34 protein-coding genes and 2 tRNA genes are annotated in these 41,301 nt (G+C 64.7%); 27 read left to right on the top strand and 9 right to left on the bottom strand.

Annotated elements, in window-relative coordinates; all coding sequences use genetic code 11:
- Positions 1-224: hypothetical protein (locus tag AC0L27_RS37970; protein WP_473322915.1), on the top strand; the 224-nt coding region annotated here is incomplete at its 5' end.
- Between the two features lie 127 nt (positions 225-351).
- Positions 352-885 (top strand): DUF805 domain-containing protein, encoded by a 534-nt coding sequence (locus AC0L27_RS37965; protein ID WP_354210341.1) that lies wholly within the window; start codon positions 352-354, stop codon positions 883-885.
- 22 nt (positions 886-907) lie between these two features.
- Here the strand turns inward: AC0L27_RS37965 and AC0L27_RS37960 are convergent, their stop codons facing one another.
- The gene (locus AC0L27_RS37960; RefSeq protein WP_275172609.1) at positions 908-1,942 is read right to left on the bottom strand and encodes a cysteine synthase A; all 1,035 of its coding nucleotides are present in this window, start codon (positions 1,940-1,942) and stop codon (positions 908-910) included.
- A gap of 628 nt (positions 1,943-2,570) precedes the next feature.
- Here AC0L27_RS37960 and AC0L27_RS37955 point away from each other — a divergent pair.
- The 7 genes from AC0L27_RS37955 (at position 2,571) to AC0L27_RS37925 (ending at position 12,972) form a co-directional block, all read left to right on the top strand.
- On the top strand, positions 2,571-4,055 hold the full coding sequence (locus AC0L27_RS37955; RefSeq protein WP_354258357.1) for an efflux transporter outer membrane subunit: 1,485 nt from the start codon (positions 2,571-2,573) through the stop codon (positions 4,053-4,055).
- Positions 4,045-5,442 (top strand): efflux RND transporter periplasmic adaptor subunit, encoded by a 1,398-nt coding sequence (locus AC0L27_RS37950; protein ID WP_354210339.1) that lies wholly within the window; start codon positions 4,045-4,047, stop codon positions 5,440-5,442. The genes AC0L27_RS37955 and AC0L27_RS37950 overlap by 11 nt, the downstream gene beginning before the upstream one ends.
- Before the next feature lie 36 nt (positions 5,443-5,478).
- The gene (locus AC0L27_RS37945; RefSeq protein ID WP_354210338.1) at positions 5,479-8,628 is read left to right on the top strand and encodes an efflux RND transporter permease subunit; all 3,150 of its coding nucleotides are present in this window, start codon (positions 5,479-5,481) and stop codon (positions 8,626-8,628) included.
- Entirely contained in the window at positions 8,628-11,732 is a 3,105-nt protein-coding gene (locus AC0L27_RS37940; protein WP_354210337.1) for an efflux RND transporter permease subunit, read from the top strand. Before AC0L27_RS37945 ends, AC0L27_RS37940 begins: the two co-directional genes overlap by 1 nt.
- A gap of 41 nt (positions 11,733-11,773) precedes the next feature.
- Positions 11,774-12,508 carry a tRNA-uridine aminocarboxypropyltransferase gene (locus AC0L27_RS37935; protein ID WP_354059591.1) on the top strand — a complete coding sequence of 245 codons (735 nt, stop codon included), beginning with the start codon at positions 11,774-11,776 and terminating at the stop codon, positions 12,506-12,508.
- A gap of 55 nt (positions 12,509-12,563) precedes the next feature.
- Positions 12,564-12,637 (top strand) — tRNA-Cys (locus AC0L27_RS37930).
- Positions 12,638-12,825: 188 nt separating this feature from the next.
- Positions 12,826-12,972: a hypothetical protein gene (locus AC0L27_RS37925; protein ID WP_354059589.1), complete on the top strand. Its 147-nt coding sequence runs from the start codon at positions 12,826-12,828 to the stop codon at positions 12,970-12,972.
- Between the two features lie 86 nt (positions 12,973-13,058).
- On the opposite strand, the gene AC0L27_RS37920 is transcribed toward AC0L27_RS37925, so the two are convergent.
- Complete coding sequence (locus tag AC0L27_RS37920; RefSeq protein WP_007591187.1) at positions 13,059-13,253, bottom strand: hypothetical protein; 195 nt, start codon at positions 13,251-13,253, stop codon at positions 13,059-13,061.
- A 254-nt stretch (positions 13,254-13,507) separates the two neighbouring features.
- On the opposite strand from AC0L27_RS37920, the gene AC0L27_RS37915 reads away from it, so the two are divergent.
- The 16 genes from AC0L27_RS37915 (at position 13,508) to AC0L27_RS37840 (ending at position 33,396) form a co-directional block, all read left to right on the top strand.
- Complete coding sequence (locus tag AC0L27_RS37915; protein ID WP_275172603.1) at positions 13,508-13,771, top strand: hypothetical protein; 264 nt, start codon at positions 13,508-13,510, stop codon at positions 13,769-13,771.
- Positions 13,772-14,197: 426 nt separating this feature from the next.
- Entirely contained in the window at positions 14,198-15,115 is a 918-nt protein-coding gene (locus AC0L27_RS37910) for an ABC transporter substrate-binding protein (RefSeq protein WP_354210336.1), read from the top strand.
- Entirely contained in the window at positions 15,115-16,737 is a 1,623-nt protein-coding gene (locus tag AC0L27_RS37905) for an amino acid ABC transporter permease/ATP-binding protein (RefSeq protein WP_354258271.1), read from the top strand. Before AC0L27_RS37910 ends, AC0L27_RS37905 begins: the two co-directional genes overlap by 1 nt.
- Positions 16,738-16,786: 49 nt before the next feature.
- Positions 16,787-18,028, top strand: coding sequence for an acetamidase/formamidase family protein (locus AC0L27_RS37900; protein WP_354210335.1), 1,242 nt, complete (start codon positions 16,787-16,789; stop codon positions 18,026-18,028).
- 258 nt (positions 18,029-18,286) lie between these two features.
- Positions 18,287-20,620: an acetamidase/formamidase family protein gene (locus tag AC0L27_RS37895; RefSeq protein WP_354210369.1), complete on the top strand. Its 2,334-nt coding sequence runs from the start codon at positions 18,287-18,289 to the stop codon at positions 20,618-20,620.
- Positions 20,621-20,635: 15 nt separating this feature from the next.
- The gene (locus AC0L27_RS37890) at positions 20,636-21,034 is read left to right on the top strand and encodes a RidA family protein (RefSeq protein WP_354210334.1); all 399 of its coding nucleotides are present in this window, start codon (positions 20,636-20,638) and stop codon (positions 21,032-21,034) included.
- A 1,138-nt stretch (positions 21,035-22,172) separates the two neighbouring features.
- Positions 22,173-23,336 carry a PspA/IM30 family protein gene (locus AC0L27_RS37885; protein ID WP_354210332.1) on the top strand — a complete coding sequence of 388 codons (1,164 nt, stop codon included), beginning with the start codon at positions 22,173-22,175 and terminating at the stop codon, positions 23,334-23,336.
- 10 nt (positions 23,337-23,346) lie between these two features.
- Positions 23,347-24,006, top strand: coding sequence for an OB-fold-containig protein (locus tag AC0L27_RS37880; RefSeq protein ID WP_354210331.1), 660 nt, complete (start codon positions 23,347-23,349; stop codon positions 24,004-24,006).
- Between the two features lie 26 nt (positions 24,007-24,032).
- A complete protein-coding gene (locus tag AC0L27_RS37875) occupies positions 24,033-25,727 on the top strand; it encodes a flotillin family protein (protein WP_354210330.1) in 1,695 nt (564 codons plus the stop codon).
- Positions 25,728-25,940: 213 nt separating this feature from the next.
- A complete protein-coding gene (locus AC0L27_RS37870; RefSeq protein WP_275172595.1) occupies positions 25,941-26,309 on the top strand; it encodes a hypothetical protein in 369 nt (122 codons plus the stop codon).
- A gap of 134 nt (positions 26,310-26,443) precedes the next feature.
- Positions 26,444-26,518: transfer RNA gene (locus AC0L27_RS37865), tRNA-Asn, on the top strand.
- 176 nt (positions 26,519-26,694) lie between these two features.
- Positions 26,695-26,874, top strand: a complete 180-nt coding sequence (locus AC0L27_RS37860; protein ID WP_007591158.1) for a hypothetical protein — start codon at positions 26,695-26,697, stop codon at positions 26,872-26,874.
- 138 nt (positions 26,875-27,012) lie between these two features.
- On the top strand, positions 27,013-27,675 hold the full coding sequence (locus AC0L27_RS37855; protein WP_275172594.1) for a protein-L-isoaspartate O-methyltransferase family protein: 663 nt from the start codon (positions 27,013-27,015) through the stop codon (positions 27,673-27,675).
- A 213-nt stretch (positions 27,676-27,888) separates the two neighbouring features.
- On the top strand, positions 27,889-29,295 hold the full coding sequence (locus tag AC0L27_RS37850; RefSeq protein ID WP_354210329.1) for a TolC family outer membrane protein: 1,407 nt from the start codon (positions 27,889-27,891) through the stop codon (positions 29,293-29,295).
- Positions 29,296-29,600: 305 nt separating this feature from the next.
- Positions 29,601-30,374, top strand: coding sequence for a PopZ family protein (locus AC0L27_RS37845; RefSeq protein ID WP_354210328.1), 774 nt, complete (start codon positions 29,601-29,603; stop codon positions 30,372-30,374).
- Between the two features lie 145 nt (positions 30,375-30,519).
- The gene (locus tag AC0L27_RS37840) at positions 30,520-33,396 is read left to right on the top strand and encodes a valine--tRNA ligase (protein WP_354210327.1); all 2,877 of its coding nucleotides are present in this window, start codon (positions 30,520-30,522) and stop codon (positions 33,394-33,396) included.
- Positions 33,397-33,398: 2 nt separating this feature from the next.
- Here AC0L27_RS37840 and AC0L27_RS37835 read toward each other — a convergent pair whose 3' ends face one another.
- A complete protein-coding gene (locus AC0L27_RS37835) occupies positions 33,399-34,001 on the bottom strand; it encodes a DNA-3-methyladenine glycosylase (RefSeq protein ID WP_275172590.1) in 603 nt (200 codons plus the stop codon).
- A gap of 130 nt (positions 34,002-34,131) precedes the next feature.
- Between AC0L27_RS37835 and lipA the strand changes: the two genes are divergently transcribed.
- Together lipA and AC0L27_RS37825 are read left to right on the top strand one after the other, a co-directional pair.
- Entirely contained in the window at positions 34,132-35,088 is a 957-nt protein-coding gene (gene lipA / locus AC0L27_RS37830) for a lipoyl synthase (RefSeq protein WP_275172589.1), read from the top strand.
- A gap of 6 nt (positions 35,089-35,094) precedes the next feature.
- The gene (locus AC0L27_RS37825; protein WP_354210325.1) at positions 35,095-35,565 is read left to right on the top strand and encodes a type II toxin-antitoxin system RatA family toxin; all 471 of its coding nucleotides are present in this window, start codon (positions 35,095-35,097) and stop codon (positions 35,563-35,565) included.
- A gap of 134 nt (positions 35,566-35,699) precedes the next feature.
- On the opposite strand, the gene AC0L27_RS37820 is transcribed toward AC0L27_RS37825, so the two are convergent.
- The 6 genes from AC0L27_RS37820 to AC0L27_RS37795 are packed head-to-tail and all read right to left on the bottom strand — an operon-like array spanning position 35,700 to position 40,858.
- Positions 35,700-36,515, bottom strand: coding sequence for a c-type cytochrome (locus AC0L27_RS37820; protein ID WP_354210323.1), 816 nt, complete (start codon positions 36,513-36,515; stop codon positions 35,700-35,702).
- Positions 36,515-38,137, bottom strand: a complete 1,623-nt coding sequence (locus tag AC0L27_RS37815) for a b(o/a)3-type cytochrome-c oxidase subunit 1 (protein WP_473322901.1) — start codon at positions 38,135-38,137, stop codon at positions 36,515-36,517. Before AC0L27_RS37815 ends, AC0L27_RS37820 begins: the two co-directional genes overlap by 1 nt.
- A complete protein-coding gene (locus tag AC0L27_RS37810) occupies positions 38,124-38,699 on the bottom strand; it encodes a cupredoxin domain-containing protein (protein ID WP_275172585.1) in 576 nt (191 codons plus the stop codon). The genes AC0L27_RS37815 and AC0L27_RS37810 overlap by 14 nt, the downstream gene beginning before the upstream one ends.
- Positions 38,696-38,872: a hypothetical protein gene (locus AC0L27_RS37805; RefSeq protein ID WP_275172584.1), complete on the bottom strand. Its 177-nt coding sequence runs from the start codon at positions 38,870-38,872 to the stop codon at positions 38,696-38,698. The genes AC0L27_RS37810 and AC0L27_RS37805 overlap by 4 nt, the downstream gene beginning before the upstream one ends.
- Positions 38,873-38,879: 7 nt before the next feature.
- Positions 38,880-40,139: a cytochrome c gene (locus AC0L27_RS37800; protein ID WP_473322917.1), complete on the bottom strand. Its 1,260-nt coding sequence runs from the start codon at positions 40,137-40,139 to the stop codon at positions 38,880-38,882.
- Between the two features lie 11 nt (positions 40,140-40,150).
- Positions 40,151-40,858, bottom strand: a complete 708-nt coding sequence (locus AC0L27_RS37795; protein WP_354210320.1) for a c-type cytochrome — start codon at positions 40,856-40,858, stop codon at positions 40,151-40,153.
- Positions 40,859-41,301 lie beyond the last annotated feature (443 nt).

Raw genomic sequence — 41,301 nt, 5'->3', positions numbered from 1 at the left:
TCGACGACTGGGTCGCCGCGGATGACGAGGGCTATGCTGCGATCGCCTGCAAATATGCGGCGCAGCCGGCGCATCTGACGAAGTTGCGCGCGGAGTTGCCGGCTCGGATCGCAGCCTCCCCCGCGGGAAATGTCGAGACCTACACGCGCGAGGTCGAAGCGGCTTACCGCCGGTTCTGGCGCGACTATTGTGCCGCGGCCTCGGAAGGCGGCGAGGGCGCCTGACTCTGCCTGCAGGCCCCAAATTGCGAGGGCAGGTTAGTCCTCCGGAAACCATGCGCCGGCGCGCGACCGTGCCGGTTCATGGCTCCGAAAGCTATGTCTGGGCATATGGCGCCAAAAGGGTGCGCCAATGCTCGGTTTCGTCTTCGGCTTGAACGCCCGGCTCGGGCGATTGCATTTCTTCCTCGCCACGGTCGCGCTTGCGATCGTGATGACGGCGATCTGCTTTGCAATCGCAATGGCCGTGCTGAACAACACCTCGCCCGTCGCGATCCGACCTGAAGACCTCACCAAGAGTTGGGCGATGCTCGCCGCGATCGTCTTCTTCGGAGTTGCGACGTTCACGCTGCAATCGATGCGCATTCGCGACATCGGCTGGGATCCGGTCTGCGTGGTGCCTGCCTGGTTCGCACTCATGATCGTCGACCATGTCGTCGCGGGCCGGTTTCCGGCTTGGGCGATCGGGCAGCAACACCAGGCAACGGCGGTCGGCGCGCTGATCAACCTCGCGCTGATGCTCGCGCTCGTGTTCTGGCCGAGCGGCGACAGCGAAGGCTCCTACGGCGCTCCCGTCCCGCCGCGCACGCGCGCGATCAAGCCTTCGCTATCGAACGAGCGCCTCGCGCGGGTGTCGCAGGGATCGTCTCGCTCGAACTGGAGCTAGACGGCCGGCTTCCGGAAACGTTCTAGACGAACGGCAGCTTGATGTTGCTGCGTTTCTCCAGCCATTCCGGCACGGGAAGGCTCTTGGCGCGCATGAAGTCGGCGTTGAACAGCTTCGACTGGTAACGGCTGCCGGAATCGCAGAGCACGGTGACGATCGTCTTGCCGGGCCCGAGCTGTTTTGCGAGACGCATCGCGCCGGCAACGTTGATGCCGGTCGAGCCGCCGAGGCAGAGGCCTTCGTGCTGGAGCAGTTCGTAGATCACCGTCACCGCTTCGGCATCGGGAATGAGATAGGCGTCATCGACCTTTGCGCTCTCGACGATTGCGGTCGCCCGGTTGAGGCCGATGCCCTCGGTGATCGAGCCGCCCGGCGTCGCCTTGGCATCGCCCGTTCTGAAGTATTCATACATGCCGGCGCCATGCGGATCTGCGCAGGCGATCCTGATGTCCTTGCTCTTCTCTTTCAGGAAGCGGCTGGTGCCGGCCAGCGTGCCGCCGCTGCCCACGGAGCAGACGAAACCGTCGATCTTGCCGCCGGTCTGTTCCCAGATCTCGGGCCCTGTGGACTCGTAATGCGCCTTCGCATTGTCGAGGTTGTTCCATTGGTCGGCAAACAGCACGCCGTTGGGCTCGGTCTTGCGCAACTCGTCGGCAAGACGGCGGCCGACATGCTGGTAGTTGTTCGGATTGGAATAGGGCAGGGCCGGCGATTCCAGCAGCTCGGCGCCGCACAGTTTCAGAAAATCCTTCTTCTCCTGGCTCTGCGTCTCCGGGATCACGATCAGCGTGCGGTAGCCGCGCGCGCTGGCCACGACAGCAAGGCCGATGCCGGTATTGCCGGCGGTCGATTCCACCACGAGACCGCCGGGCTTGAGCTCGCCGCGCTTCTCGGCCTCCAGGATCATCCATTTGCCGGCGCGATCCTTCACCGACTGGCCGGGATTCATGAACTCGGCCTTGCCCAGGATGGTGCAGCCGGTCAGTTCGGAAGCGCGCTTGAGCTTGATCAGCGGAGTGTTGCCGATGGCTTCGACAACGTCGTTTTTGATGGTCATCTCAGGGGAAATCACTGGCAAAGGGGTTGATCAGGTTGGCCAGAACCTAGTGCTTGCGCGGTCAAAGGGGAAGGCTTTTGCGCTGCGGCGAAACCGGCGAAAATGCCGGTAAGCAGTGAAAATTTGGAAGGAAAGATCGCCGATGCTGCTGCTGTGCTACGCCGCGGGATATCGCTAGGAGGATGTGGCCAGCCTCTGCCAAAACATGGAAGATAAGGGGCGTCGCCAGCATGCCTTCGCCATGGACGTGAGGCGTCGCGTCGGTTTCGAGCCGGGGCTGAAGCCGCATCGCGAGGGGTGCAGGCGGATTGAAGGGACTGGCGTCGGTGTGGCGGCAATATCACATGAAATCTTGGTAAGCTTGAACGCACTCTGAAATAGCCCTGAAATCGAAGAAAGTCCTGCAGGACAACACCCTTTTGCATTTTCTAAGTTTTGAGATCGCGGTGCTTTGGGGGCCATCTCGCAACTGCGGGACTGTCCCGCAGTTGCGCGCCCGGCTAGGATAGGCGTCAGGTTCCGCAGAAAGCATCACCGCTGTGAACGAGTTGTCCAAAGCCTCCCGACGGCCGCGCCGCGAATCGGTTACTCCCGCTGCGCGGTGGCGGCTCGATCTGCCCGGCGGGGGGTGTGTGTGACACAGGATGTTCCTGCGATCGCCGTGCGGCGGTCTCCAGGCGCCACGTCCCGGACGCGACGTGCGGCGCGCTGGTTTGCAGTCGCTTGCCTCGCCGCGGGTTCGGGCGCCTGCGTGCTGACGCAGGATCTTCCTGATCCCGCGCTCGATGTTCCCACGCAGTACAAATACGCGGGCAAGGCGGATGCGCCGCCATCGCTGGATTGGTGGCGCAGCTTCCGCTCCGCGGAGCTGACACAGCTGATGGAAGAGGCGCAGACCGTCAACCTCGACATTGCCGCCGCCGTTTCGCGCATCGTCCAGGCCGACGCGCAGGCGCGGCAGGCGGGTGCGGCGCTGCTGCCGAGCCTTTCCGGCACCGGGCAGGAGGCCTATTCGCGCACCTCCGGCTCCTCCGCCTCGGGGCTCACCAATGGCGGCCGTGAGGTCGTCAACTACCAGGCTTCGCTGAGCGCGAGCTACCAGCTCGATTTCTGGGGGCAGAATCGGGACGCCTTGCAAACGGCGGAAGAGACGGCAAATGCCACCCGCTTCGATCGCGACGTCGTTGCGCTGACCACGCTTGCAGGCGTCGCTAACGCTTACTTCCAGGTGCTGGCCTCGCAGGATCGCATCCGGACCTCACAGCGCAACATCGCGAGCGCGCAACGCATCCTCGATGCCGTCAGGGAACGGCGCAAGGCCGGCACCGGCACCGATCTCGACGTCGCCCAGCAGGAGAGCGTGCTCGCAAACCAGAAGGCACTGGTGCCGCCGCTGCGCCAGACGCTCGACCAGAACGTCAATGCGCTTGCAGTCCTGGTGTCGCGGCCGCCGGAGAGCGTGCGCGTGCTCGGGGGCTCGCTGAACCGGATCGCGATTCCCCGCGTGACGCCCGGCCTGCCGTCGGAGCTCCTGACACAGCGGCCCGACATTCGGCGGCAGGAGGCACAACTTGCTTCCGCCACTGCGAATATCGGCAACGCTCGCGCGCAGTTCTTTCCGACCATCCAGCTCACCGGTAATGGCGGCTATCAGAGCGCGGCCCTGGTCTCGCTGTTCCAGCCGCATGCGGCGTTCTTCCAGCTCGTCGGCAGCGCGACGCAGCCGATCTTCGACGGCGGCAGGATCCTCGGCAATTTCGAATTCGCCAAGGCGCGGCAGGACGAACTGCTGCAGACCTACCGCAAGACCATCATCCAGTCCTTCGCCGATGTCGACAATGCGCTGTTCTCGATCAAGCAGACCACGATCAGGCTGCAATTGCAGCGTGACGTCCTCAATGCCTCCCGCCGCGCCTTCGATCTCTCCGAGCAGCAATTGCGCGCCGGCACCGCCGACATCGTCACCGTGCTCAATACGCAACTGACCCTGTTCCAGGCGGAAGACGCGCTGTCGCAGGCGCAACTTGCCCGCCTTCTTGCTATCGTCAGCCTGTATCAGGCGCTCGGCGGCGGCTGGGAGCCGAGGATGGAGAAACCGGTCAATGCTCTTTAAGCCGGATACGAAGCAAGGCGCGAAGGAGGGAACGGCGAAGAAGTCGCGCGGGCGCGGCTTCGTCATGACCCTGATCACGCTGGCGATCCTCGGCGGGCTTGGCTACTACGGCTGGACCACCTGGCACCAGCAGCCGCAGCAGGCGAACGGCCGCAACCAGCGGCCCGATCTGCCGGTGCCGGTGCTGGCGGCGACGCCCCGCATTCAGGACGTTCCCGTTTATCTCGACGGCGTCGGCGCGATCCGCGCACTCAACACCGTGACCGTCCGCTCGCAGGTCGACGGCAAGCTGATCGCGGTCAATTTCACCGAAGGACAGGACGTCAAGAAGGGTGACGTGGTCGGCGAGATCGACCCGGCGCTCTACCAGGCGACGTACGATCAGGCCGTTGCCAAGAAGGCGCAGGACCAGGCCCAGCTCGCCAACCAGCGTATCGACCTCACGCGCTACGAGCAGTTAGCTGCCTCCAATGCCGGATCCAAGCAGCAGGCCGACACCCAGCGCGCGCTGGTCGCGCAGACGGAGGCGCTGGTCAAGGCCGACCAGGCCGCGATCGACAATGCGGCGGCGACGCTGAGCTACACCAAGATCGTGGCGCCGATCTCGGGCCGCGCCGGCCTGCGCCAGGTCGATCAGGGCAACATCATCCACGCCTCCGACACCACCGGCCTCGTGGTGATCACGCAATTGCAGCCGATCGCGGTGTGGTTCAGCCTGCCGCAGCAGCAGATCATGCGCGTCAACGCCGCCGCGTCGAAGGGCACGCTCGCCGTCGACGTCTTCGGCAATGACGGCCTCACCGTGATCGACACCGGCAAGCTCACCGGCATAGACAACCAGGTCGACCAGACCACCGGCACGCTCAGGCTCAAGGCCGAATTCCCCAACGCTCATTACCAGCTCTGGCCGGGCCAGTTCGTCAATGTCCGCCTCAAGGTCGAGACCTTGACGCAGGCGCTGGTGGTGCCGACCTCGGCCGTGCAGCGCGGACCGATCGGCACCTTCAGCTATGTCATCGGCGAGGATAACATCGTCTCGGCCAAGCCGGTGACGGTGACGCAGCAGAACGAGCATGACGCCGTGATCGCCAGCGGCCTGTCGGCGACCGACAAGGTCGTCACCACCGGCTTTGCTAATTTGTCTGACGGTTCCAAGGTGGTCATCGGCCGCGACGACCAGACCCCTTCGGCCGATCTCGCGCCGCGCAAGCGCTCGCGCGGGCCGGATGGTCAGAAGAAGGAGGGCGCAAAAGACGGCCAGAAGGACGGACAAGATAAGGACGGCGAGTTCCGCGCCAAACGCAAGAGCAGCGAAGGCGACCAGAAGGGCCAGACCGGACCGGCACCAGGGCCGGGTGCATCGGGAAGTGGAGCCAAGCAGCCATGATCCCGACAACAGCCGCCTGAGCGGCAGGCGTATCCCATGGGCGTCTCCGAACCCTTCATCCGACGGCCGATCGCGACCTCGTTGCTCGGCATCGCGCTTCTGATCGGCGGGCTGCTCGGCTATTTCGCGCTGCCGGTGTCGGCGCTGCCGCAGGTCGATTTCCCGACCGTGCAGGTGACGACCCAATTGCCCGGCGCGAGCCCCGACGTGATCGCCTCGCTGATCACCGCGCCGCTGGAGCGGCAACTCGGCCAGATCCCGTCGCTATCGGCGATGAACTCGACGAGCTCGTTCGGCGTCAGCCAGATCTCGCTCCAGTTCGATCTCAACCGCGACATCGACGGCGCGACCCAGGACGTCCAGGCCGCGATCAATGCAGCGGCCGGCGTGCTGCCGAAGACGCTGCCTTATCCGCCGACCTACGCCAAGGTGAACCCGGCCGATGCGCCGGTGATGACATTGGCGCTGCGCTCCGACACGATCTCGTTGCGGGCGATGAGCGACATCGCCGACACGCTTCTGGCGCAGCGGCTGAGCCAGATTTCCGGCGTCGGGCGCGTCTCTGTGCTCGGCGGACTGAAGCCGGCCGTCCGCATCCAGGCGGATCTCGCGCGGCTCGCTGCCTATGGCATCGCCATGGAAGACCTGCGCACCGCGATTGCCAATGCCAACGTGTCGGGGCCGAAAGGCTCGCTCGACGGCGCGCAGCAATCCTACATCATCGCCGCCAACGACCAGATCGCCGCCGCCGACGCCTACAAGCCTGTCATCATCGCCTACCGCAACGGCTCGCCGGTTACGATTGCCGACGTCGCCCAGATCGTCGACGGCCTCGAGAACGACCGCACCGGCGGCTGGTACCAGGGCTCGCCCGCCGTCATCATCGACGTCCAGCGTCAGCCCGGCGCCAATGTGATCGACGTCGTCAGCCAGATCCGCGCGGAAATCCCAAAGGTCCAGCGCGCTATTCCGGCCGGCGTGAACCTGACCATCGTCTCCGACCGCACCGTCACCATCCGCGCCTCAGTCCGCGACGTGCAGTTCACGCTGATCCTGAGCGTCGTGCTGGTGACGCTGGTGGTGCTGCTGTTCCTGCGTTCGCTGCGCGCCACGCTGATCGCCGGCGTGGCATTGCCGCTGTCGCTGATCACCAGCTTCGGCATCATGTATTTCGCCGGTTTCAGCCTCGACAATCTGTCGCTGATGGCGCTCACCATCGGCACCGGCTTCGTCGTCGACGACGCCATCGTGATGATCGAGAACATCGTCCGCCACATGGAAAACGGCGACAGCGCGATGGAGGCTTCGCTGAAGGGCGCCAGCGAGATCGGCTTCACCGTGATCTCGCTGACGGTGTCGCTGATCGCGGTGTTCATCCCGCTGCTGTTCATGTCGGGCCTCGTGGGCCGCATGTTCCGCGAATTCGCGCTGACGCTGACGATCGCGGTCGTGACCTCCGCCGTGGTCTCGCTGACGCTGACGCCGATGATGTGCTCGCGTCTACTGAAGCATGCCCATGAAGAGCTGGCAGTGCCGGGTCTTGCCGCAGTCAGCCGCTTCATCGACCGCACCGTCGAGTTCTATCACCGCACGCTGCTCTGGGTGCTGGAGCGCCAGCGCGCGACGCTGGTCGTGACCTTCGCCACGCTGATTGCGACGCTGGCGCTCTATGTCGTGGCGCCAAAGGGCTTCCTGCCGCTGCAGGACACCGCCTCGATTACGGCGGTGACGGAAGCCGGTCCCGACGTCTCGTTCGCGGAGATGCAGAAGCGGCAGGCCGCGGCGGCCGACGCCATCAAGGCCGACCCCGATGTAACAGGCGTGGTCTCTGTGATCGGTGCAGGCTCGGTCAATCCGACCACCAATGTCGGCCGTCTTGTCATGACGCTGAAACCGCGAGGCGAGCGGCGCGACGATGTCAGCATCGTCATCAACCGGCTGAAGGAGCGGGTGGCCGCCATCCCCGGCATGACGGTCTACTTCCAGCCGGTGCAGGACGTGCAGATCTCGACCCAGTCGAGCCGCTCGCAATATCAGTACACGCTGACCGGCACCGACGCCGCGCTTGTGTCGGAATGGGCGCGCAAGCTGGTTGCCGAGATGCGGCGCGATCCGCTGTTCCGCGACGTCTCCTCGGAGGCGCAGGAAGGCGGTCTCCGGGCGCAGCTCACGGTCGACCGTACCCGCGCCGGCCAGCTCGGCGTCAGCCTTCAGGGCATCACCGACACGCTCAACGACGCCTTCGCGCAGCGCCAGATCTCGACCATCTACGGCCAGGCCAACCAGTACCGCGTGGTGCTGGAAGCACTGCCGATGTACCAGCGCGATCCTTCGATCCTGTCGAAGCTTTATCTGCCGGGCGCCGCGAGCGCGACCGCCGGCGCGCCCAACGCACAGGTGCCGCTCTCCGCCGTGGCGACGCTGACGCGCACCACCGCGCCGCTGGCGATTTCGCACCAGGCGCAATTCCCGTCGATCTCGCTCAGCTTCAACCTCGCGCCGGGCGCGGCGCTCGGCGATGCCGTCGAGGCTGTGAAGACCATCGAGACCCGGATCGGGATGCCCAACAGCATCGTTGGCGTCTATGCCGGCGACGCCGCCGAATTCGCCAAGGCGCTCGCCGGCCAGCCCTGGCTGCTGCTGGCCGCGGTGATCACGATCTATATCGTGCTCGGCGTGCTCTACGAGAGCTACATCCATCCGATCACGATCCTCTCGACACTGCCTTCGGCCGGCGTCGGCGCCATCCTGGCGCTGATGCTGTGCGGGCAGGATCTCTCGGTGATCGGGCTGATCGGCATCATCCTGCTGATGGGCATCGTCAAGAAGAACGCGATCATGATGATCGACTTCGCTCTGGACGCGGAGCGCAATCAGGGCATGCCGCCGCATGAGGCGATCGTGCAGGCTTGTCTCCTGCGCTTCCGCCCGATCATGATGACGACGCTGGCCGCGCTGTTCGGCGCGCTGCCGCTGGCGATCGAGAGCGGCACCGGCGCCGAGCTGCGCTTCCCCCTCGGCATCTCCATCATCGGCGGCCTGCTGCTCAGCCAATTGCTCACGCTCTACACCACGCCGGTAATCTACCTCGCACTCGACCGCATCAACCGCCGCCTCGAACAGGCGCTGCCGCCGGCGGAATCCGGCGGGCCACCCGTCGCGGGCGCGACCGAGGGGATGCAGTGATGGCATCGATCTCGGAGCCCTTCATCCGGCGCCCGGTCGCGACCACGCTGCTGTCGATCGGGTTGTTCCTGCTGGGCATCGTGGCCTACGAGTTCCTCCCCGTCGCCTCGGTCCCGAACGTCGATTTCCCCGCCATCTTCGTTTCCGCCAGCCGTCCCGGCGCCGATCCGTCCGTGATGGCCGCCACGGTCGCCTCGCCATTGGAGCGGCGGCTTGGCGAGATATCGGGCATCAACCAGATCACCTCGACCTCGTCGCTCGGCACGACCAACATCCAGCTCCAGTTCGACATCGGCCGCAACATCGACAAGGCCGCGCGCGACGTGCAGGCGGCGATCAACGCATCGCTGGTCGATCTGCCGAGCGATTTGCCGACGCTGCCGCGGTTCCGCAAGGCCAACACTGCCGGCGCTCCCGTATTCGTGCTGGCGCTGACCTCGAAGACGCTGTCGGCGAGCGCGATTTACGACGTCGCCGATACGGTTCTGGCGCAGCGCATCTCGCAGGTGCCGGGCGTCGGCGACGTTACCGTGAGCGGCGCCGATCAGCCGGCGGTGCGGGTGCAGCTCAACCCCGTCGCGCTGTCCAACGCCGGCATTGCCACCGACGACGTGCGGACCGCGATCATCAACGCCAACCCGCTCGGCCCCGTCGGCATCTTCAACGGCGAGCGCCAGAGCGAAACGCTGGCCCTCAACAGGCAGATGCGGACCGCGAAAGAGTTCCGCGATATCGTCATCAAAAGCGCGAACGGCAATTTCGTCCGGCTGGCCGACGTCGCCGACATCGAGGACTCCGTCCGCAACGCCCGTTCCATCGCCTGGTTCAACAAGCAGCCGGCGGTGCTGATCCAGATCACCAAGCAAGGCGACGCCAACGTCATCGACACCGTCGACCGGGTGAAGGCGCTCATCCCCGCGCTGAAGCAGTGGATCCCGGCCGGCGTCGATATCTCCACTTTGGTCGACCGCACCAGTACGATCCGCGCCAGCGTGCTCGACATGCAGTGGACCTTGTTCGCGACCGCCATTCTCGTGATGGTCGTCGTGTTCGTATTCCTGCGGCGGCTCACGCCGACGATCGCGGCCGGAATCTCCGTGCCGCTGGCGTTGGCCGGAACCTGCGCCGGCATGTGGGTCGCCGGCTTCTCGATCGACAATCTGTCGCTGATGGCGCTGGCGATCTCCGTCGGCTTCGTGGTCGACGACGCCATCGTCATGATCGAGAACATGTACCGCAATCTCGAGCAGGGCATGCGCCCGCTCCAGGCGGCGTTGGACGGCGCCCGGCAGATCGGCTTCACCGTGGTGTCGATCAGCCTGTCGCTGATCGCGGCCTTCACGCCACTGATCTTCATGGACGGCATCGTCGGCCGGCTGCTGCGCGAGTTCTCGCTGACGCTGACCTTCGCCATCCTGGTCTCGACCCTGGTGTCGCTCACGGTGACGCCGATGATCTGCGCGCATTACATCCGGCAGACCACGTCCGGCACGGCGACCCTGTTCGACCGGATCATCGAGGGCTCGCTGTCGCGCATCGTCGCTTTCTACACCCGCACCTTGCGCACCGTGCTGGAATATCCGCTGCTGACGCTGCTGGTGTTCTTCGCCACCATTGCGTTGACGGTGACGCTCTACATCAAGGTGCCGAAGGGCTATTTCCCGACCGACGATTCCGGCTTCGTCATCGGCGCGACACGTGCCTCGGCCGACATCTCGTTCCAGTCGATGCTGAGCCTGCAGCAGCGGCTCGCCGACATCGTGATGCAGGATCCGGCGGTGGCCGGCATCGGCTCCACCGTCGGCAGCGGCGGCGGGCCGGGCGGCGCGACCTCCAATCGCGGCACCATGTTCATCAGCCTGAAGCCGCCGGAGCAGCGCGACCACGTCTCGACCCAGGTGGTGATCGACCGCCTCAGGCGGGCGTTATACCCGGTGCCCGGCATCCGCCTGTTCATGTTCGCCGCCCAGGACGTGCGCGCCGGCGGACGGCAGAGCGATTCCGACTACCAGTACACGCTGACCAGCACCGACCTCGGCCTGTTGCAGAAGTGGGCGCCGATCGTGGCTAAGCGCATGGAGAGCGTCGAGGGCATCACCGACATCTCCAGCGACCGCGATCCCGGCGGGCTTCAACTGACCTTATCGATCGACCGCCAGAAGGCCTCGGCACTCGGCGTCCGCGTCCAGGATATCGACAACGCACTCAACAACGCGTTCTCGCAGCGGCAGATCGGGATCATCTACACCCAGCGCAACCAGTACATGACCGTGCTGGAGATCGACCCGAAATTCCAGGTCGACCCATCCAACCTCGATCGCATCTATGTCGCCGGAGCGGGCGATGCGCAGGTGCCGCTGTCGGCCGTGGTGCATGCGACGCGCGGGCTCGCCGCGCTCGCAGTCTATCATTCGCAGTCGTTCCCATCGACCACGGTGTCGTTCAATCTGTTGCCGGACGTGCAGATCCAGGCCGCAACGCAGAACATCCAGCGCGCGGTCGAGGAGCTGCACATGCCGGAGGGCATCCGCGGCAGTTTTGACGGCAATGCCGGCGATTTCGCCAAGACCAGCGGCCGCCAGCCGCTCCTGATCCTCGGCGCGCTGGTGGCGATGTATATCGTGCTCGGCGTGCTCTACGAGAGCCTCGCCCATCCGCTCACGATCATATCGACGCTGCCCTCGGCAGGCCTCGGCGCGCTGCTGGCCTTGCAGCTCACCAACACGCCGTTAACGGTGATCGCCTTCGTCGGCATCATCCTGTTGATCGGCATCGTCAAGAAGAACGGCATCATGATGGTGGATTTCGCGCTCGATGCCGAGCGCCAGCGCGGCCTGTCGTCGGCGGAGGCGATCTTCGAGGCCTGCCAGGCGCGCTTCCGCCCGATCCTGATGACGACCATGGCGGCGCTGTTCGCCGGCATTCCGCTTGTGGTCGCGACCGGCCCCGGCACGGAGCTGCGCCGTCCGCTCGGCATCACCATCATCGGCGGGCTGTTCGTCTCGCAGATCCTGACGCTCTACACCACGCCCGTGATCTACCTGCTGATCGACCGCCTGCGGCGGCGCCGCGAGCCGCGCCCGCTGGCCGCGCCGGCGGAATAGGCGGGTTGTTGAACCGCCGTGCAGAGCGTATAGCGGCGACCATGTCGAACCCCACCGCCGCCGCGCCGGCCGATCCGATCCCCGAATGCCCGTACTGCCAGAAGCCGATGCCGCTGTGCATCTGCGACAGCGTCACGCCGATCAAGAACCGGCTCTCGCTCCTGATACTTCAGCATCCGCAGGAGCAGGACAGGGCGCTCGGTACCGCCCGGCTGCTTGCGAAGCATTTCGAAGGTGCCACGCTGCGGGTCGGCTTGTCCTGGCCGAGCCTGTCCAAGGCGCTGGCGCAGCCGATTGAGAACGCCTCGCACTGGGCCGTGCTCTATCTCGGCTCGGCGCACGCCGCCGATCTCGAGGCCGAGGGCGAAATCCTGGCGCTCAACCGCAAGGGCGAGGTCGCGGACAACCAGCGCGCGCTCCTCGGCAAGCTCGAAGGCGTAGTGCTGCTCGACGGCACCTGGAGCCAGGCCAAGGCGCTGTGGTGGCGCAACCCGTGGATGCTGAAATGCCAGCGCGTCATCCTCAACCCGGCCGCCCCGTCGCGCTACGGCCGCCTGCGCAAGGAGCCTCGGAAGGACGGATTGTCGACCATCGAGGCCGCAGCCACGATCCTCTCCGTTCTGGAGAAGCGCCCGGACATCGCCGAGACGCTGAATGCCAGTTTCGAACGGATGCTAACCCGCTACCGCGAGGTCCAGGTCGAGATGCCCGAACTGGCTCCGAAGCCTCCGGTGAAGGACCGCCGGCGCGGTGTCCGGCGGGGCAAGCGAGCCTGACTCCAGTCGGGGTTGCCTAAACCCGTGATCCCCTATATTGCTCCGCCCTCGTTGGGGCCACGTGGCGGAGTGGTTACGCGCCGGTCTGCAAAACCGTTTACTCGGGTTCGAGTCCCGACGTGGCCTCCATCACAAGCTCCTGATATCTCAGCAATATTCGATCGCATCGCGGCTGCCATCGGCCCGCGCGGGCGATACGCGCTGGCCGTGCACACCGGGTTTGCCCGGGGCCCGGCGGAAATCCGCCATTCAGCCCGCTGGCATAGTCTTCGCATCTGCGAAGTGATGCATCCCAACGATCGAGCGCTGGAGAGCACGTGAGCGAAATCGTCCGATTTGTCCCGAAATCCGAGCTGGAGCGGGCCCGCCTCATTCGCGAGGCCCGCGCGATCTATGACAGCATCTTTCCGCCGGCCGCACCCGACCAGGGGCCGCAGGACGGCGGCGAGCGCGTCAAGACCTGATAGCGGCCACGCCGGATTTCGCAGCGTAGCCGCCATAGCAAAACGCCCGCGGAGCGCGGGCGCATCGGCTCACGGTGAAATTGGCTTCAGCAGGCCGCGTACCAGCCGTCCGGAAAGGGCAGCAGGGGCCAGGCGCCCTCGTTGTCATTGGCAGCTTTGGGCTTCGCGTAATAGGTCCACGAGCGCGGCACGAAATCCTCCCCCGGCACGAACGCCAGATCCTCATGGACCATGGCGTCCTGGACGGCATCCAGCAGCAAGTTGAATTCGGCTTCGCTCATCACACCCTCCGGACCGCGGATGGCGCAATGTCGCAAAGCCGGTTTGTTTCCCGGTTGAGCCGATCGTTCGCATTTTAACGATCCGCCAATCGGGTCCCGATTGGTTAGCGAGTCATGAAATCCTCTTGGGGAGATTAGGTTCCTGCCGCGTGCCCGCAGTGTGAAGGAGGTCACATCTTCCGCTGTTTGTTTCTCCTACCCCTTTGCTCACCGGCCAATGCAGGCCGGCGGGCAGGGCAGACGGGAGACTGGTCATGAAGGCGAGGTTCTTGCGGTTTGCGGGTGTGAAAAGCCGGGCGCGTCGCGCCTCAACGGTCGGGCTGTTCCTGACGCTGTTTGCCTCCGCCGCCCACGCGCAGCAGGGAACGGCCGAGCAACGCCGGGCCTGTACCCCCGACGTCTACCGACTCTGTGCCGGCGAAATCCCCAACGTTCGCGCCATCACGGCCTGCCTGCGCCGTAACAGACCAAGCTTGAGTGAGGCTTGCCGCTCCGTGTTCGATCAGGCCGGCGGCTGACATACCGGCCCTGTGGGTTTGTGCGCAGCAAGTGGCTCGCGGGAGCTCGCGAATCCGGCATAGTCGGCCTGTGGATATGCCTGTGGTTATGCTGCGGACAGGCTGTGGACGGCAGTGATGTGGATGTCGGCCGCAGATGCGTCCTGCGAGTATCATATCTCTGTCAAATGACATCACCGAATGGTTCCCTGATCGGGCAGATCGCGGCGTTACGCAAGATCATGTGGTTCTTCCGAATTCGGAAATACATTCCGCGAGCGTCCCGCATTCACGAACAGTTTTTGGGCAGTCGCCTGCCCAAATCACGGGCTCCTCCATCCAATTTTTTGTACGCCCGCGGACAAGCTTTCCGGTCCGCTCTCCTCCTAGGCTCGCTTCCGAGATCTGGAACATGGCCATTGCCATGACAATTCGAAGGAGCTGGACATGGAAAGACCGGTATTGCCCCAGGCGTGGGGGAACGCGCGTGCATCGCTGTCTTGGCGCAAGGCCGCGCTCGGCGCTGCCGTCGCCTTCGGCGCGCTGGCAGCCGCGCCCCTGAGCGCGCAAGCTGCGGCGCCTGGGGCCTGCGCCGCGCTCCAGGACAAATATCCGGACTGGAAGGGCAAGACGCTGGTCAATGCCATCAATCCGCACACGCCGGGCTATGAGACCATCGATCCGAAGAACCCCAGCCAATATATCGGCTTCGACATCGATCTGGGCGAAGCCATCGGCGAATGCCTCGGCTTCAAGCTGACCTACAAGCCGGTGACGTTCGCGGCACTTCTGACCACGCTCGCCGCGGGACAGGCCGATATCGTCATTTCCGACATCTATGCTACCAAGGAGCGCGCCAAGGCCGCCGACTTCATCACCTATTCGAAAGTGTTTGACGGCGTGCTGGTCGCCAAGGGCAATCCGAAGGGCATCAACGGCATCAACATGTCGATGTGCGGCGCCGCTGCTGCCGAAAACACCGGCTATGTCGAGGTGCCCCTGATCCAGGCGCTGATGCCCGAGTGCAAGAAGGCCGGCAAGGCCGAGCCGACCATCCAGCTCTACGACAACAACGCCAACTGCATCCAGGCGATCCTCGCCGGTCGTGCCGACACCTATGTCAACGACGTCAACACCGTCGACAGCGCGGTCAAGGCCTATCCGGACAAGCTGGAGAAGGCGATCGCGGTGACGATCCCGTATTCCGTTGGCATCGCCGTCCCGAAGGACAAGCCGAAATTCCGCGACGCCGTGCTCGCCGCCCTGATCGAGGTGCAGAAGGCCGGCACGCATATGGAGCTTCTGAAGAAGCACGGGCTCGACGTGAACAATTTCAAGGAGCCTGACATTCTGACGGCTGACTGATGTCGCTGTTCCTCCATTACCTGAGCATGCCGTATCTGCTCGAGGGCATCGAGCTCACCCTCGAGGTGACTGCCCTCGGGCTCGGCGGCGGATTGATCCTCGGATTGATCCTCGCCGGCATGCAGCTCTCCCGCTTCTGGTTTCTGGCGGCGATCGCCAGGGCCTACACCGTGATCTTCCGCGGCACGCCGCTGATCCTGCAAATGGTGTTCGCCTACGACGCGCTTCCGCATATCGGCATCAAGCTGCCGGCGGTGCTGGCAGCCGGCCTTGCGCTGGCCTGCAACGAGGCGCCGTTCATCGCCGAGATGCTGCGTGCCGGCGTGCTCGGCGTCGATCGCGGGCAGGTGACGGCCGGCCAGGCGCTCGGCATGACGCCGCGGATTCTGATGTGGCGGGTGATCGCGCCGCAGGCGATCCGCACCATGATCCCGGCCTTCGGCAACGAGGCTGTGAGCGCGCTGAAGAACTCCTCGCTGGCCTCGGTGGTCGCGGTCCAGGAGCTGACGCTGCGCTCGACCCAGCTTGCGTCCTCGACCTTCGACTTCTTCTCGATCTTCTTCGCCTCGGGCCTGCTGTATCTGGTGCTGACCTTTGCCATCAGCATCATCCAGCTTTTCGTCGAATGGCTGCTCGATCTCGATCGCACCAAAGGTCGCCAGCGCAAGCTCGCCGATTATCTGCCCTGGCGCCGCGTCGATCTCGCCACCAAGCTCGAACTTGCCGCGGTCACGGCGCATGAGCCCGAACCCGTGCAGGCGCAGCCTGTCGACACGCCGCCGCGGGCGCTGACCCGCGAGGAGCGCACCCGGCGTGCGGCGACGATTTCGCGCAACAACATCGCGGTCGAGACCAGGGACCTCACCAAGAGCTACGGCGCGCAAAAGGTGCTCGGCGGCCTCGATCTCACGGTGCGTGTCGGCGAGGTCGTCGCGCTGCTCGGGCCCAGCGGCTCCGGCAAGAGCACGCTGCTCCGCTGCATCAATCATCTCGAAAGCTGGGACGGAGGCACCGTGCGTGTCGGCGGCCGGCGTCTCGGTTTTGACGACGACGGCAAGCTGCTGCCGCCACGCGCGATCGCCAATGAGCGGGCAAGCGTGGGCGTGGGCATGGTGTTCCAGCAATTCAACCTGTTCGCCCATCTCTCGGCCAAGGAGAACATCGCGGGTCCCTTGCGCTGGGTGCACGGCATGACCCGCATCGATGCCGATCGCCGCGCCGCCGAGCTGCTCGACCGGGTCGGGCTGTCGCACCGTGCCGACGCGCTGCCGCGGCATCTCTCCGGCGGCCAGCAGCAGCGCGTCGCAATCGCCCGAGCGCTCGCACCGAACCCCAGCGTGCTGCTCCTGGACGAGCCGACCTCGGCGCTCGATCCCGAGCTCGTCAGCGAGGTGCTGGAGGTGATCCGGCGGCTCGCCATCGATGACGGCCTCACCATGATCATCTCGACCCACCAGATCCGCTTCGCCGACGAGGTCGCCGACCGTGTCGCGTTCCTGAGCGGCGGCACGATCATCGAGGAGGGGCCCGCGCACGAGGTGCTCTCCAATCCCCGCAATCCGCTGACGGCACGTTTCCTCAGCGTGATGGAAGCCGACAAGACTCCGGAGGCGGTGCGATGAGAGCCGCACCCACACCGTTCAAGACCGCGTTTCCAGAAGAGGCCACCTCATGAAGCATTTCACGCTGCCGGTTTCGCCGAAGACCGTTCACTGGGGCTATTTCTCCAAAAAGGTCGCGCCGGCCGTGACGCTGCGCTCGGGCGACCGCGCCACCATCGAGACGCTGACCCACCACGCCAACGATGATTACGAGCGCATGATCCAAGGCGATCCCGGCGCCGAGAGCGTGTTCCAGTGGACGCGCGAGCACAAGGCCGTCGCGCGGCGCGGTTCGGGCCCGACGGAAGGCCCGTTCATCCGCGGCGCAGGCGAGGGGATCGGCGTGCATCTCCTCACTGGTCCGGTCGCGATCGAAGGCGCCGAGCCCGGCGATATCCTCGAAGTGCGCATCCTCGATATCAGGCCGCGGCCGAGCTGCAGCGCCTGTCATGCCGGGCGCTGCTTCGGCTCCAACGTCGCCGCGAACTGGGGGTTTCACTATCACGATCTGATCGAGGAGCCGAAGCCGCGCGAGGTCGTCACCATCTTCGAGCTCGACACGTCAGGCGAGCCCTGCGCCAAGGCCGTCTACAATTACGTCTGGACGCCGCAGACCGATCCTGACGGCATCGTGCATCCGACCATCGATTATCCCGGCGTGCGCGTCGATCACGCCACCATCAGGAAGCGCGAGAACATCCTCGCAAGCGTCAAGGTGCCGGCACGGCTGCATTTCGGCACCATGGGGCTCGCACCGTCGGAGGCCGATTTCGTCAGCTCGATCCCGCCGGGCTATACTGGCGGCAATATCGATGACTGGCGCATCGGCAAGGGAGCGCGGATGTTCTATCCGGTCGCGGTCCCCGGCGCCTATTTCTCGGTCGGCGATCCCCACGCCGCGCAAGGTGACAGCGAGCTTGGCGGCACCGCGATCGAGACCTCGCTGACTGGCGATTTCGAGTTCGTCCTGCACAAGAAGGCCGATCTTGCCGGCACCAGCCTCGAAGGTCTCGACCATCCGATGCTGGAGACCGATCAGGCCTGGTCGTTCTACGGCTTCACCTATCCGAACTACCTCGCCGCGCTCGGCGCCCATGCACAAACCGAGATTGCCAATCACTCGAGTCTCGACCGCGCGATGCGCGATGCGTTCCGCAAGCTCAGGAGGTTCCTGATGACCGTGCACGGTTTGAGCGAGGACGAGGCGATCTCGCTGCTATCGGTCGGCGCCGATTTCGGCGTCACCCAGGTGGTCGACGCCAATTGGGGCGTACACGGCACGATCCGCAAGAACATCTTTCGGTGCGACTGATGTGCCGTAGCCCGGAGGGAGCGAAGCGTAATCCGGGTTTGTCACGGCGGACTCAGAAGGCCCCGGATTACGCTTCGCTCCATCCGGGCTACGCATCGTGCTCGACGTTGATATCCCGCTCTAACACTCTGAAGAACAGCTCGTTTCCAGGATGAGCGCGTGACCAAAAACCGTCATTTGCGGCCCGTCGCTGCGACGGATGACCGCGTGCGTCTGGCACAGAGGTTGCTTCGATCCACTGCAATCTGGGTCGATCCGATGAGCTTCCGTCCCTTCACGAGCGAGTCCTACGCGCAAGACGACCGCCCCGAAGCCTGGCGGGACGTGCTGGCCGCGGTCGGCCTGCAGCCGGCGGCGGGCCATTCCTTCCTCGACGGGCACGCAACGGCGTCGCATCGCCACGCCGCAGGCGTCGCGCTGACGCGCATGGCGGCCGGCGCCCAGACCATTGGTCCGCGCACGCAGGCCAACGAAGACCTGCCGATTGCGCTGATGCCGGTCGAAGACGGCATGGTGCTCAAGAGCGCCGGCGGCCATCGCATCGTTCCGGTCGGTCATCTCGTGCTGCTGCCGCGGAGCGGGGACTGGAGCATCGTGTTCCAGCGCGACATGCGCGCCATCGTGCTGTCGGTGACGTCGGAGGCGCTGCACGGCCGCCTCTCGGGTAGGCCGCGGCTCGGCGAACCCAGGGTTGTTCCGCCCAGCGGCTTTGCCGACGTCTTCGCGCGCTTGATGGACGCGACTGCGCGCACGCTCGACACGCTGAGCGATGCCGAATGGAATGCGGTCACGCAGTCGCTCGTCGATCTCCTGCTGACACTCGCCCATCAATTGGCGGCTTCGACATCCGACGCCGGATCGAGTGCGACGCAGTCGGCACTGCTGCACCGGATCTGCCAGACCATCGAACGCCGCCTCGACGATCCCGAACTGGTGCCGGCGCGCGTCGCGCAGGCGGAAGGGATTTCCGAGCGCTATCTGCAAAAGCTGTTCGAGACCGTCGGCGACAACTTTACTCACTACGTGCGCGAGCGGAGGCTGCAGCGCGCCTGGGCCGATCTGTCCAATCCGTCCGAGTCGCATCGCTCGATCTCGGAGATCGCCTACGCCTATGGCTTTGGCGATTCCGCGCATTTCAGCCGCGCCTTCCGCCATCGCTTCGGACTGCCGCCGCGCGAGTTTCGCCAGCAGGAGGCGGAGCGGGCGACGACGCAGCAGGGGATAGCCGGTCAGCGCGGCTGGCCGCAGGATGCGCTGGCCCAGCTTCGCGTGCACCAGGCGAGCGCCGAGGCGCGCGGCCATCTCGCTCCTACCGACATCGATGAGCCGAGAACGGCCGAACGCAAGCATCATCATCTTCCGATCGAAGCCAACCGTGTTCATTGGGGATATTTCAGTCGCGCGCTACAACCGCAGATCGAGATCAATTCGGGTGATACCGTCACGATCGAAACGCTGACGCAGCACGCCTCCGACGATCCTGAGCTGATGATCGCGGGCGATGCGGCCGCCGAAGGCGTATTCGGTTGGACCAAGGCGAGGAAGAACGTCGATCGCCGCGGCGCAGGTCCGATGGATGCCAGCATATTCGGGCGCGGCGCCGGCGAAGGCTTTGGCGTGCACATCTGTACGGGGCCTGTGTCGGTGAAGGACGCCCAGCCCGGCGACGTGCTGGAAGTGCGGATCCTCGACATCGTACCGCGCACAAGTCGTCATCCGAAACATTCAGGCCGCGTGTTCGGCTCCTCGGTCGCGGCCTGGTGGGGCTATCATTACGACGAATTTCTTTCAGGGCCGAAGCCGCGCGAGGTCGTGACGATCTACGAGATCTTCGACGACACCGATGCGCCGCATGCCCGCGCGCTGTATTCCTACCGCTGGGAGCCGCAGACCGACCCGTTTGGAGTGGTGCACCCCACCTATGACTATCCCGGCGTTCCGGTCTTGCCCGGCACGGTAAAGCGCCGCCACGCCGTGCTCGACGGCATCCGCATTCCCTTGCGCCCGCATTTCGGCGTGATCGCGGTGGCGCCGCGCGAGGTCGATTTCATCGACTCCGTGCCGCCGTCCTATTTCGGCGGCAATCTCGACAATTGGCGCTTGGGGAAGGGGGCGACCGTCTATCTTCCGGTCTCCGTTCCCGGCGCATTGCTGTCGGTCGGCGATCCCCATGCCACGCAAGGTGACGGCGAATTGAGCGGCACCGCGATTGAATGCTCGATGACCGGAACCTTCGAGGTGATCCTGCACAAGAAGGCCGACCTCGGCGGTCAGCCGTTCGCCGATCTCTCTTATCCCCTGATCGAGACCGAGTCCGATTGGGTCCTGACCGGATTCAGCCATCCCAACTACCTCGCCGAGTTCGGCGCGCAGGGCCAGAGCGAGGTCTACGCAAAGTCCTCGCTCGACCTCGCCATGAAAGATGCGTTTCGCAAGATGCGACGCTTCCTGATGAACGTGAAGGGCCTGAGCGAGGACGAGGCGATCGCGCTGATGTCGGCCGCGGTCGACTTCGGCGTCACGCAGGTGGTCGACGGCAATTGGGGCGTGCACGCGATCATCAGCAAGCGCCTGTTTCAGAACGCGCCTTAAACCGAAGGATACCCAGTGAAATTCCACATGATCAGCGGCGGACCGAAGCCGGTCGCGCCCTTCAGCCACGCGGTGGAGACCGACGGTTTTGTCTTCGTCACCGGCCAAATGCCGGACACGCCGCAAACACCGGGCGTGTTGCCCGACGGCATCGTCGCACAGACGAGGGCGGTGATGGAGAACCTGAAAGTTGTTTTGGCGGGCGTCGACCTCGGTCTCGAGCACGTCGTGATGACACGCATCTATCTCACGCGTTTCAAGGAAGACTACACCGCGATGAACGAGATCTATCGCGAATTCTTCGCGCCCGGACGGCTGCCGGCCCGCACCTGCGTCGGCGTCACCGGACTTGCCTATGACGCACTGATCGAGATCGACCTGGTGTGCCGTCGGCCGTCAGACGACAGTCCGTAGCCCGGATGGAGCGCAGCGCAATCCGGGATTCGTTCCGCGGAGACAGGGCCCCCGGATCACGCTGCGCTCCATCCGGGCTACAAGACCTTGCGTCGCCCGACGGGCAAAACACCCAAACGACAGGTCAATCCGCTCGCGCGAAAATATTCGCCTTTACAGAAATTCTGATTTATCGCATCTTGTCGGCACCTCACCCCGGTCAGAGGGGCGTATCGCGATCGTCACGAAACGTGGGGTGAGCTGCGGTGGACGCGGGCAGCATCGGCGCGAAGGGCCTCGCAGGGCGGGAAACCGTGAGCGAAGGCGTCGCGCACACGACCGGTGTGGCTCGCGTACGGCAAAACCGTGTCGTCCTGACGCCCGGGGTCTGTGCGTCAAGTCTTGTGGTGATGTCGCTGCCCGACCGGGCACGCAGCATCAGCCATCCACAAGGCGACGGGGGCAATAGTGCATCGCTCCCCGGGGAGAGCTCGGCATAAGCCGTCAACCACTGCGCAGGGAAGGCCGTGTGTTGGGCTTCACCTGTATGCCGCTGCAGCCTCTTGTAGTGCAACCTTCGCACAGTGGACCGTGGGTGCCAGCCGGCACCCGGTCTTCCCTGCGCCCTCTGACGAGGAGGGTGTACGAGACGAAGCAAAGCTCGGGCGAGCCAAGCCGCGAGGACGCGAAGCTGTGGCCGCGACGCAGAATGGGAGTTGTTGGCGATCGTCGATGCCGCTTGCTCCGTCATTGCGAGCGCAGCGAAGCAATCCAAAATCCTCCATGGTAGGGATCTGGACGGCTTCGTCGCAAGAGCTCCTCGCAATGACGTGGAGAGAGCGGGCGCCTCCACCTCGGTCTTGTGCCCGGGACGCAGCCCAGCGCTCCTTCAGCGGTGCGCTGCTGAGCCGGAGCCGATGCCACAGCGTGTGTGCGACTTCCTGGCTCCTGGCTCCCGGCTCGGCGCTTCGCTTGTCCGGGACCCTCCATTTCGTCTCAAATTGCAACCCGCGCGTGCAAGAAGTCTTGGTCGGCCGCGATTTAGAAGTGATCAAGCGCTTGAACGCAGACTTCAGCCGCCTCGACTAATCGCTGATGCCAAAGGATCAGTGGAACGTGATCAAGCCTCCTCTTCCTGAAGTACCAAGATGGTGCTTTAGTGCTTTCCGTGAACCTGTCACCCCGAAACGCGCCATCGGCGCTGCGATACCGACTTGCGCCTGACCCCGCCGCCAAGGCCGCGCTGGAGGCGACGTTCAGAGCCTATGACCGCATGATGGAGATCCTGGACGAGGTGGCGCGGAGCCATAACGTGGGTTCCAACGTCGTCCTGCTGCATGCTCATGCCTATGAGCCAATCCGCAAACAGACCGCGCTGCCCTCGCGGCTGGTGACGCTGGGCCTGCGCGACCGCGCCGACTATCGCGCGGCCCAGGGGCGCCGCCTACCGCTCGACGACAAGCTTGCCAAGATCAAAGGTCCAGCCACCATTTCGATTGCCACCGTGCAAGGGCGCTTCAGCGTGCCCTTCGACTACGCCGGCTATGCCGAGGGCTGGGGCCAGAGCGTGCCCGCGCACCTGATCCGCACCGACGACGGTTTCGAAGTTCACTACGGCGTCACGCCGAACAATCTGCCAGAGGAGGAGAACGCCATGGATACCATCGCTGCCGCTCCCGAGAATTTCCTGTCGCGGGTCGGACGCCTGATCGCCGGGATTGCCTACGACGCGATCGAGCAGGCCGAAGGCAAGAACAAGCTTGGGGTGGTCGGACAGGCCATCCGCGAGATCGAGCGCGCCGAGGCCGAGGCGCGAGATGCGCTCGCGTCTGCGCGGGCCGAAGAATATCGCCTCAACGCGCGCCGCACCGAGATCGAGCGCGAGATGACCGATCTCGCTCCAAAGATCGAGGGCGCGATCGCTGATAGCCGCGACGATCTCGCCCGCTCGGGCATCGCGCGGCAGATGGATCTGGAGGCCCAGTTCGAGGTGCTCTCCCGCGCCATCGACGAGAACAACGAAAAGATCGAGCAGTGCGTGACGTCTCTGCGTGCCGTTCTCTCCGCGCTCCAGGACGCCGAACTGCGCCGCGCCGACCTCGAAAAGAGCGAGGCGGCCGCAAGTCACCAGGCCTCGACTTCACTGCGGAAGCCCGGCGGCACCTCGGCGGCGGCCAAGGCGCTGCGTGCGGGCAGGGCGGTGGCGCGCGCCACCGGCGTTCCGGCATCCATCCCGTTCTCGAGCGACATCGACGAGCTCAGCACGTTGCATCGCGACAAGGAGATTGCAGCGAGGCTGGCCCGGTTGAAGTCGCGCTCCTGAGACCTGTGTCATGAGCGCACTGCTCGAACATGTCATGTCGCCCGAGGTCAGGCCGTTCGCGATCGCGGCGGCCATGATCCTCATTGTCGGCTCGATCGAAGTGGTCTCGATGCTGGTCGGGGCCTCCCTGAGCGAAATGCTCGGCACCACCATCGATTTCGGTCATCCCAGCGACAATGGCGTCGTCAACGCCATCTCCTGGATCAATCTCGGCGGCGTGCCGCTGCTGATTTTCCTGCTGTTGCTGCTCGGTGCCTTCTCAATCACCGGCTTCCTGATCCAGGACATCGCGCGGATGGTGGCCGGTCCCTTACCAGCGACGGTCGCCTCGGTAGGGGCGGTCGTCGTCTCGGTTCCGCTCGTTCGCGCCACCAGCCGCGCCATCGCGCGGGCCATTCCCAAAGACGAAAGCTATGCGGTCGGCCTCGGCGATCTCGTCGGCCGCGTCGGCGAGGTCGTCATTGGTCCGCTCGACCAGGGACCGCCCGGCCGCGTCAGCGTCGCCGACGTTCACGGTAACCGGCATTTCGTCTGGGCGGTTGCCGCACCGTCATCGTCGACCCTGCCGCAGGGAACCATAGTCCTGCTGGTCGATCGCGCCGGCACCCGCTTCGTGGCGGTGAAGGCCGACGATGAACTCAAGCCGTCCAAACCCACTCTAAGCAGCTAGCAGTCATTTATTAATTGGAGAACATCATGTTCGACATCGCAGTCCCGGCCATGATCGGCGTCGCGCTGATCGTCGTCCTCGGGATCGTCTTCACCATTCTCTACAAGCGCGCCACCCGCGACGAGGCCTTCGTGCGCACCGGCCTCGGCGGCAAGAAGGTCGTGCTCGACGGCGGCGCCATGATCCTGCCGATCTTCCACTCCTATGCCAGCGTCAATTTAAAGACGCTGCGACTGACCGTCGAGCGCAAGGAGCGGGAATCCCTGATCACCAGGGATCGCTTGCGCGTCGATATCGTCGCCGAATTCTACGTGCGCGTTCGCCCGGACGATGAGAGCATCGCGCTGGCGAGCCAGACGCTGGGCGCGCTGACCAACGACGCCGAGGCGCTGCGCAACCAGGTCGAGGCGAAATTTGTCGACGGTCTGCGTTCGGTGGCGGCCACCATGAGTATCCTCGAGCTCCAGGAGAAGCGCTCCGACTTCGTCAAGCACGTGCAGGCCACGGTCGAGTCCGACGTGAAATCGAACGGCCTCGAGCTTGAATCGGTGTCCCTGACCAAACTCGACCAGACCGACGTCAAATTCTTCAATCCGGAGAATTTCTTCGACGCTGAAGGTCTCACCCAATTGAAGACGGTCACCGAGACTCGTCGCCGCGACCGCAACGCCATTGTGCGCGACAACGAGGTAGCGATCGCACAGAAGGACCTCGAGGCGCGGCAGCAGACCCTGACGATCGAGCGGACCAAGAAGGAGGCCGAACTGTCGCAGGAGCGCGACATCGCCAACAAAACTGCGAGCACCCGCGCCGAGGTCGCAACCGCGACCCAAACCGCGCGCCTGACCGAGGAGAATGCCCGCATCGATACCGACCGGGCGGTCGCCGAGAAGGAGGCGGGCGCCAAGCAGGTGAAGGAAACCGCAGTGATCGAATCTGACCTGGCGATCAACAAGCGCAAGACCGATGCGCAGCGCGAGATCCAGATCGCCACCCAGGAGAACGAGATCCAGATCGCGTCCAAGAGCAAGCAGACCTCGGAAGCCGTGACCGAAGCCAAGACGGCCGAAGCGGTCGCCGTTTCCGCGGAAGAAAAGGTCGTGACCGCCCGCGCCGTCGAGGTTGCCGATCGTGCCCGTCTCACCCAGGTGCTCGCCGCGCGCACCGAGGCCGAGCGAAAATCCACCGAGGTGATCGTGGCGGCCGAAGCCGAGAAGAAGGCCGCGCTCGATCGCGCCGAGGCCACCAAGACGCTGGCCACCGCCGAAGCCGAGTCCAACAAGATCAAGGCGGTTGGCGTCAGGAATATCGGCGAGGCCGAGGCCGCCATCATCACACTCAAGAACGAGGCACAGAACAAGCTGGGGGCCAACGTCATCGACTTCGAACTCGCCAAGAAGCGGATCGAGATCATGCCGTCGGCGCTGGCCGAAATGGTCAAGCCCATCGGAAACCTGAAGGACGTCCGCATCCTCCATACCGGCGGGGCGTTCGGCGGCAATGGCGTCGGCGGAGGCAATGTCGGCTTCGGCGAGGGGCTTGCCGGCGAACTCCTCAAGGTGCACGCGCTGCGTCCGATGATCGACGAGATCCTGCGCCAGAGCGGCTTTGCGCCGGGCGAGGATCCCGTAAAGGCGCTGGTCGGCGCCGTGACGGGGAAGAGCAATGGCGCCGCGGTGCCGGCGCCCGCGCCGGAGACAACAAACCGCGCCGATCTATGAATGCCGGTTCATTGCTGCGGAGAATTCGAATCGATATGAATTGGCTCGTTGCGCGTCTCGCGTCGTGCAACGAGCCGGAGGCGGATCGATCGCGTCTCGAACCTTTCGATTGCGCCTCCGACGAATCCTTCAAGGCAACGCCATTAGTTGCCGCGGCGCCTGCGCCGATCGACGTCAGGCACCGAAAGCCCGTTTCGATCGGGGGAATTTCATATGAAGTATTTTCTGTCTGCACTGATCGCGATCGGCCTATCGATTGCGGCCGCGCCGTCGTTCGCGGCTGACGCCCGGAACGTCACCGTCGTCAACGAGACTGGCTATGCCATCAAATTCCTGGGCTTCAACGCCCCGGACGATGGCATGGACGAATGGGACAACGAGTTGGAGAAGGTTTTGCAGAACCAGGCGAGCACCTATGTCGAGTTCGACGATGATGACGATGGCTGTGTCTGGAACGTCCGCGTCGACTGGCAGAACTATGACGAGACCGTGCTCTGGAAGAACGTCAACCTCTGCAAGTTCACCGCACTCCGGCTGCGCTACGATTCCGGCACCAAGACCACTTCGTTCGTCGCCGAGTAACTTGACCTGAGGTCAGGCGGAGGAGGGGCCATGCCCCCTTCCTCGCCGCAATGTGCCAGATAGCGAATTCGTCCTTTGCAAGCGCAAGCGGCTTTGTTATACGCAGCCGCGCGCGAACGACGGGTTCGCCCTTTTCCTCGGTAGCTCAGCGGTAGAGCATCCGACTGTTAATCGGATGGTCGCTGGTTCGAATCCAGCCCGGGGAGCCAAATTCCGCTTCATCTTCAGTGACTTGCGCCGAGACTCTGATCTGGCGTGCGATCTCGTTGCGGCAAATTCTCAATTAGATGTGTACCGGGGCGAGCCGGCATCCTCCGCGGTGACGCCAAAACGACTCAATTGAAATCGAGCTTCCAAAGACCGGTCCTTTACGGAGCTGATTCCCATGCGAGACATCCAGGTCGACCGTTCCCCGCTGGCTCCCTCCATTCTGCCGGCGGACATCCCCGAACTCAGCGACGACGAATGCCTCGCCTGTCTGGCGCGCGCGGTCGAGACCCACGATTCGGCACGGCTGGATGAAGTCGCCGCATTGATCGGCCGTCTCGCGGTCACGATCGAATAGGCCTCGCCCTCTCGACGTTGCGAGTTGCGGTTGGGCCCGGTTCGCGGGGGCCAAAGCCATGTTGCGTTTTCGCAAGGCCTGTTCCAAAGATGCCGCCAACTTTCGTCCGCGGCATCGTCCGCCTTGCAGGGTCCGCAAATGTCCGTTTTCTCGACGGCGCGCCTAAAAATGGTCGATGGCCAGGTGCGCACCAGTGACGTCACCGACCGTCGTGTTCTCGACGCCATGCTCACGGTTCCGCGCGAGGCCTTCGTGCCGGCCAGCCGGCAGGCATTGGCGTATCTCGACCTCGATCTCGACGTCAGCGAGGGGGGCGGCAAGCGGTTCCTGATGAAGCCGCAGCTGACCGGCAAGCTGCTCCAGGCCGCCGAGATCGGCGAGGGTGACAACGTGCTGGTCGTCGGCTGCGCCACGGGCTATCTCGCTGCGCTGACCGCCAAGCTCGCCCGCCAGGTCACCGCGACGGAATGCGATTCGGCCCTGGCCAAGAAGGCCAATGACGTCTTCGCCGCCCTCGGGCTCGCCAACGTGGCCTGCAAGGCCGCGGCCTGTACCGAGGGTGATCCCGCTGCTGGCCCCTATGATGTGATCGTCCTCAACGGCGCCACCGAGGTGACGCCGGCAGGGCTGCTCGGGCAGCTCAAGGAGGGTGGGCGCCTGTTGGGGGTTTCGGCCGAATCCAGGCCGCCGCGAGCCATGATCGTGACCCATACCCACGGCGAATTCGGCCATCGGGCGCTGTTCGATGCCGCGGCCCCGGTCCTTCCCGGGCTGGAACGGGCCGCCGCCTTCGTGTTCTGACGGCCGATAGCGGCTTTAGCCCGTTAAAATCCCGTTCTGAATCAGAAGTGTGGCCGGGATGCTGCACGTGAAGAGTTTCCACTGCGGACACCTTTCAGGTAGTTCCGTCGCGCTTGACCGCGTCCTATGTTGCGACGGGGCAACGACTCCACTCGTAGACGGTAACCCAGCTCGCGGGCACGAGCCGGGCGTTAGAATGAACGGAATTTTTGGATGCATGGGGTGAAGCTCTTCACCGGAGCAGCGGTTTCGGTCCTGCTGCTGGCGCTTACCGCGCCTACGCCTGCCTTGGCGGATACGATCGAGGCTGCGCTGGTGCGCGCCTATCAGAACAATCCGCAGCTCAACGCGCAGCGCGCCCAGGCGCGCTCGACCGACGAGAACGTGCCGCAGGCGCTGTCGGGCTACCGCCCCAAGGTCAACGTGACCCTCGGCACCGGCTATCAATATCAGGATATCCAACAGACGCAGAAGGGCCCAACGATCCATAGCAACAACCCCCTTTCCACGCAGCCGCTTCAGCCCAACAGCGCCAGCTTGACGGTCAACCAGACGCTCTACAACGGCAATCAGACCGCCAACAGGACGCGTGCGGCGGAGAGTCAGGTCTCGGGGTCCCGCGAGGCGTTGCGTGTGCTTGAGCAGACGGTCCTGCTGCAGGCTGCCACGACCTACATGGACTTCCTGCGTGATTCGGCGACTCTCGAAGTTCAGCGCAGCAACGTGCGCGTGCTCGAACAGACGCTCAAGCAAACCCGCGATCGCTTCAATGTCGGCGAAGTGACGCGCACGGACGTGGCGCAATCCGAAGCGCAGCTCGCGGCCGGCAGGACCCAGGCCCTGACTGCCGAATCGAATCTCACGACGACGCGCGCGAATTTTCGCCGGATCATCGGCAACGAGCCGACGAACCTGGCACCGGGCTCGCCGGTCGATCGATTTCTGCCCGCGACGCTCGCCTCCGCCGTCGGTCTCAGCCTGGTGGAGAACCCCAACGTCACGGCTTCGATGTTCGGGATCGACGTCAACTATCTCCAGGTCAAGATCAACGAGGGCGCGCTGCTGCCGACGGTCACCGTCCAGGCTGCTGTCAGCACGTCGTACCAGCAGACTCTGAATGTCTTCCGAACGAATACCGCGTCCGCCATCGCGACAGCTTCCATACCGATCTATCAGGGCGGCGCAGAATATTCGCTGATCCGGCAGTCCAAAGAGAACCTGGCGCAGCAGCGCCTGAATCTCGAAACCACCCGCGATCAGACCCGCGCCAACGTCGTGCAGGCCTGGGGGCAGTTGGAAGCCGGCAAGGCGCAGGTACAATCTGCGCAGGCGCAGGTCACGGCCTCCGAGATCGCGCTGAACGGCGTGCGCGAAGAAGCCAAGGCCGGCCAGCGTACCACGCTGGACGTGCTCAACGCGCAGCAGGCGCTGGTGAACGCACGCGTTGCGCTCGTCACTGCCCAGCATGACCGCGTGGTGGCGTCCTATTCGGTGCTCAATGCGGTCGGTCGTCTCGCGCCGCAGGTCCTCGGCCTCAACACCACGGTCTACGATCCCAGCGTTCACTACCAACAGGTTCGCGACAGCTGGGCCGGCGTACGCACGCCAGACGGACGCTAGAGTCCCGTAATCATCCGGTCGGCCTCGCGAATAGCCGAAGCCGACCGGTGCTTTGCTTGCAATCATCAAAATCCCTGACATAGCCTTGCCAAGAAGATGCGGGCCGATTCGCTCTGCATCCGATGCCGTGTGCGTAAAGCATGAGTGCCGAGGGCAGGGGCGCACCGCTGCACGTTGAGCCGTCATCTGGGGACAAGTCGGGCTGCCGCGACGAAAATGTCGGGCCACCCATCCGGAACCGGCCAATCCTGTCGTGCTTGGTGTAAAACAACGCATGCGAGGGCGTTGATGATGTGGAGTCGGAGATGACGCAGCCTGCAAAGGTCACAGAACCCTCGATGGAGGAGATTCTGGCCTCGATCCGGCGCATCATTGCCGACGATGAGGCCAAGCCGCCGCCGGCGGATGCAGCCAAGCCCGAGAAAGCTGCCGCCCCCGCCGCGCCAGCGAAGCCGCAGGCGATCAGCGATATTCCGCCGTCCAAGGTCGCGCCGCCCAAACCGGCCGCCGAGAAGCCCGCACCGACTCCGGCCGCAAAGCCGGCGCCGCCGCCGGCCCCCGCACCCGAGGCGGATGCATCCAACAATCAGGACGATATCGACGCGCTGCTGGCGGGCCTCGACACGGCCACGGCTGCGCCGGAAATCCGCGTTCCCGAGCCAGAGCCCGAACCTGAGCCGGACGTGCTGGAATTGACCGACGATATGGCGCTGGCGATGGAGCCGACGCCACCTCCGCCGCCGCCGAGCTTCCGCAAGGTCGAGCCCCGCGACGATCTCGAATTCGCCGAATCGCCGCCGCCGCGTCCGACGCCGGCATCCTATGCGCCGGTGGATTTCGATGCGCCCCCACTGCCGCCCCAACAGCCGATGCTGGCGCAATCGACGGTCTCCGCGGTCGAATCCGCCTTCAATTCCCTGGCCCACACAGTGCTCAGCAGCAATGCGCGTACGCTGGAGGATCTGGTCAAGGAGATGCTGCGTCCGATGCTGAAATCCTGGCTGGACGACAATTTGCCGGGCCTCGTTGAACGCATCGTGAAGGCCGAAATCGAGCGGGTATCGCGCGGCGGCAGGTAGATCGGGCCGCAGAGCCCTCATAAAGCCCTGCTTGTGCGTCATATTCCGACCGGACCGGAAAGCCCTGTTGCCGCCTGGCTGTCCCTGACCTTTCCGTTGACTTGTCCGTTGACTTGGACCCCGTGCGCGGCTTTCTAACAGCGCCATGATCGAGAAAAATTACCAACCCGCCGATATCGAAGCCCGCATGTCCGTCGTGTGGGAGGACAGCCTTGCCTTCAAGGCCGGCCGCCCCGACCGCCGCGACGCAGTGCCCTTTACCATCGTGATCCCGCCGCCGAATGTGACGGGCTCGCTGCACATGGGCCACGCCCTCAACAACACGCTTCAGGACATCCTGTGCCGCTTCGAGCGCATGCGCGGCCGCGACGTGCTGTGGCAGCCCGGCACCGACCATGCCGGCATCGCCACCCAGATGGTGGTGGAGCGGCAGCTGATGGAGCGCCAGCAGCCCGGACGCCGCGAGATGGGCCGCGAGAAGTTTCTGGAGCGGGTCTGGCAGTGGAAGGCCGAGAGCGGCGACACCATCATCAACCAGCTCAAGCGGCTCGGCGCCTCCTGCGACTGGTCGCGCGAACGCTTCACCATGGACGAGGGCCTGTCCAAGGCCGTGGTCAAGGTGTTCGTCGAGCTGCACCGCGACGGCCTGATCTATAAGGACAAGCGGCTGGTGAACTGGGACACCAAGCTGCTCACCGCGATCTCCGATCTCGAAGTGCAACAGACCGAGGTCAAGGGTAGCCTCTGGTACTTGCGCTATCCGATCGAGGGCACGACGTTCAGCCCCGAGGATCCCTCGAGCTTCATCGTCGTTGCCACCACGCGCCCGGAGACCATGCTCGGCGATACCGGCGTCGCCGTGCATCCCGAAGACGAGCGCTATCAGAAGGTGGTCGGCAAGAACGTGATCCTGCCGCTGGTCGGCCGCAAGATCCAGATCGTCGCCGACGACTATTCCGATCCGGAGAAGGGCTCGGGCGCGGTGAAGGTGACACCGGCGCACGACTTCAACGACTTCGAGGTCGGCAATCGCCACGGCCTCGCCCGGATCAGCGTCATCGACAAGGAAGGTTGCCTCGATCTCCTCGACAACGAGGATTATCTGCGCGACCTGCCGGAAGGTGCCGCGCAGTTCGCCGAGGAGTTCAACAAGCTCGATCGCTTTGCAGCGCGCAAGCGCATCGTCGAGCGGCTGGAATCGTTCGGCTTCGTCGAGCGAATCGAACCGCACACCCACATGGTGCCGCATGGCGACCGCTCCGGCACGGTGATCGAGCCCTATCTGACCGACCAATGGTATGTCGACGCCAAGACGCTGGCGAAGCCCGCGATGGCCGCCGTGCGTTCGGGCGAAACCACCTTCGTGCCGAAGAACTGGGAAAAGACCTATTTCGAGTGGATGGAGAACATCCAGCCCTGGTGCATCTCGCGCCAGCTGTGGTGGGGCCACCAGATCCCGGCCTGGTACGGTCCCGACGGCAAGGTGTTCGTCGCCGAGACCGAGGAGGAGGCCGTCAGCCACGCCCTCGGCTATTACGTCGAGCAGGAAGTCATCACGGTCGAGCAGGGCCGCGAGATGGCGCTCGACCGCAACAAGCGTGATGGCTTCATCACGCGCGACGAAGACGTGCTCGACACCTGGTTCTCCTCGGCGCTGTGGCCGTTCTCGACCCTCGGCTGGCCCGCAGACGCGCCGGAAGTGCAGCGTTACTACCCGACCAACGCGCTGGTGACCGGCTTCGACATCATCTTCTTCTGGGTCGCCCGCATGATGATGATGGGCCTCCACTTCATGAAGGAGGTGCCGTTCTCCACGATCTACATCCACGCCCTCGTCCGCGACGAGAAGGGCGCCAAGATGTCGAAGTCGAAGGGCAACGTCATCGATCCGCTCAGCCTGATCGACCAATATGGTGCCGACGCGCTGCGCTTCACGTTGGCCGCGATGGCCGCACAGGGACGCGACATCAAGCTCGCCACCAGCCGTGTCGAGGGCTATCGCAATTTCGCGACCAAGCTCTGGAATGCGTCGCGCTTCGCGGAGATGAACCACTGCGCCGTGCCCGAGGGTTTCGAGCCGGCCAAGGTCAAGGAGACGCTGAACCGCTGGATCGCGCATGAGAGCGCGCACACCACGCGGGAGGTGACCGAGGCGATCGAGGCCTATCGCTTCAACGACGCCGCCGGCAGCATCTACCGCTTCGTCTGGAACGTCTATTGCGACTGGTATCTCGAGCTCGCAAAACCCGTGCTGCTCGGTCCCGACAGCCCTGCCAAGGCCGAGACCCGCGCCATGGTGGCATGGGCGCGCGACGAGATCCTGAAACTGCTGCACCCCTTCATGCCCTTCATCACCGAGGAGCTGTGGGAGGTGACGGCCAAGCGCGACGGTCTGCTCGCGCTGGCACCGTGGCCGCTGAAGCCGGCCGCACCGACGCCGGAGCAGCTTGCGATGCTCGCGGCGACGACGGGGCCGACAGATGCGCTCGTCTCGCCGGTTTGGGTCCTGCCGATCTTCGACCATGCCGATTTCACCGATCCCGCGGCCGAGGCCGAGATCGGCTGGGTCATCGACCTCGTCACGCAGATCCGTTCGGTGCGCGCCGAGATGAACATCCCGCCGGCAACCCTGACGGCGCTTGTGCTCGCCGGCGCCTCGGCCGAGACGAAGGAGCGCGCGCCGCGCTGGAGCGACGTCATCAAGCGCATGGCGCGGTTGTCGGACATCTCCTTCGCCGACCGTGCGCCCGACGGCGCGGTTCAGCTCCTGGTGCGCGGCGAGGTGGCTGCGCTGCCGCTGAAGGGCGTGATCGACGTCGCCGCCGAGCGCACGCGTCTCGACAAGGAGATCGGCAAAGCCGACGCCGACATCAAGCGCGCCGAGTCCAAGCTGGCGAACGCGAAATTCGTCGCCAACGCGGCCGAGGAGGTGGTCGAGGAGGAGCGCGAGAAGCGCGAGGCTGCGCTCGCCCGCAAGGCCAAGCTGCTCGAGGCGCTGGAGCGGCTCAAGCAGGCGTCCTAAGCTTATTTCGGGAACGGCTTGCTCAAAAACTTCGAGCCCCTGACGCCATAGCGCCAGGGCAGCTCGACGGCTTTGGTGATGCCGATCCGGATTCCGGCCACGACCTCCAAATCCTCCGTCCGCGCATGCAGCGCGATCGGCGGACGGTCCAGCGGCAAGGCATTGTGCACGATGGTGATGCCGAGCGCTTCGGTCAGCTTGCCCGGGCCCGAGCACAACGCGTGCAAATCCTGGAGATGGCGCCGCCGACGCATCGCGGCGATGCCGTGGGTCGGCTCCAGCGCGCGGATCAGCACGGCGCTGGCCGAGCCTTCCTCCTCGCAGACGAAGTTCACGCACCAGTGGATGCCGTAGGAGCGGTAGACATAGGCAAAGCCGGGCGGGCCGAACATCACCTGGTTCCGCGGCGTCGGGCCTCGATAGGAGTGCGCCGCCGGCTCGGTATGATGATAGGCCTCGACTTCGACAATGAGGCCGCCGACGCCATCGACCAGCATGGTCGCACCGATCAGGTCGGGCGCGACCTCGTGGACGCTGCGTGCGAAAAAGGCACGCTTCAGCGCTTTGCCGAGCCGGGGAGTAGAGGTCTTCGAGACTGGAGCCATTCGAGGTGAGAATCGCCAGAGAACAGAGCAGGATATTGCCCATATCTGCCATGTTCCCTGAAGCGGGGCGAGCCGGGTTGCGATGCCCGGCCAGACCGACTAGGTAGGACTTGGTCAGACCGGACACCCCATGGTCGTTATTGTCGATACCATCTCGAACCCGCTGCGCCCACGTCACCCCGAAAAGGTGAATCGGCCCGATTCCGCTTCGCCGCCGAAGCCGGACTGGATCCGCGTACGCGCGCCCAACACCCGCGGCTATGCCGACACCCGCAACATCGTGCGCGCCAACGGCCTGCACACGGTGTGCGAGGAGGCGGGCTGCCCGAATATCGGCGAGTGCTGGGACAAGAAGCACGCGACCTTCATGATCATGGGCGACACCTGCACCCGCGCCTGTGCGTTCTGCAACGTCAAGACCGGCATGCCGAACGCGCTCGACGCGGCCGAGCCGCAGAACGTTGGCGAGGCCGTGGCCAAGCTGGGCCTTGCCCATGTCGTCATCACCTCCGTCGACCGCGACGATCTCGCCGACGGCGGCGCCGCGCATTTCGCCCAGACCATCCGCGCGATCCGCGCCGCGTGCCCCTCGACCACGATCGAGATCCTGACACCGGATTTCTTGCGCAAGGAGGGGGCGCTGGAAATCGTCGTCGCGGCGAAGCCCGACGTGTTCAACCACAATCTCGAGACCGTGCCGTCGTGCTATCTCACGGTGCGGCCGGGCGCGCGCTATTTCCATTCGATCCGGCTGCTGCAGCGGGTCAAGGAGCTCGATCCCACCATCTTCACCAAGTCCGGCATCATGGTCGGCTTGGGGGAAGAGCGCCACGAGGTGCAGCAGGTGATGGACGATCTGCGTTCGGCCGACGTCGATTTCCTGACCATCGGGCAATATCTCCAGCCGACCCGCAAGCATCACGCCGTGATGCGTTACGTGCCGCCGGACGAGTTTTCGTCCTACGAGAAGGTTGCCTACACGAAGGGCTTCCTGATGGTGTCGGCGAGCCCGCTCACCCGTTCGTCGCATCATGCCGGCGAGGATTTTGCGAAACTGAAGGCCGCGCGGGCAGCAAGCGCCCGCTGAATCGCCATGCCCAATTTTTCGAGCAAGCGCCGTGTCGATCACAGCGCGTCCGAGATGTTTGATCTGGTCGCCGACGTCGAGCGCTACCCGGAATTCGTGCCGCTGTGCAGCGCGCTGAAGGTCCGTCAGCGCATGGCGAAACCCGACGGCACCGAGGTGCTGGTCGCGGACATGACGGTGTCGTTCAAGCTGGTCAGGGAATCCTTCACCAGCCGCGTGACGCTCGACCGCGCCAATTTGAAGATCCTGGTCGAATATCTGCAAGGTCCCTTCAGCAATCTGGAAAACCGTTGGACGTTCGAGTCCAAAGGCGAGAGCGTTTGCGACGTCGGCTTCTTCCTTGCCTACGAGTTCAAGAGCCGCATGCTGGCGCTCCTGATGGGCTCGATGTTCGACGCCGCGTTCGCGCGATTTTCCATCGCGTTCGAGAAGCGGGCGGATGCGATCTACGGACGGCGGAAGCTGGCGTCGTCGTAGTGGACGGGCACGCTCTCTCCACCGTCGTTGCGAGGAGCCCTTGCGACGAAGCAATCCAGAATCCCTCCGCGGAGAGACTCTGGATTGCTTCGCTGCGCTCGCAATGACGATGGGGAGGCAGGCGTGCCAAAATTTCAATCCACCGCCTTCACGACATCCGGTGGCTGCGAGGCATAGTACGCTGCGGCCTGCTCGATCTCCTGCGGCGTCATCGCACGCGCGATGTTGCGCATCTGCTGGCTGATGTCGTTACGGCGCTCACCGGTGGCGAAGGCCTGCAGTTGTGCCTTCATGTAGGCCTCGGACTGGCCTTCGAGCCACGGGCTGCCGGTTTTGTTGTCGAGGCTGCCATGGCAGGCGCCGCAGGGCGCGATGCCGCGCATCGGTGCGCCGTAGATCACGATGTTTGGCTTGGGCAATTGCGGCGTCGGATGATAGGCCGGCAGCCGCGGCAGGTAAGCGTAATAGTTCGAGAGATCTGCGATCTCCTGGTCCGTCAAATTGACGGCGAACGGCGACATTACGGCATTGGTGCGCGCGCCCGTGCGGAAATCGTGCAGCTCCTTGTAGATCACGGCAGCATATTGACCCGCAAGATTGGGCGAGTCCGCGCGGCTGACACCCGTCGGGCCATGACAGATCGCGCAGCGCTGCGCCAACGTGGCACCGCGGCCGATCGCCTCCTGGCTCGGGCGCGACAGCGTGTTCGACGTCAGCACGACTCCCGACAGGCGCTTGATCTGCTCCGGCGCAGTCACGCTTGCCGCGCGTTGCGGCACACCGGCCGCGCTGCAGATCGCGTCCCAGACATTGGCGAACTGAACCCAGGGCTGTGCGAAAGGCAGCACGATAAAGCCCGCCATCGCCGTCACGACGAAGAACGCGGCCGTGATGCCGACACTCGTCTTGAAATAACGATTGGTGAGGGTGAAGAGCTCGCGCGCACTCATCACTGCGCTCCCACATAGACGGCGGGCACCGACGTGCCCTCGCTCAGCGCCAGATTCAGGATCGGATAGCCGTAATTGGTGAGGGTCAGCGCGATCATCAGCGCCACCCACAGCGCGTGGGTGTTGAGCGCGACCGGGACCGTTGTGGGCTGGTGCACGGCCAGCGCAAAGCGATAGGGGCCGGCGTCGACCAGCGGCGCACGCATGCCGCGGGCCAGGATAACGATGAACATGATGCCCGACGCCAGCAGGATGAAGCCGCCGATTGCCGAGAGGGTGACCGAGAGGGCCTGCGGCGCGATCGCGGGATCGCCGAAGTCGAAATAGGCCATGCGGCGCGGCATGCCGAGAATGCCGACCCAGTGCCAGGGAAAGGTCGTGACGATCATGCCGATGAACCACAGCCAGAGCTGGGTGCGGATCAGGCGGAGATCGATCAGCTCGCGCCCGGTCAGATGCGGCCACAGATCATAGGCGATCGCAAAATACATGATCACGATGGCGCCGCCGAAGATCAGGTGGAAGTGGCCGGTGATCCACTGCGTGTTGTGGATCGACGCATCGAGCTGATAGCTCATGTTGATGAGGCCGCCGGCGCCGCCGAAGCCGAGCATGACGAAGGAAAAGGCGAGGGCCAGCATCATCGGATTGTCCCAGGGCAGGGCCCTGATCCAGCCGAACATGCCGCGGCCGCCGCGCAGGCGCGCCGCGATCTCGACGGAGGCGCAGATCGTGAACACGGTCAGCAGCGTGGGCAGCGCGACCAGCGCGGTGAAGGCCGAATGAATGAACTTGAAGCCGGCGCCGACCTGCGGATCCGCGAAGGTGTGGTGCATGCCGATCGGCATCGCGACCACCAGGAACAGGATGAAGGAAATCCGCGCCATGCTGTCGGAATAGATGCGGCCGCCGATCGCGCGCGGCACGATTGTGTAATAGGCGATGTAGGTCGGCATCAGCCAGAAATAGACGATGGCGTGCAGCGTCCAGGAGAAGAACACGCGGGCAAGGCCGGCGTCGATGGTGGCCTTCAGCCCGGCCGCGACCGGAATGATCTGCAGCAGCAGCTCGAGCGCGGCGCCGACCGCGGTCCAGGCCCACAGATACGAGCCCGCGACGTTGGCGAACATCGCCAGCGGCACCGGCGCGCCGGGATGGGTCTTGCGCCAGACGCGCAGATTGACTGACATCAGCGCGACCCAGATCCAGGAGCCGACCACGACCAGCACGACGCCGAGATAGTAGAAGACGTTGCCGATCAGCGGCGGATAGAAGGTGTAGAGCACCGAGGCGCGGCCGAGCCCGACCGGGACCATCGCCATGATCGCGCCGACCACAATCAGCCAGAATCCCGCCCAGGCCCAGCGGACGCCGACAAGACGCTGCTCCAGCGCAGACTCGCTGATGGCGTAGCCGAAGCCCATCGCGACCAGGGTCGGGAAGACGTAGCCCATCACCGTGCCGTGCGCGGTCAGCGAGCGGTAATAGAGCTCGGGATTGGACAGCCAGGTGCCGATCGGGCTGCGGATGAACATTTGCCAGGCGCCGAGCGTGAGCGCGATGCCGAACACGGCGAAAGCCAGCCAGAAATGGGCGAGGATGAGCTTTCTATTGACCAACACAGCTCAGCCTCCCGCCACCCTTCGCGCGGTTCGCGAAGTCCGCCTTGTCGATCACCTTGACCTTGCCCCACATGCCCTCGTGGCCGAAGGAGCAAAACTCCTGGCAGGGCATCAGATAGTCGCCGCTCTTGGTAAAGCGCATGAGCTGCTCGGAGATGTAGCCCGGCACCAGCATGGTGTTGACGTTGGTGCCCTGGATCAGGATGCCGTGGACGACGTCGGCGCTGGTGGCGCGCAGGGTGATCGGCGTGTCGACGGGCACCACGATGCAGGCCGGCGTGAAGGAATATTGCTGGCCGATCGCGCGCACGGTCACATTGCCATTGGTTTCCAGCACGCTGCCGAGATTGCTTTCAACGAACTCGCCCGAGAGATGCAGGCGCGAGGGATCGGTGGTCTCGACGCGCGGTTGCGGCATGGTCGCGCGATGGATGCCGGCGAATGCCGCCAGCAACGCCATCATCACGACGATGATCACGGCGATGGTGGCCCAGCGCCGCTCGACGCGGGCTGCGACCTCGGCGCTGGCGCTACCGTTGCTGTGGGCTCCCTCGACGCTCATTGCAGCGAGCCGCGCGGCAGGAACACGAACAGATAGAAGGCGAACCACATCGCGACAACGCAGGCCGTGGCGATGCCCGCGACCACGATCGCACCGGAGGGGCCCTGCGCCACGACCTCTTCGATCGCCTGGTCGGCGGCGGCTGGGCTGGTCGGCGGATCGGAGTTGAACATGGGGCCCTCAGTTCAGCGGTGCCGAGCGCAGCTCGTTGGCCTCGCGCGCCGAGACCGGCGTGCCGCGATTGCCCCAGGCGGTGCGGATGTAGGAGACGACGGCGGCGACCTCGTTGTCGGAGAGGAGGCCGGCGAAGGGCGGCATGCCGTAGGGCATCGGGTTGCCCTTGGTGCCAGGCGGATAGCCGCCATTGAGCACCATGCGGATCGGGTTGACCGCTGACTGCATCTCGATCGATTGGTTGTTCGCAAGTGGCGGCCAGTGCGGCGGCTTGCCCTCGCCCTGGGTGCCATGACAGCTCGCGCAATTCTTGTCGTAGACGGTCTTGCCGAGGCTGATCAGAAGGCTGCTCTCGCTGGTCGGCAGCGCCGAACTCGCGGCCGGCGGAGGCGAGGGCTCCGCGATACCCTTGAGGTAGACCGCCATCGCCCTGGTGTCTTCGTCGTTGAGATATTGCAGGCTGTTGTGCACGACCTCGGCCATCGGGCCGTAGACCACGCCGCGCATGGAGACGCCGGTCTGGAGCAGATCCGTGATGTCCTTGATGCTCCAATCGCCGAGCCCGGCCTCACGGTTTGACGTCAGCGAGGGCGCGTACCAGTTCTGCATCGGGATCAGGCCGCCTTTGAAGGCGTCCGATTGCGAGGTGCCGCCGAGCGCGTTGATCGGCGAATGGCACATGCCGCAATGGCCGAGGCCCTCGACCAGATAGGCGCCGCGATTCCATTCCGCCGATTTTTTCGGATCGGGCTTGAACTCGCCCTCGCTGAAGAACAGCGTGCGCCAGCCGAGGATGAGCTGGCGGTTGTCGTAAGGGAAACGCAATTCGTGCGGCTTGTTCTTCTGGTTCACCGGCGCAACCGAGCGCAGATAGGCGAAGATCGCATTGCTGTCGGCGCGCGTGACCTTGGTGTAGGACGCAAACGGCATCGCCGGGTAGATCAGCCCGCCATCGGGAAAGCGGCCGCTGTGCATGGTCTTGTAGAAGTCGTCGGCACTCCACTTGCCGATGCCAGTCTCCGGATCGGGCGTGATGTTGGAGGTGTACAGCGTGCCGAACGGGGTCGGCATGGCACGGCCGCCGGCAAACAGACGTCCTTCCGGTGCGGTGTGGCAGGCGGTGCAGTCGCCGGCCCGGGCCAGATATTCGCCGCGTGCGATGATGTCGCTTGTCTTGTCCTTGTCCTGCGCTGCTGCTGCCGTGGTGAACGCGGCGAGGGCGAGCAACTCGATGGACAGGAGCTTGATCGAAAATCTGAAGCCCATCATCCGCCTCGTCAGTTGGGCTGGCTACCGCAGCCGAATGGCAGCGCGTAGGTGCCTTTCGGCACGGGGGCTGGGTTCGCGGGGGCAGGCCGCGTCGCAAGCCAGGCTGCGACGGCGGTGACGTCAGCCTCGGTCAGGTGCCCGGCCACGAGCTGCATGCAATCAGGCGATTTCGCGGTGCGGGTGCCATAACGCCAGCCGCCGAGCTGGGCGCTGATGTAGTTGGCGCGCAAGCCCAGCAGGCCGGGGATGCCCGGCTGCATGCCCGTCAGTCCCGGGCCATGACAGCTCACGCAAGCCGGAATGTTGCGGCCGGCATCGCCGCTGGTGGCGAGCAGCTCACCGTGCGCCAGGACGTCCTTGCTCACTTCGCTGGGCGCGGGCTGTGGCAGGGGCGGGTGCTCGCTGGCAAAATATTCCGCCATCGCCTCCAGATAGGGATCGGGCAGGAATTCCAACAAATAATTCATCGGCGGGTATTTGCGCCGGCCGCTGCGGAAGGCGAGGAGCTGGTTGTAGAGATAGCCAGCCGGCTTGCCAGCAAGACGCGGAAAATAGACGTCGCTGGTGCCTTCGCCCTTGTTGCCGTGACAGGGCGTGCAGGCCTCCACCCGCGCCGCCATCGTATCCGGGGGCTGGTTGGCGGGTTGCGCGGCCGCACCATCAAAGGCGCTCAGGATAGCAATGGCGATTGCCGGAGCAGTGAAGCGAGCGAACACGCCGTCGCCCTCCAGAAAACAGGACCGGGTTGATTCCCGGCCGCAACGTAGAGCATCATTATTGCGCCAATAATTTTCCCACGCCAAGTTCAGACAGAAGCCACGACGTTTGGCCGCGGCTGATATCTGCGATCCCGATCGGTTTCGACAAAGTTTGCGTGCTTTTTGAAAACTGGACATAACGCTGCGGCCTCGCGACAGTTCCTGTCCGAGTCTGCGTGTGCGTGTCGCCCTCCTCGTCAGAGGGCGCAGGGAAGGCCGGGTGCCGGCTGGCACCCACGGTCCACTGTGCGAAGGTTGCACTACAAGAGGCTGCACAGCGGCATACAGGTGAAGCCCAACACACGGCCTTCCCTGCGCAGTGGTTTGACGGCTTATGCCGAGCTCTCCCCGGGGAGCGATGCACTATTGCCCCCGTCGCCTTGTGGATGGCTGATGCTGCG

The sequence above is a fragment of the Bradyrhizobium sp. Ken51 genome (genome assembly GCF_055807435.1).
Note: the sequence above shows the minus strand (reverse complement) of the source record. Positions and strands in the feature narration are given on the sequence as shown.

Excerpts from the sequence above, each read along its gene's own strand:
- AC0L27_RS37910 (WP_354210336.1), top strand. The coding sequence starts at position 14,198 with ATGGAAAGACCGGTATTGCCCCAGGCGTGGGGGAACGCGCGTGCATCG.
- lipA (WP_275172589.1), top strand. The coding sequence starts at position 34,132 with ATGGTCGTTATTGTCGATACCATCTCGAACCCGCTGCGCCCACGTCAC.
- AC0L27_RS37820 (WP_354210323.1), bottom strand. The coding sequence starts at position 36,515 with ATGAGTGCGCGCGAGCTCTTCACCCTCACCAATCGTTATTTCAAGACG.
- AC0L27_RS37900 (WP_354210335.1), top strand. The coding sequence starts at position 16,787 with ATGAAGCATTTCACGCTGCCGGTTTCGCCGAAGACCGTTCACTGGGGC.
- AC0L27_RS37905 (WP_354258271.1), top strand. The coding sequence starts at position 15,115 with ATGTCGCTGTTCCTCCATTACCTGAGCATGCCGTATCTGCTCGAGGGC.
- AC0L27_RS37895 (WP_354210369.1), top strand. The coding sequence starts at position 18,287 with ATGAGCTTCCGTCCCTTCACGAGCGAGTCCTACGCGCAAGACGACCGC.
- AC0L27_RS37840 (WP_354210327.1), top strand. The coding sequence starts at position 30,520 with ATGATCGAGAAAAATTACCAACCCGCCGATATCGAAGCCCGCATGTCC.
- AC0L27_RS37845 (WP_354210328.1), top strand. The coding sequence starts at position 29,601 with ATGACGCAGCCTGCAAAGGTCACAGAACCCTCGATGGAGGAGATTCTG.
- AC0L27_RS37825 (WP_354210325.1), top strand. The coding sequence starts at position 35,095 with ATGCCCAATTTTTCGAGCAAGCGCCGTGTCGATCACAGCGCGTCCGAG.
- AC0L27_RS37870 (WP_275172595.1), top strand. The coding sequence starts at position 25,941 with ATGAAGTATTTTCTGTCTGCACTGATCGCGATCGGCCTATCGATTGCG.
- AC0L27_RS37805 (WP_275172584.1), bottom strand. The coding sequence starts at position 38,872 with ATGTTCAACTCCGATCCGCCGACCAGCCCAGCCGCCGCCGACCAGGCG.
- AC0L27_RS37935 (WP_354059591.1), top strand. The coding sequence starts at position 11,774 with ATGTCGAACCCCACCGCCGCCGCGCCGGCCGATCCGATCCCCGAATGC.
- AC0L27_RS37880 (WP_354210331.1), top strand. The coding sequence starts at position 23,347 with ATGAGCGCACTGCTCGAACATGTCATGTCGCCCGAGGTCAGGCCGTTC.
- AC0L27_RS37950 (WP_354210339.1), top strand. The coding sequence starts at position 4,045 with ATGCTCTTTAAGCCGGATACGAAGCAAGGCGCGAAGGAGGGAACGGCG.
- AC0L27_RS37800 (WP_473322917.1), bottom strand. The coding sequence starts at position 40,139 with ATGGGCTTCAGATTTTCGATCAAGCTCCTGTCCATCGAGTTGCTCGCC.
- AC0L27_RS37915 (WP_275172603.1), top strand. The coding sequence starts at position 13,508 with ATGAAGGCGAGGTTCTTGCGGTTTGCGGGTGTGAAAAGCCGGGCGCGT.
- AC0L27_RS37960 (WP_275172609.1), bottom strand. The coding sequence starts at position 1,942 with ATGACCATCAAAAACGACGTTGTCGAAGCCATCGGCAACACTCCGCTG.
- AC0L27_RS37875 (WP_354210330.1), top strand. The coding sequence starts at position 24,033 with ATGTTCGACATCGCAGTCCCGGCCATGATCGGCGTCGCGCTGATCGTC.
- AC0L27_RS37860 (WP_007591158.1), top strand. The coding sequence starts at position 26,695 with ATGCGAGACATCCAGGTCGACCGTTCCCCGCTGGCTCCCTCCATTCTG.
- AC0L27_RS37965 (WP_354210341.1), top strand. The coding sequence starts at position 352 with ATGCTCGGTTTCGTCTTCGGCTTGAACGCCCGGCTCGGGCGATTGCAT.
- AC0L27_RS37850 (WP_354210329.1), top strand. The coding sequence starts at position 27,889 with ATGCATGGGGTGAAGCTCTTCACCGGAGCAGCGGTTTCGGTCCTGCTG.
- AC0L27_RS37810 (WP_275172585.1), bottom strand. The coding sequence starts at position 38,699 with ATGAGCGTCGAGGGAGCCCACAGCAACGGTAGCGCCAGCGCCGAGGTC.
- AC0L27_RS37945 (WP_354210338.1), top strand. The coding sequence starts at position 5,479 with ATGGGCGTCTCCGAACCCTTCATCCGACGGCCGATCGCGACCTCGTTG.
- AC0L27_RS37855 (WP_275172594.1), top strand. The coding sequence starts at position 27,013 with ATGTCCGTTTTCTCGACGGCGCGCCTAAAAATGGTCGATGGCCAGGTG.
- AC0L27_RS37940 (WP_354210337.1), top strand. The coding sequence starts at position 8,628 with ATGGCATCGATCTCGGAGCCCTTCATCCGGCGCCCGGTCGCGACCACG.
- AC0L27_RS37920 (WP_007591187.1), bottom strand. The coding sequence starts at position 13,253 with ATGAGCGAAGCCGAATTCAACTTGCTGCTGGATGCCGTCCAGGACGCC.
- AC0L27_RS37835 (WP_275172590.1), bottom strand. The coding sequence starts at position 34,001 with ATGGCTCCAGTCTCGAAGACCTCTACTCCCCGGCTCGGCAAAGCGCTG.